The 57,671-nt window shown below is 47.5% G+C and carries 45 protein-coding genes and 1 tRNA gene (1 of these 46 running past the window's edge); 40 read left to right on the forward strand and 6 right to left on the reverse strand.

Annotation, left to right across the window (positions count from 1 at the left end; all coding sequences use genetic code 11):
- Positions 1-401: 401 nt before the first annotated feature.
- Positions 402-2,336, reverse strand: coding sequence for an ATP-dependent zinc metalloprotease FtsH (gene ftsH / locus HMPREF1492_RS06260; protein ID WP_198014351.1), 1,935 nt, complete (start codon positions 2,334-2,336; stop codon positions 402-404).
- 466 nt (positions 2,337-2,802) lie between these two features.
- Here ftsH and ileS point away from each other — a divergent pair, with 466 nt between their 5' ends.
- From ileS to HMPREF1492_RS06275, 3 genes are read left to right on the forward strand one after another with little or no spacing between them, the layout of a single operon-like run.
- Complete coding sequence (gene ileS, locus HMPREF1492_RS06265) at positions 2,803-5,601, forward strand: isoleucine--tRNA ligase (RefSeq protein ID WP_035428894.1); 2,799 nt, start codon at positions 2,803-2,805, stop codon at positions 5,599-5,601.
- Positions 5,602-6,120: a signal peptidase II gene (gene lspA / locus HMPREF1492_RS06270; protein ID WP_035437122.1), complete on the forward strand. Its 519-nt coding sequence runs from the start codon at positions 5,602-5,604 to the stop codon at positions 6,118-6,120.
- A complete protein-coding gene (locus HMPREF1492_RS06275; protein ID WP_035437124.1) occupies positions 6,113-7,123 on the forward strand; it encodes an RluA family pseudouridine synthase in 1,011 nt (336 codons plus the stop codon). The genes lspA and HMPREF1492_RS06275 overlap by 8 nt, the downstream gene beginning before the upstream one ends.
- 5 nt (positions 7,124-7,128) lie before the next feature.
- On the opposite strand, the gene HMPREF1492_RS06280 is transcribed toward HMPREF1492_RS06275, so the two are convergent.
- Positions 7,129-7,950 carry an AraC family transcriptional regulator gene (locus HMPREF1492_RS06280; protein ID WP_035437126.1) on the reverse strand — a complete coding sequence of 274 codons (822 nt, stop codon included), beginning with the start codon at positions 7,948-7,950 and terminating at the stop codon, positions 7,129-7,131.
- Between the two features lie 192 nt (positions 7,951-8,142).
- Here HMPREF1492_RS06280 and HMPREF1492_RS06285 point away from each other — a divergent pair, with 192 nt between their 5' ends.
- The 17 genes from HMPREF1492_RS06285 to HMPREF1492_RS06365 all read left to right on the forward strand — a co-directional run bounded on the left by HMPREF1492_RS06285 (position 8,143) and on the right by HMPREF1492_RS06365 (position 31,944).
- Positions 8,143-9,726 (forward strand): ABC transporter transmembrane domain-containing protein, encoded by a 1,584-nt coding sequence (locus HMPREF1492_RS06285; RefSeq protein ID WP_035437129.1) that lies wholly within the window; start codon positions 8,143-8,145, stop codon positions 9,724-9,726.
- 133 nt (positions 9,727-9,859) lie between these two features.
- Positions 9,860-11,167 (forward strand): glycosyltransferase family 2 protein, encoded by a 1,308-nt coding sequence (locus HMPREF1492_RS06290; protein WP_035437131.1) that lies wholly within the window; start codon positions 9,860-9,862, stop codon positions 11,165-11,167.
- 75 nt (positions 11,168-11,242) lie between these two features.
- Entirely contained in the window at positions 11,243-12,766 is a 1,524-nt protein-coding gene (locus HMPREF1492_RS06295) for an IMP dehydrogenase (RefSeq protein WP_035437132.1), read from the forward strand.
- Between the two features lie 75 nt (positions 12,767-12,841).
- Positions 12,842-15,415: a leucine--tRNA ligase gene (gene leuS, locus HMPREF1492_RS06300; protein WP_035437134.1), complete on the forward strand. Its 2,574-nt coding sequence runs from the start codon at positions 12,842-12,844 to the stop codon at positions 15,413-15,415.
- Positions 15,416-15,539: 124 nt separating this feature from the next.
- Positions 15,540-16,034: a ribosome maturation factor RimP gene (gene rimP, locus HMPREF1492_RS06305; protein WP_035427694.1), complete on the forward strand. Its 495-nt coding sequence runs from the start codon at positions 15,540-15,542 to the stop codon at positions 16,032-16,034.
- A gap of 16 nt (positions 16,035-16,050) precedes the next feature.
- Positions 16,051-17,292: a transcription termination factor NusA gene (gene nusA / locus HMPREF1492_RS06310; RefSeq protein ID WP_035427693.1), complete on the forward strand. Its 1,242-nt coding sequence runs from the start codon at positions 16,051-16,053 to the stop codon at positions 17,290-17,292.
- 43 nt (positions 17,293-17,335) lie between these two features.
- On the forward strand, positions 17,336-19,975 hold the full coding sequence (infB, locus tag HMPREF1492_RS06315; protein WP_035437138.1) for a translation initiation factor IF-2: 2,640 nt from the start codon (positions 17,336-17,338) through the stop codon (positions 19,973-19,975).
- Positions 19,976-19,986: 11 nt separating this feature from the next.
- On the forward strand, positions 19,987-20,397 hold the full coding sequence (gene rbfA, locus HMPREF1492_RS06320) for a 30S ribosome-binding factor RbfA (RefSeq protein WP_035437142.1): 411 nt from the start codon (positions 19,987-19,989) through the stop codon (positions 20,395-20,397).
- A gap of 4 nt (positions 20,398-20,401) precedes the next feature.
- Positions 20,402-21,421, forward strand: a complete 1,020-nt coding sequence (locus HMPREF1492_RS06325) for a DHH family phosphoesterase (protein WP_035437144.1) — start codon at positions 20,402-20,404, stop codon at positions 21,419-21,421.
- Positions 21,422-22,363, forward strand: a complete 942-nt coding sequence (gene truB / locus HMPREF1492_RS06330; RefSeq protein WP_035437146.1) for a tRNA pseudouridine(55) synthase TruB — start codon at positions 21,422-21,424, stop codon at positions 22,361-22,363.
- 8 nt (positions 22,364-22,371) lie between these two features.
- Positions 22,372-23,409, forward strand: a complete 1,038-nt coding sequence (gene ribF / locus HMPREF1492_RS06335) for a riboflavin biosynthesis protein RibF (RefSeq protein ID WP_035437149.1) — start codon at positions 22,372-22,374, stop codon at positions 23,407-23,409.
- Positions 23,399-25,381 (forward strand): DNA primase, encoded by a 1,983-nt coding sequence (gene dnaG / locus HMPREF1492_RS06340; RefSeq protein WP_035437150.1) that lies wholly within the window; start codon positions 23,399-23,401, stop codon positions 25,379-25,381. Before ribF ends, dnaG begins: the two co-directional genes overlap by 11 nt.
- 121 nt (positions 25,382-25,502) lie before the next feature.
- Positions 25,503-26,870, forward strand: coding sequence for an RNA polymerase sigma factor RpoD (rpoD, locus tag HMPREF1492_RS06345; RefSeq protein WP_035437152.1), 1,368 nt, complete (start codon positions 25,503-25,505; stop codon positions 26,868-26,870).
- A 119-nt stretch (positions 26,871-26,989) separates the two neighbouring features.
- A tRNA-Asn gene (locus HMPREF1492_RS06350) sits at positions 26,990-27,064 on the forward strand.
- Positions 27,065-27,358: 294 nt separating this feature from the next.
- On the forward strand, positions 27,359-28,660 hold the full coding sequence (locus HMPREF1492_RS06355; RefSeq protein ID WP_035437154.1) for a substrate-binding domain-containing protein: 1,302 nt from the start codon (positions 27,359-27,361) through the stop codon (positions 28,658-28,660).
- 104 nt (positions 28,661-28,764) lie between these two features.
- On the forward strand, positions 28,765-30,273 hold the full coding sequence (locus HMPREF1492_RS06360) for a sugar ABC transporter ATP-binding protein (protein ID WP_035437157.1): 1,509 nt from the start codon (positions 28,765-28,767) through the stop codon (positions 30,271-30,273).
- Positions 30,274-30,288: 15 nt separating this feature from the next.
- Positions 30,289-31,944: a galactose/methyl galactoside ABC transporter permease MglC gene (locus tag HMPREF1492_RS06365; RefSeq protein WP_035437159.1), complete on the forward strand. Its 1,656-nt coding sequence runs from the start codon at positions 30,289-30,291 to the stop codon at positions 31,942-31,944.
- A 718-nt stretch (positions 31,945-32,662) separates the two neighbouring features.
- On the opposite strand, the gene HMPREF1492_RS06370 is transcribed toward HMPREF1492_RS06365, so the two are convergent.
- From HMPREF1492_RS06370 to HMPREF1492_RS06380, 3 genes are read right to left on the reverse strand one after another with little or no spacing between them, the layout of a single operon-like run.
- A complete protein-coding gene (locus HMPREF1492_RS06370; protein ID WP_035437162.1) occupies positions 32,663-34,300 on the reverse strand; it encodes a UDP-glucose--hexose-1-phosphate uridylyltransferase in 1,638 nt (545 codons plus the stop codon).
- Positions 34,291-35,502, reverse strand: coding sequence for a galactokinase (locus tag HMPREF1492_RS06375; RefSeq protein ID WP_035437164.1), 1,212 nt, complete (start codon positions 35,500-35,502; stop codon positions 34,291-34,293). Before HMPREF1492_RS06375 ends, HMPREF1492_RS06370 begins: the two co-directional genes overlap by 10 nt.
- A 40-nt stretch (positions 35,503-35,542) precedes the next feature.
- Positions 35,543-36,601, reverse strand: a complete 1,059-nt coding sequence (locus HMPREF1492_RS06380; protein WP_035437167.1) for an aldose epimerase family protein — start codon at positions 36,599-36,601, stop codon at positions 35,543-35,545.
- Between the two features lie 266 nt (positions 36,602-36,867).
- Here HMPREF1492_RS06380 and HMPREF1492_RS06385 point away from each other — a divergent pair, with 266 nt between their 5' ends.
- The 15 genes from HMPREF1492_RS06385 (at position 36,868) to holA (ending at position 51,406) form a co-directional block, all read left to right on the forward strand.
- Positions 36,868-37,896 (forward strand): LacI family DNA-binding transcriptional regulator, encoded by a 1,029-nt coding sequence (locus tag HMPREF1492_RS06385; protein WP_035437170.1) that lies wholly within the window; start codon positions 36,868-36,870, stop codon positions 37,894-37,896.
- A gap of 76 nt (positions 37,897-37,972) precedes the next feature.
- On the forward strand, positions 37,973-39,076 hold the full coding sequence (locus tag HMPREF1492_RS06390; protein WP_353573412.1) for an ABC transporter ATP-binding protein: 1,104 nt from the start codon (positions 37,973-37,975) through the stop codon (positions 39,074-39,076).
- Positions 39,077-39,229: 153 nt separating this feature from the next.
- Positions 39,230-39,805, forward strand: a complete 576-nt coding sequence (gene pyrR, locus HMPREF1492_RS06395) for a bifunctional pyr operon transcriptional regulator/uracil phosphoribosyltransferase PyrR (protein WP_035437172.1) — start codon at positions 39,230-39,232, stop codon at positions 39,803-39,805.
- Positions 39,805-40,740, forward strand: coding sequence for an aspartate carbamoyltransferase catalytic subunit (locus tag HMPREF1492_RS06400; protein WP_035427676.1), 936 nt, complete (start codon positions 39,805-39,807; stop codon positions 40,738-40,740). The genes pyrR and HMPREF1492_RS06400 overlap by 1 nt, the downstream gene beginning before the upstream one ends.
- Positions 40,724-42,031: a dihydroorotase gene (locus HMPREF1492_RS06405; protein WP_035437174.1), complete on the forward strand. Its 1,308-nt coding sequence runs from the start codon at positions 40,724-40,726 to the stop codon at positions 42,029-42,031. The genes HMPREF1492_RS06400 and HMPREF1492_RS06405 overlap by 17 nt, the downstream gene beginning before the upstream one ends.
- The gene (locus HMPREF1492_RS06410; protein ID WP_035427674.1) at positions 42,031-42,825 is read left to right on the forward strand and encodes a dihydroorotate dehydrogenase electron transfer subunit; all 795 of its coding nucleotides are present in this window, start codon (positions 42,031-42,033) and stop codon (positions 42,823-42,825) included. Before HMPREF1492_RS06405 ends, HMPREF1492_RS06410 begins: the two co-directional genes overlap by 1 nt.
- Positions 42,819-43,745, forward strand: a complete 927-nt coding sequence (locus HMPREF1492_RS06415) for a dihydroorotate dehydrogenase (protein WP_035437177.1) — start codon at positions 42,819-42,821, stop codon at positions 43,743-43,745. Before HMPREF1492_RS06410 ends, HMPREF1492_RS06415 begins: the two co-directional genes overlap by 7 nt.
- Entirely contained in the window at positions 43,739-44,470 is a 732-nt protein-coding gene (pyrF, locus tag HMPREF1492_RS06420) for an orotidine-5'-phosphate decarboxylase (protein WP_035437179.1), read from the forward strand. Before HMPREF1492_RS06415 ends, pyrF begins: the two co-directional genes overlap by 7 nt.
- A gap of 163 nt (positions 44,471-44,633) precedes the next feature.
- Positions 44,634-44,942, forward strand: coding sequence for an integration host factor, actinobacterial type (gene mihF / locus HMPREF1492_RS06425; protein ID WP_012808895.1), 309 nt, complete (start codon positions 44,634-44,636; stop codon positions 44,940-44,942).
- Complete coding sequence (gmk, locus tag HMPREF1492_RS06430) at positions 44,942-45,520, forward strand: guanylate kinase (RefSeq protein ID WP_035427669.1); 579 nt, start codon at positions 44,942-44,944, stop codon at positions 45,518-45,520. Before mihF ends, gmk begins: the two co-directional genes overlap by 1 nt.
- Complete coding sequence (locus HMPREF1492_RS06435; RefSeq protein WP_012808893.1) at positions 45,520-45,804, forward strand: DNA-directed RNA polymerase subunit omega; 285 nt, start codon at positions 45,520-45,522, stop codon at positions 45,802-45,804. The genes gmk and HMPREF1492_RS06435 overlap by 1 nt, the downstream gene beginning before the upstream one ends.
- A gap of 5 nt (positions 45,805-45,809) precedes the next feature.
- A complete protein-coding gene (thiI, locus tag HMPREF1492_RS06440; RefSeq protein ID WP_035437182.1) occupies positions 45,810-47,054 on the forward strand; it encodes a tRNA uracil 4-sulfurtransferase ThiI in 1,245 nt (414 codons plus the stop codon).
- Between the two features lie 264 nt (positions 47,055-47,318).
- The gene (locus HMPREF1492_RS07325; protein WP_051479441.1) at positions 47,319-48,071 is read left to right on the forward strand and encodes a ComEA family DNA-binding protein; all 753 of its coding nucleotides are present in this window, start codon (positions 47,319-47,321) and stop codon (positions 48,069-48,071) included.
- A 136-nt stretch (positions 48,072-48,207) separates the two neighbouring features.
- Positions 48,208-50,451, forward strand: a complete 2,244-nt coding sequence (locus tag HMPREF1492_RS06450) for a ComEC/Rec2 family competence protein (RefSeq protein WP_035437186.1) — start codon at positions 48,208-48,210, stop codon at positions 50,449-50,451.
- Positions 50,435-51,406 (forward strand): DNA polymerase III subunit delta, encoded by a 972-nt coding sequence (gene holA / locus HMPREF1492_RS06455; protein WP_035437188.1) that lies wholly within the window; start codon positions 50,435-50,437, stop codon positions 51,404-51,406. The genes HMPREF1492_RS06450 and holA overlap by 17 nt, the downstream gene beginning before the upstream one ends.
- A 72-nt stretch (positions 51,407-51,478) precedes the next feature.
- On the opposite strand, the gene rpsT is transcribed toward holA, so the two are convergent.
- Entirely contained in the window at positions 51,479-51,742 is a 264-nt protein-coding gene (gene rpsT / locus HMPREF1492_RS06460) for a 30S ribosomal protein S20 (RefSeq protein ID WP_035437191.1), read from the reverse strand.
- 108 nt (positions 51,743-51,850) lie between these two features.
- Between rpsT and lepA the strand changes: the two genes are divergently transcribed.
- The 5 genes from lepA to HMPREF1492_RS06485 form a co-directional block, all read left to right on the forward strand.
- The gene (gene lepA / locus HMPREF1492_RS06465) at positions 51,851-53,662 is read left to right on the forward strand and encodes a translation elongation factor 4 (RefSeq protein ID WP_035437194.1); all 1,812 of its coding nucleotides are present in this window, start codon (positions 51,851-51,853) and stop codon (positions 53,660-53,662) included.
- Positions 53,663-53,671: 9 nt separating this feature from the next.
- Positions 53,672-54,763, forward strand: a complete 1,092-nt coding sequence (gene dusB / locus HMPREF1492_RS06470; protein WP_035437197.1) for a tRNA dihydrouridine synthase DusB — start codon at positions 53,672-53,674, stop codon at positions 54,761-54,763.
- 9 nt (positions 54,764-54,772) lie between these two features.
- Positions 54,773-56,020 (forward strand): radical SAM family heme chaperone HemW, encoded by a 1,248-nt coding sequence (gene hemW / locus HMPREF1492_RS06475; protein ID WP_051479442.1) that lies wholly within the window; start codon positions 54,773-54,775, stop codon positions 56,018-56,020.
- A gap of 79 nt (positions 56,021-56,099) precedes the next feature.
- A complete protein-coding gene (locus HMPREF1492_RS06480) occupies positions 56,100-56,717 on the forward strand; it encodes an SAP domain-containing protein (protein ID WP_035437200.1) in 618 nt (205 codons plus the stop codon).
- A gap of 190 nt (positions 56,718-56,907) precedes the next feature.
- Positions 56,908-57,671: the 5' portion of a DnaJ domain-containing protein gene (locus HMPREF1492_RS06485; protein ID WP_035437204.1), read on the forward strand. It continues 343 nt past the right edge of the window; only the first 764 of its 1,107 coding nucleotides appear in the window; the start codon lies at positions 56,908-56,910; the stop codon falls past the right edge of the window.

The following is a 57,671-nucleotide window of genomic DNA, read 5'->3' on the forward strand; positions in this document are numbered from 1 at the left end:
AATACCCCAATCATGCAGATTATCGTCATTAGGTGTGTAAAATGCCCGCATCTGAGCAGAATATCCGACTTAGGTGTGTTCCTTAGGTGCGGAATTTACCTATAGTTAAATCTTTTATATGACGCTATTCATTTTCTAGCATATTAGGTTAAGTTTATGCATAGAGATGAATATCGGGTAGTACGACCGCCTAGCTGCCTGGCTATCTTGATTAAGAATATGTCGATTCTTCAGCAGAACACAAGAAAGCTGCACTATTTTGTGCGCCAGGCCTAAAAGCCGACGCTAACACGCTACAGAATCATAATCACCCGCATATGAACTGCCTCCCATTTCTTATGTCCAAGAAATGGGAGGCAGTTCAGAATAGGCGGCCGTTTAATTTTACTTATGAGACAAAGTTACTCTGCTGAAGAAGTAGAGGAGCCTTCCTCATTGGTGTTCTCAACTACCGGTGCAAAGGTATTCTCACGTTTAAGGATGTTCATGAACTCCTCGCCGGTGATAGTTTCCTTCTTCTGCAGGTAGTGAGCAATTTCATGCAGCTTAAAGCGGTTCTCTTTAAGCGTCTGGAGTGCACGCTGGTGGCCCTCTTCAACAATGCGTCTAACTTCAGCATCGATCTCTTCAGCTGTTGCCTCAGAGCAGGTTAGGGAAGAGCCACCACCAAGGTAGCGACTTTGCTGCTGGCTGAGGGTAACCATGCCAAGTTTGTCAGACATGCCGTACTGCGTAACCATAGCGCGGGCAATTGCTGTTGCACGCTCAATATCGTTGGAAGCGCCATTGGTCATCTCGCCAAAGATAAGTTCTTCAGCAGCACGACCACCACAGAGAACAGCAATCTCATCCATTGCTTGGCTTTTGCTCATGAGATAACGTTCATCATCCTCAACCTGCATGGTAAAGCCAAGAGCTCCGCCAGTACGAGGAACAATGGTGATCTTGGTAACAGGAGCATCGTTTTTCTGGATGGCACCAACAATTGCATGGCCGGTCTCGTGATAAGCCACAACGTCCTTCTCGTGCTCAGAAAGAACAGTGTTCTTCTTCTTAGCGCCGGCAATAACAACGTCAACGGACTCAGCAAGGTCTTCGGTGGTAACACGACGACGACCAAAGCGAACAGCACGAAGAGCTGCCTCATTGATGATGTTTGCAAGGTCTGCACCGGATGCGCCTGGTGTGGACTTAGCAATAATAGAGAGGTCAACGCCTGGCTCCATCTTTACATCATTGGCGTGAATCTGAAGAACTGCCTCACGACCCTTAAGGTCTGGAAGCTCAACAGGAATACGGCGGTCAAAACGGCCAGGACGCAGAAGTGCCTTGTCCAAGGTCTCAGGGCGGTTAGTTGCTGCAAGAACAACAATACCCTTGTGGTTATCAAAGCCGTCCATCTCAGAGAGCAGCTGGTTTAAGGTTTGCTCACGCTCATCGTTGGAGTTGAGAGAAGCATCACGGCGCTTACCAACCGCATCAATCTCGTCAATAAAAATGATGCAAGGAGCCTTTTCATTTGCTTGCTTGAAGAGGTCACGGACTTTTGCAGCACCGCGTCCAACAAACATCTCAACAAACTCAGAGCCAGCAATCTGGAAGAAAGGAACGCCAGCCTCACCAGCAACTGCCTTAGCAATGAGGGTCTTACCAGTACCTGGAGGGCCTACAAGCAAGGCGCCACGAGGGCAGCGAGCACCAATCTCTTTGTACTTATCAGGAGTCTTAAGGAAGCTAACAATCTCTTGCATAGACTCTTTAGCCTCTTCTTGACCAGCTACGTCTTTAAACGTAATGCCTGTGTCTTCTCCCTTAATTTCTTTAGCGCTTGAGCGACCAAGATTGCCGCCAAGACCTCCAAAGCCGCCACCAAAGTTCATGGAAGGACCATCGTCACCCATGGCGCGTTTAAGGGATCGGTTGATAAAGTAGCCAATGCCCAAGAAGATGACAAGAGGGATTCCATACTGAATAAGGGCATAGAGCAGCATATTTGTAGAGTTGTCAGGAATAGAAGCCGAGAAATCAACTTTGTGATCTCTAAGCGTCTGAACCAGTGTTGCATCATTAGGGAACTGTGTGGTCTCAAAGACCTTCTCGGAATCTCCAGAGCCAGTTGTGAACCTAATGTTTCTGCTGCCCGTATTAAGGTCTACCTTGGTAACTTCATTATTGTCAACCTTGTTAAGGAACTCACTGTACGAGACAGTTTGTACCTGTTGACGCAGAAGTCCTGGTAATAATGTGTTGCTAAGCAGGAGATATACAAAGATGGCTACTGCAATATAGAGTAGCATCGACATAGATCTACGGTGCTTGTTATCGTTATTTGCCATACACGTCCCTTTACCTGTTTGGCTCAAATGTGATATGAGCTCACTTAGATATTGGAATTGTTTTACCCAATCTACATTTTTTATTTCTATAAAAATTTAAAATTTGGATTCCGCATAATTTGTTAAAAACGGTTTAAGCGTGTGTATTACTTAGTTCAATGAGTGCAAGACGTGGTAGTATTACTTACACAAGCTGTGATGAGGACAGTAGCTGGGTAGCGCAAATCTCAAGCGAGCGGAGTTGGTGGAAGTCCGCATTTGCGTCCGTGTGAACATCACCTCGGAGCTGCAGTTCAAACGTACAGGTTTTTGTACTAGTAGATGCTGCCGGAAATGGTCGCCGTGACAGGCCAGCCGAGTAAACGGACATATCCGTCGCTGGGTGGTTACAACGAAGTGTATTGTGGCGCTTCGTCCCAGCTGTGAGGGACGGGCGCTTTATTTGTGCCCAGAAAGGTTGTGCTTGATGGCAAACGAGTACAAAAAGACCACCAACCTGCCAAACACAGGTTTTCCTATGCGCGCATCACTTGCGCAGAACGAGCCTCAGCGTTTGGCTGATTGGGACCAAAACAACGTCTATGAGCTCCTGATGAAGAAGAATGAGGGACATGACAAGTTTGTCCTTCATGATGGACCTCCTTATGCAAACGGTCCAATTCACCTGGGTCACGCACAGAATAAGATTTCCAAGGACATCATCAACCGCTATAAGGCTATGCAGGGCTTCCAGACTCCTTATGTTCCTGGTTGGGACTGCCATGGTCAGCCAATCGAGCACAAGGTTGAGCAGATGCTTGGCACAGAGAAGTTCAATCAGTTATCTACCGAGAAGATCCGTGAGCTCTGCCGCAAGATGGCGGTTGAGCAGGTAGATACCCAGCGTCAGGGTTTTAAGCGCCTTGGTGTTTTGGGCGAGTGGGATAACCCTTATCTCACTTACGTCAACGATTACGACGCAACTGATGTTGAGATCTTCAAGGCAATCTACGACAAGGGCTCTGTGTATAGAGGTACCAAGCCTGTTCACTGGTGTACTCATGACCACACTGCTCTCTCTGAGGCAGAGATTGAGTATCACGATGTCACCTCTACTGCAATCTTTGTTCGCTTTGAGCTAACTACGGTTCCTGAGGGTCTTGAGGCTTACGCAGGTAAGACTTGGGTAGACATCTGGACTACAACTCCATGGACATTGCCTGCTGACGAGGCAGTTATTCTGCACCCTGAGGCTAACTATGTTGCTCTTGAGCTTCCTGATGGACACGTAGAGATTGTTGCTGAGGCTCTTGCAGAGAAGGCTGCTGCCAAGTTTGGCTATACCGATTGGAAGCTTGCTCAGGACTCAGAGGGCAACACCTGGAAGAGAACTGGTGTTGAGCTTGCAGGCAATGAGTATAAGCAGCCAATCTTTGGTGACCTTGGTAACACTGGTAAATTTATCTATGCAGAGTACGTTACCCTTGACGACGGTACTGGTGTTGTTCACTCTGCACCTGGTCATGGCGTAGACGACTATAACGCTGGTGTTCGCTTTGATATTCCACAGACTATGCCTGTTGATGATGACGGCCACTTCTTCAAAGGTGACGGTCAGGGCACTGGTGGCCCCTTCTCTGGTATGGAGGTCAATGAGGCTAACCCTGTCATTGTTCAGTGGCTCAAAGACCGTGGAACGCTCATTCTTGCAGAAGAGATTACCCACAGCTATCCACACTGCTGGCGTTGTAAAGAGCCCGTTATCTTCCGTGCAACAAGCCAGTGGTTTGTCTCCATGGATAAGACCGGCCTGCGTCAGCAGGCAGCAGAGGAGCTTACAAAGGTTAAGTTCTATCCTGCAAATGCGGTTAAGCGTATTGGCTCCATGGTTGAAGGTCGTCCTGACTGGTGCATTTCCAGGCAGCGTAACTGGGGTGTTCCAATCCCTGCTTTCACCTGCGAGGATTGCGGTGAAACCGTTATCAATGACCAGACACTTGACGCTGTCATCAAGCTTTTCCGCGAGAAGGGCTCTGATGCTTGGTTCACCGACGATCCTAAGACCTATTTAGGCGACGCTTGCGTCTGCCCTAAGTGTGGCGGCCACAATCTCAAGGCAAACAAGGATATTTTGGACGTTTGGTGGGATTCTGGTGTTTCTCACACTGCTGTCTGCAAACACCGTCCAAACCTTAAGTTCCCAGCTGATATGTATCTTGAGGGCTCCGACCAGCACCGTGGTTGGTTCATGAGTTCTCTCATGACTTCTGTTGGAGCTTACGGAGTTGCTCCTTACAAGTCCGTTGTCTCACAGGGCTTTACGCTTGATGGCCAGGGACGAAAGATGAGTAAGTCTTTGGGCAATGTCATTGATCCAAATGCAGTTTGTGCTGAGCGTGGCGCAGACGTCCTACGCCTTTGGGTTGCTTCTGTTGACACTTCAACTGACGTTCCTTGCGATGACGCCATTCTTTCCCAGGTAGGCGATGCATACCGTAGGTTCAGAAATACCCTGCGCTTCCTTCTTGGCGAGCTCGAGGGCCAGTTTGATCCTGCTACCGATGCAGTTGCTGTAGCGGACCTTGAAGAGTACGACCGTCTTGTTCTTGCACGTATGTGCGAGGTTCATGCTGCAGTCACTGAGGCTTACGAGGGATATCGCTTTAATAACGTCTTCCGTACCCTCTACGATTACATCATTGAGCTTTCCAACGGTTATTTGAACGCAACTAAGGACCGTATGTACTGTGATGCTGCAGATTCTGCAACACGCAGAAGCGCTCAGACTGTTTGGGCAGAGATTCTCTCCATGCTTGTTCATGACCTGCAGCCAATTCTGGTTTACACCACCGACGAGGCTATGCAGTTCCTGCCAGAGTCTATGCGTGACGGTCAGAAGTACGCAGCTCTTCTCGACTGGTATAAGGCTCCTATGAGCACTGACGAGTACACTGCACTGCTTCCTGCATATCAGGTACTGGTTGATGCTCGCGCCGCATACACTAAGGCATACGAGACCGCTCTTGAGGCAGGTGTTGTTACCGAGAAGACCACGCAGGCTACTCGTGCAGAGGTTACCCTTACCGCTGAGCAGGCTGCATCCATTTCTCATGCTGGCCTTGACTTTGCTGAGGCATTTGTCTGCTCTGAGGTTACTGTTTCTGAGGGCTCTGAGCTGAGCGTAAGCGTCTATCCTGCAAACGGCGAGCGCTGCGACCGTTGCTGGAACTATCGCGAGCTTGGTGAGGATCACCTTTGCCACCGCTGCCACGACGTTGTTGCGTAAATGAACACTGATCAGCAGCAACATACAACTCACACACTAGTGACCCGCCTTGCAGTTCTCTGCGGGGCGGGCGCTGTTGCCTGTGTGCTTGACCAGGTAACCAAGCTCTGGGTACGAACCTCAATTCCAGAGGGAACCGCAGTACCTTTTATCCCAGGTGTTATGGAGCTCTTCCACGTAAGTAACACCGGAGCGGCATTTTCTGTGGGCTCTGGAAACGCCCTCTTTTTTGTGGTTCTCACTGCCGTGGTTATCGCCGCACTTGTGGGCTTTGTAGTTCGCGAGAAGAACCTCCCGCTGCCGCTTATTGCGCTTTTGGGAGGCGTCGCAGGTGGCGGAATTGGTAACGCTATTGACCGTGTTTTGTATGGTCAGGTTACTGATTTCTTTGCTACAACGTTTGTTAATTTTGCAGTGTTTAATGTGGCGGATATCTTTGTAACCTGCGGCATTCTTATTGCTTTTGTGTACTGGATAATCTGGGACAAAAAGCAACAACAGGGTAGTGGCAATGAATGAGCGTATCGTTGACATACTAGTTGGACCAGAAGGGGACGGCGTCAGATTAGATGCGTTCCTTTCTGCCCAAGATACACTTCCCTCAAGAAGTGCCTGCGCAAAGCTGGTAGAAGAGGGAAGAGTAACCATCAACGCTACGCTGGCTACCTCTAAGTCAGAAAAACTCATGTTGGGCGATAGGCTCTTAGTGTCTCTTCCAGACGCACAGCCTCAAACGGGACTTTTACGTCCAAACCCAGACATTCCCCTTGATATTCGCTTTGAGGACCAGTACCTCATAGTGCTCTCCAAGCAGATTGGCCTTGTTTGCCATCCATCACCTGGCCACGTTGATGACACCCTGGCAAATGCCCTGGTAGCCCACTGTGGCTACGAACACCTAGGAATGCTTCAGGGAGAAGAACGTCCTGGTATTGTGCATCGCCTTGATATGGATACGTCTGGTCTTATGCTGGCAGCAAAGTCAGACGAGGCGCAAAAGGCTCTTCAAGACCTCATTAGGCTGCGCGTGCTTGATCGACGCTACATTGTGTTGGTGCAAGGCTATGTTGCCCACGATTCTGGCACCATTGAAACGGGCATTGCTCGCTCAACGCGAGACCGTCTCAAAATGACCGTATCAAACGCGCCTGGCGCACGAGAGGCCATTACCACCTTTAGAACGCTTGAGCGCTTTGAAGCGGGCAGAAAAGGCGAGGGCTACTCGCTTCTTGAGTGCCATCTCTATACAGGTCGTACACATCAGATTAGAGTTCACATGCGCCACATTGGCCATCCTGTTGTTGGCGATCAGCTTTATGGCAAAAAAGATACAAGCCTTAACCTTGGACTTAACAGACAGTTTTTACACTCCTGGCATGTTCAGTTTGAGCACCCTTTTACGGGCGAGAATATCGTGGTAGCAGACACACTACCAAAAGACCTGCAAGAAGCCCTACTCTCTCAGAGCACTATGTCTATGGGAAGGACTTCTGTAGGAGATGAGATTTGTCCACAGTTGTAATATGACTAAAAAGTTTCGCTTCTCATTTCACGTGGTGTAAGAGAAAAGTAGCCCTTAAATTTCCTATAAAACTCTGTTGTTCCACCATAGCCAATCATTGAAGAAATAGTAGAGACAGGCAATTTGGTATGAATTAACAGCGTTTTTGCTCGTTCCATTCTTTGTTCTAAAACAAGTTCAGAAAAAGTCTTGCCACATTTTTGTCTGAGAAGTTCAGAGAGATAAGTTGGTGTATATGAGTATTTTCCTGAAAGTTTAGCAAGTGTAATACTTTCTGAATGAGCAGTAATTTCATTAAGGATAAGAGCAACCGTCTCATTAGTGTTACCTGGAGTGAACGTATAGTGAGCATCAGGAGAAAGGCAGGTAATAAGCGCTATAAGTAAGGAAGTAACAATAGCTTCCCAATTTGGTTTTCTCTCGGAATAGGTAATGATTATCTGAGTATAAAGTGCATAAATTTGTTCAATATCAGCTGGATGAATATTTTGCGGCAGTGTATTTTTATTTGATATAAGGTTTGTAGTAAAAGTAAAGAAATCTTCTGATGAAGGCATTAGAAAGAAAAGAAAACTTCCAAAATAGTTTTTACGAGCAAGTATTGAGAGACTCACAATGTCGTCTCCATAAGGTTTTGTAGAAAATTGACCTAAATTTGCTAAATCAAAAGCAGAAGTGAGTGTAAAAAATCCTCTGATATGAGGGTTAGCAGACTCTTCTGTTTCGTAGTGTGCACTCAAAATGACATTTGAAGCGTCACCTTGAGCAAGAGAATTCCCATTGGCAAGTATATTTTGAAGTGCTTGAGTTAGTCGCTTTTCGCTCATAATCAGTCTTTCAACGATGTTTTCCTGCGTCAAATTATAGGGTGATAACGCGATTTTATACGAGAAACCCGCCTTTAACCTTAAAGAATCTATTAAGTTCTTATTCTACAAGTGCAGGTAATTACTGTTTTGGAAAGGAGACTGAATTACTTACTGCGTTTTTAAGCTAATGATGTTTTGGGAATGATGAGTATGAATAAACGTCTCTCTCACTTATTTGTTATACGAAAACATATGCTTCTATCTGCCCTTGGTTTGGCAATTGGATATATTGCTGTTGCGATGCTGGGTATTTTTACAGGCGATTTAATTGATAGTATGCTTAATGTGCAAGCTGTTGACGGTGTTTGGCAAAAGCTAGGGCTGTTGTTGTTCCTTTCGCTTGTAACGCTTTGCTTAAGCTTTTTTCTCACTGTTTGGATTCCACAAAAGCTCAATTTAGAAGCTGCGGTTGCTAGTTCTGAGGTAGCGATATCGGAATTCTTAAAGATGTCTCTTCGTGTTTTTTCAAAAAAGAAAACCGGACACTATCTTAATGTAGTTACTATGGCGGCTTTTGTCTTCAGTGGTGTTCAAATTGCAGTAAGCGTTGAATTTCTAGGTGGTCTTTTAGCAGTTATTGTTTTGGCAATTGTGGCGTTTACGGTAAATCCATGGATTGGTTTGCTTGTCTTGCTTTATATCCCTTTTTACTTGGTGATTATTGATTATCCGAGCAAGAAAACAAATGAGATTTTGACTGAGTCAATGAAAAACCGAGAAGGCTGGCTGGATATCGGCAGGCGCATAATTGAGGAAAAACTCTCGATTAATGTGCTACGAGCAGAGAACTATTTTGAAAATGCTTATGAGGCGGCTAACGATGAGTATTTCCTCTATGTAAAAAGAAGTAGTTTTTTCAGTGCTTTATCAAAGAATCTTCCATCGGCGCTTTCAAATTTCACGCAAGTCGTAGCCATAATTACAGGCGTTATGCTGCTTTCTATAGGTCAGATGAGTGTTGGAGAGATTTTATCTGCCTATCTGATTTTGTCAGTATTGAGCGAACCGCTTGATACGGTTTGTTCTGTTAAAAGCTCATATCTTGCTGCAAAAGCGGATATTGATGTTTATCTTGAGCACGAGAAAGAATCCCAAGAGCCTTCAGGTTATGAGAAGCTTTGGAACTCTTCACTTAAACCAGCTGTAAAGATAGGAGAGGGAACTCTTTTAGCTACTCCAGAAGGACCAGAACTTTTCCATACACAAGCTCTCAGCATTCCACAAGGATCTCTCGTGGTGGTAAGAGGTTCCAATGGCTCAGGCAAGTCTTCTTTCGTAGATCTTTTGGCAGGCTGCTCTGATCCATCGCTATTCAGTGGTGATATAGAGCTTTCGGATGATCTTAAAGACTGTTCTCGTTTTGCTCGTCCGGTACCTCTTGTAGAAGGAAGCCTTGCTGACAATATGTTTGGAGAAAAGATCGATCGTACGGTTTACAACTTGCTCAATTTTTCCTCTCTTGAGACGCATGCTTTTGACGGAAAAGAGGAGTCCGTTTCTTTGGGTGAGCGACAAAAAATTGGTCTTTTGAGAGCTCTATCCAGAAAACAAGGGGCACTTGTTTTGGATGAACCTCTACAGAATTTAGATGCGCCAACAGCTCAGAGGCTTTGTAGATATCTCGCAAACCTCAAAGGTAGGCGGACTGTCGTGGTGATTATACACTCCGATGAACTAGATCAAGAAGCGGACGTTCTTCTCGATATCCAAGACGGTCAATTGCATGTGCGTTGATGTGGGAGAAAAAATGGATTCAAAGGCATGGGCGCTTTGACCCTTTCGTTGCGCTAAGATTATAAGGTAATTGTTTATCGAGAGGTTTTGGCTGATAAAACATATTTGCCTTGAGTTTGGAGCGTAGGGATATATGCCATTGCAATTTAACAGACTCGGTATCACTCCAATCGTTGTTTTTAACTTTATTATCTGGCTTTTCTTTACGCTCGCATACTTTTATCAGATTGTGTACATTCTTCGTGTCTTAGTTAAAGGCGAGGTAAAACTTCCAGAGGCAAAAAAGCAGCACCGCTATGCCTTCTTTATTGCCGCCCACAATGAAGAGCCAGTTATTGGCAATCTTGTCAGATCCATTCTTTCTCAGGATTATCCTCGAGAGCTGATGGATGTCTTTGTTGTTGCAGATGCTTGTACCGATAAAACAGCTGAAGAAGCAAGAAAAGCCGGAGCAATTACTTGGGAGCGTAATGATCTTGCTCGTAAAGGCAAGAGCTGGGTTATGGATTACGGATTTGACCGCATTCTTAATGAGTACGGCGACAAATACGAGGCCTTCATTATTATGGACGCTGATAATCTGGTTTCTCCAAGCTACCTGAAGATTATGAACCAGGCTTTTGATGCAGGATATCTTGTCTGTACTAGCTATAGAAACTCAAAGAATTTTGATTCCAGCTGGGTAAGCTCTGCATACGCAACCTGGTTTATGCGCGAGGCAAAGTTCTTGAATAACGCCCGTATGATGATGGGTACTAGCTGCGCTGTTTCTGGTTCCGGCTGGATGGTTTCTTCTCGCATTATTAAAGGTATGCATGGATGGGATTTCCACACCCTCACCGAGGATATTCAATTCTCCACCTTCTGCAGTGCTCACAATATTCAAATTGGCTATGCACCTGCAGAATTCTTTGATGAGCAGCCTTTGACCTTCAAGGCATCGTGGACACAGCGTATGCGTTGGACAAAAGGCTTTTATCAGGTGTTCTTCTCGTATGGTTTTGATCTTATTAAGGGTATTTTTAAGGGTCAGTTTGCTTCATACGATATGCTCATGACTATTGCGCCAGGCATGATTTTGACACTGCTTTCAGCCTTTATTAATGGTACTTACATGCTAGTTGGCTATTTGAGCCACGGCTTCGTTGCTACTGACGCAGAGATTGCTATGAGTGTGGGATCTTTGGTCATGACGGTCTTCTCGATGTATGTGGTCTTCTTTATTCTGGCGCTTATTACCACCATCTCGGAGTACAAGCATTTCCATGTAAAGAAGAAATGGCGTATTTTTACCAATCTCTTCACGTTCCCTATTTTTATGATGACGTATATCCCAATTACCGTTGCGGCTTTGTTTAAAAAGGTTGAGTGGGTTCCTACAAAACATGACATTGCTGTTAACTTTGAGGATGTTATTGCTTCAAGTGGGAGTTCAAATTAAATAATTAACTCCACTGGTGGTACAATGCCAAAACACGTTGAGCATGACCGGTAGGTCAGGAGGGAGCCAAAAACAATGGCAAAGTTCTTCGAAGGCGAATCACACACATTTTCTGAGTACCTTTTGGTTCCTGGCTATTCATCAGCTGAGAATATCCCTGCAAATGTTTCTTTGAAGACTCCTCTGGTAAAGTTTAAACGTGGCGAGAAAAGCGCAATTGAGCTCAACATTCCTATGGTATCTGCAGTAATGCAGTCAGTTTCTGGTCCTCGTCTGGCAATTGCCTTGGCCCAGCAGGGCGGCATTGCCTTTATTTATGGTTCTCAGTCCGCTGAGGATGAGGCTCAGATGGTTCGTGAGGTTAAGAGCTACAAGGCAGGCTTTGTAGTCTCCGATTCAACCCTTACTCCAGAAATGACCCTTGGTGAGGTGCTTGACCTTAAAGAGAAGACTGGTCACTCTACCATGCCTGTCACCGATGACGGCACTTCTCGCGGTAAGCTCGTGGGTATTGTTACCTCTCGTGATTATCGTCCTTCTCGCGATGATCGCTCTAAGCTTGTTTCTGAGTTTATGACCCCAGCTGATAAGCTTATTACGGCAGCTGAGGATACGACCCTTAAAGAGGCAAATGACATTATCTGGGACAACAAGCTCAACACCCTTCCAATTGTCGATAAGAACGGCCACCTGGTTAGCCTTGTATTCCGCAAGGATTATGATTCCCACAAGTCTGCTCCAGATGAGCTCCTTGATGACTCTAAGCGTTACATGGTTGGCGCTGGTATTAATACTCGTGACTATGAGACTCGTGTTCCTCTGCTTGTTGAGGCTGGTGCTGATGTTTTGTGCATCGACTCATCTGAGGGTTACTCCGAGTGGCAGAAGCGCACGCTTGAGTGGGTTCGTGCGACCTATGGTGATTCCGTCAAGATTGGCGCTGGTAACGTTGTAGACGCTGAGGGCTTCCGCTTCCTGGCAGAGGCTGGCGCTGACTTTATCAAGATTGGTATCGGCGGTGGTTCTATCTGCATTACTCGTGAACAGAAGGGTATTGGCCGTGGTCAGGCTACTTCTGTTATTGATGTTGCTCGCGCTCGCGATCAGTACTTTGAGGAGACAGGCGTCTATATTCCAATCTGCTCTGACGGCGGAATTGTCTACGATTACCACATGACCCTTGCTCTTGCTATGGGCTCTGACTTTATGATGCTTGGTCGCTACTTTGCTCGTTTTGATGAGAGCCCATCAGATCGCGTTATTGTCAACGGCTCCTACATGAAGGAGTACTGGGGCGAAGGCTCTGCTCGTGCTCGTAACTGGCAGCGCTACGACCTTGGAGGCAATAAGCGCGGTCTTTCCTTTGTTGAGGGCGTTGATTCCTACGTTCCATACGCGGGTCCTTTGAAGGACGGCGTTGAGGCTTCGCTTCTGAAGGTCAAGTCCACCATGTGCAACTGCGGCGCTCTTGACATCCCTGAGCTCCGCGATAAGGCAAAGATTACACTTGTCTCTTCAACTTCAATTGTTGAGGGTGGCGCACACGACGTCTTGCTGAAAGACTCAAACCAGCAGGTCAGTTACAATTTCCGTTCGTAGCTCACAGGATTTATGGACTACTGGCGTCACCAAGTATTTTGCTTGGTGACGCATCGCTATAAGAAAGGGGAACTCGTGGAAAACGAGGAAGTACAGAACGTAACCGATACAGGTGATTTTCCTGCCTACGACGCTGAGGCCATTGAAACTAAGTGGCAGCGCGTCTGGGAAGAGCAGAATCTTTACAAGACAGAAGAGGACAGCTCAAGGCCTAAAAAATACGTTCTAGAGATGTTCCCTTATCCTTCGGGCGATCTTCACATGGGTCATGCTCGTAACTACACCATTGGCGATGCTATGGCTCGTCAGGCTCGTATGCGTGGTTTTGATGTCTTGCATCCAATGGGCTTTGACGCCTTTGGTCTTCCTGCAGAAAACGCTGCTATTAAGCACAATACTCAGCCTTCTGTGTGGACCCATAAGAATATTGACCAGGCTGTAAAGACCATGTTCCGCATGGGCTTTGCCTACGATAAAGACCGCATGTTTAACACCTGCGACCCTGAGTACTACAAGTGGGGTCAGTGGATCTTCCTTAAGATGCTTGAGAAGGGCCTGGTATATCGCGCAACAAGCCCTGTTAACTGGTGCCCTAACGATAAGACCGTTCTTGCAAACGAGCAGGTAGTTAACGGTAAATGCTGGCGTTGTGGTGCAGTTCCAGAGAAGCGCGAGCTCTCCCAGTGGTACCTGCGCATCACTGATTACGCTCAGGAGCTCCTTGATGACCTTGATCAGCTTGAGGGCTGGCCAGAGCGTGTTCGCGCCATGCAGGCAAACTGGATTGGTCGCTCTGAGGGCGCAGAGATTGACTTTACCTTGGCAGATACTGACGGTGTCACACCAACTGATACCAAGATGACTGTCTTTACCACTCGCGCAGATACCATCTATGGCTGCACCTTCATGCTGCTTCCACCGGAGTCTAAGCTTGCTGCTGAGCTGGTAGGGGATTCAGAGTATAAGGCTGCTTTTGATGCTCTTCACGAGGAAGCCGTAAAGGTTTCTTCCATTGATCGCCAGGGCACAGATCGCGAGAAACACGGTGTATTCACCGGCCGTTACGCAATTAACCCTGTCACCGGACAGACCGTACCAATTTGGGTTGCCGACTACGTCCTTCTCGACTATGGTACTGGCGCTGTTATGGGTGTTCCATCAGGCGATAAACGCGACTTTGACTTTGCAAAGAAGTACGACCTGCCTATTGTTCCTATCATCTGTGAAGAGGGAACTGATATCTATGAGGAGCTCAAGGGAGTTTCTGATTACAAGGTAACCTCTGTTGACTGGGACGGACCAATGGATACCGTTGGTATTCTTGTTCAGTCTGGTCCTTTCACTGGACTTCGTGGCGGTAAGCATTCCGAGGCAGAAGAGGCAGTTGTTGCCTATCTGACCGAGCACAACGTTGGACGTAGAACTGTTCAGTTCCGCCTTCGTGACTGGCTCATCTCAAGGCAGCGTTACTGGGGCAATCCAATTCCAATGATTCATTGCGATTGCTGTGGTGACGTCCCAGTTCCTTATGATCAGCTCCCTGTTACGCTTCCAGACAATCTTGACCTGGCAGCAGGAGATACTCTTGCTGAGTGCAAGGAGTTTGTAGAGACCACCTGTCCTCAGTGCGGCAAGCCCGCCAAGCGTATCACTGATACCATGGACACTTTCACTTGCTCTAGCTGGTATTATCTGCGCTATTGCGATCCACACAACACCGAGCTTCCTTTCTCTAAGGAGTCAGTGGATCGCTGGATGCCGGTAGATAACTACATTGGCGGCATTGAGCACGCAATTCTGCACCTTCTGTATTCTCGTTTCTTTACTAAGGTCCTTCGTGACCTGGGCATGATTGCTATTGACGAGCCATTTAAGAACCTGATGACCCAGGGCATGGTCAAGGATGAGCACGGCGACACCATGTCAAAGTCAAAGGGCAACGTTGTACCTCCAAGCTCTGTCATTGAGCCTTACGGTGCAGATACGATGCGCCTTGCCATTCTCTTTGTTGCTCCACCAGAGAAGGATTTTGACTGGGACGAGAAGGTCGTTGCAGGTGCAAACCGCTTTATCAAGCGTGCTTGGCGTGTGGTTTGGGAACTCTCTCGCACCGCTGATGCTTCTGCCGTACTCGACCACACAGCTTTGGATGCAAAGTCGCTTGAGCTCAACCGCGTCCTCAATGCTATGGGAATCCGCTGCACCACTGAGTTTGACAAGGGTCAGTTCAACACTGCTATTTCTGCAGTCATGGAGCTGGTTAATGCGGCAAGCGCCTATATCAACGAGGTTCCTGCAGAGTCTAGAGATGCTGCACTTTGCTACAAGGTTGCAAATGATGTTGTTGCCATGCTGGCTCCAATTATTCCTCACTGGGCTGAGGAGCTTAGCCACGAGGCTCTGGGTAAAGACACGCCTGTCTATCACCAGCCTTGGCCAGAGTTTGACCCAGAGCAGGCAAAGAGCAATACCGTTGAAATTGCTGTTCAGCTTAAGGGTAAGGTCCGCGCTCGCATTGAGGTCTCTGCCGATGCTTCTGAGGAAGAGCTCACTGCAGCTGCAACTGAGGCTATTGCCGATCAGCTTGAGGGTAAAGAGATTAGAAAAGTCATTGTTGTTAAGGGCCGACTTGTGAATATCGTTGCCTAACAGCAAAAACACTTGACGAGAAGCCCTTTATCTCGTAAGATATCTCTAAACGTAGTTGTTATTAGTTGGAAGTGGGGTTGAGTTTTGACCCCGCTTCCTTTCTGTATGTAGATGAGGAGGTCAAATGCAAAACGAAGGTGCAACACAGAAAATCTTGTCCGCACTAGAGCAGGCTGCACTCAATCACCACATTGATATTGTTGATGTTGAGATTGTTGGTTCTTCTAAGAATCCTGTGGTCAGAGTAAGAATTGACCATGATGATGAGACAGCAGAGACCATTTCTCTTGATGAAGTTGCTCAAGAAACATCATGGATCTCAGAGACCATAGATGAGCTTGATCCATTCCCAGCATCATTTACCTTGGAGGTTTCTTCTCCAGGAATGGCACGTCCACTTCGTCGTGCAAAAGACTTTGAGCGCTTTGCGGGAGAAGAGATTCAGCTTCAGACTACTGCCACAGAGGGACGCCGTAAATTTACTGGTAAGCTCTTGGGCATTGAGGGTACAACCATCTCAATTCAGACAGAAGATGAGGTCTGTACTGTTGATTTGTCTGAGTTAAAGAAGTGCGTTATTAAACCAGTTTTTGATTTCTCGGCCTCAGCCAAGAAGTAGATAGAGAGGATTATTCATGGCATCTGAAATGATGGAAGCTTTGATGTTGCTTTGCCAGGAGAAGCACATCGATGAGTTGTATCTGCTGGATCGTTTGGAGCAGTCTCTGGCAAAAAGCTATGCTGACGTCCTCCACCTTGATTTTGGCGCTCGTGTCACCATTGATAGGGCAACTGGCCGTGTTTACGTCTATGAGCTTGTTCCTAAGGGTGAGCCAGACGAGGAGACTGGTGAGTACACAGAGTTTGATGAGGTAGACGTAACTCCTCCAGACACAAGCCGTATTGCCGCTCAGCATGCTAAGGCAGAGATCAAGACACTTGTACGCAATGCCGCCCGTGCACAGATTTATGATGAGTTCCGCGGTCGTATTGGTGACATCATCACTGGTACTGTTCTTCAGTCCACTCCTGATTTCACTATCATTAAGATTCGTGAGGGTGTTGAGGCAGAGCTTCCACACTTTGACCAGCGTCGTTTCCCTGATGAGCGCGATGAGCGTCCAGCAGGCGAGCGCTACCTTCACAACCAGCGCATCAAGGCAATTATCGTTGACGTCCGCGATCCTAATGCAACTCAGCCAGCAGTTCGTGGTGAGCGTCAGCGTCCACCAATTGTTGTTTCTCGTACTCATCCAGATCTTATCCGTCGCCTTTTTGAGCTTGAGGTTCCAGAAGTTTATGACGGTGTTGTAAGCATTCGCTCCATTGCTCGCGAGGCTGGCGTCCGTTCTAAGATTGCTGTCTCTTCCGTTGATGAGCGCCTTGATCCAGTTGGTGCTTGTGTTGGTCCTAAGGGCAGCCGTGTTCGCACCGTAGTCTCTGAGCTCCGTGGAGAGCGCGTTGACGTTGTGCCTTGGTTTGACGATGCTGCTCGTTGCGTTGCATCTGCGCTTTCACCTGCACGTGTTTCTCGCGTTATTGTCGATGGCGCTACGGGACACGCAACCGTTATTGTCCCTGATGACCAGCTGTCTTTGGCTATTGGTAAAGAGGGCCAGAACGCTCGCCTTGCCGCTCGTCTGACTGGCCTTCACATTGACATCAAGAACGAGTCCCTTGCTGCAAGCATTTTGAACAACCTTCCTGAGGTTGTTGAAGAGACTGTTGACGAGGAAGAGATTGCTCATCGTTGCAAGTATGTGAGCCCTAACGGAACTCCTTGCCGCAATATGGCAAGACCTGGTTCTGATTTCTGTGGCATTCATGATGACATGGAGAATGCAGAGATTTCTTCCGATCCAGACTCACTGATCTAGGCAACTACCTGTAACTATCCCGTCAACCGGAAGGTTTTCATATATGGCAAAAATGCGTGTACATGACCTTGCCAAAGAATATGGTATGCAGAGCAAAGAATTGCTCGAGCACCTTGCGGACATGAAGATTCCTGCAAAGTCTGCTTCTTCTACGCTTGAAGATGCATATATTTCTATTGTTCGTAAGAAACTCCAGCCTATTATGGAGGCTCGTGCCGCTGAAATCGCAGCTCAGAAGGCTGCTGAGGAAGAGGCTGCTGCCAAAGAGGCAAAGGCTGCTGCAGAGGCAGCAGAGGCTGAGCGTCTTGCTGCAGAGGCAAGGCGTGAAGCTGAGCGTGCAGAGGAAGAGAAGAAGCGCGCAAAAGAAGAGGCTGCTCGTAAGAAAGAAGAGGAGCGCCGCCGCGCTGAGGAAGAGAAGAAGCGTCTTGAGGCCGAAGAGGCTGAGCGTAATCGCGTAAAAGACACTGCTCCTAAGGCTGCTCCTTCCTTCAATAACCTGCTTGATCAGATTGCTCAGCAGGAAGAGGTTTTGAAACAGCAGGCTGCAGAGTCCGCTGCTCAGAAGAAGGCCGAGAAGGGACCAAGAAATCACGCTCGCGCTAATGCAAGCGAGGCAAGTGGTGCTCCTTCTCGTCATAACTTCAAGAATGAGCGCGATGACGCCTCCATGTCTGACGAGCGTCCAAATGGTAAGCGCAAGAAGAACCGTCGTGGCGGAGATGACGGAGAAGACCGTTATAGCCGTATGGCGCGTGAGGCTGAGGCTTACAACAGAAGCCGCGTTTTGGATGAGGCTCGCGTTGCTATTGAAGAGGCAAGCCGTGAGTCCACTGGTCGCCGTAAAAAGCGTAAAGAGCGTCGTCAGAAGCAGGCTGCAGAGGCTGCTATGGAGCAGCGTATTGAGGAAGCACTCGCAAACGACCAGGATATTTCCCAGCTTGATACTGTAAAGGTTCCTCAGGGCTCTACTGTCTCTGAACTTGCTGAGCTTCTTGGCGTTCCTGCAAATGACATCATTAAGCGCCTGTTCCTGCTTGGCAATCCTTTGACGCTTACAGAGACTATGTCTGATGAGCTTATTGAGATTGTTGCTGATGACCTTGGCCGCCAGATTAAGATCATGTCCAAGGAGGAGGAGAATTCCTTCACCTTCTACGATGATCCTAAGGACTTGAAGCCACGTCCTCCAGTAGTTACCGTCATGGGTCACGTTGACCACGGTAAGACATCGCTTCTGGACGCAATCCGTCACACTGGCGTTGCAGCTGGCGAGGCTGGTGGTATTACACAGGCAATCGGTGCTTCTCAGGTCACCATTAACGGCCGTGAGATTACCTTCATCGATACCCCAGGTCACGAGACCTTTACCGCAATGCGTGCTCGTGGTGCAAAGGTTACCGATATTGTCATCTTGATTGTTGCTGCAGACGACGGTGTTATGCCTCAGACCATTGAGTCTATCAACCACGCAAAGGCTGCTGGTGTTCCAATTGTTGTTGCAGTCAACAAGATTGATAAGCCAGGCGCAGATCCTACCCGTGTCCGTCAGGAGCTCACCGAGTACGGTGTTATTCCTGAGGAGTGGGGCGGACAGAACATGTTTGTTGACATCTCCGCTAAGCAGAATTTGGGCATCGACGATCTTCTCGAGACCATTCTTTTGCAGGCAGATGTCCTTGAGCTGAAGGCAAACCCAGACACCTTTGCTTCTGGTAACGTTCTTGAGGCTAAGCTTGACCGCGGTCGCGGTTCTGTTGCTACTGTTTTGGTTACACGCGGTACACTCCACATCGGCGATGCTCTTGTTGCTGGTATGGCCTTTGGTCGCGTCCGTGCAATGCTTGATCCTAAGGGCAACGCAGTCACTACCGCAGGTCCTTCTGACGCAGTTGAGATTCTTGGTCTGCAGACCGTTCCTGGCGCAGGCGATGAGTTCCGTGTCTTCCAGGAGGAGCGCGACGCTCGTGAGCTTGCTGATCAGCGTGCTCTTAAGGCTCGTATTGAGGAGCAGAACCGTGTTAAGCACGTTACCCTTGAGAACCTCTTTGACACCATGGCTGACCGTGACGTCAAGGAACTCAACCTCATCATCAAGGCTGATGTTCAGGGCTCCATCGAGGCTCTCCAGGACTCCTTGGATAAGATGGACCAGTCTGAGGTTCGTATCAGCACCATCCACTCCGCTGTTGGTGGAATCACCGAGACTGACGTTGTTCTCGCTGATGCATCCAACGCAATCATCATTGGCTTTGGTGTCCGTCCAGATGCAAAAGCCAAGCTTGCTGCAGAGCGCGTAGGCGTTGAGATTAGAACCTATAGCGTTATCTACAAGGCAATCGAAGAGATTGATGCTGCTCGTATTGGTATGCTTAAGCCAACTGAGCAGGAAGTTCAGACCGGCGTTGCTGAGGTCCGCGATACCTTCAAGGTTCCTAAGGTTGGTATTGCTGCAGGCTGCATGATTTCTGAGGGCGAGATTTCTCGCGACGATAACATCCGCCTCATTCGTGACGGCTTTGTTGTCTATGATGGAAAGATTGCATCGCTCAGGCGCTTTAAAGACGACGTTAAGAGCGTTAAATCCGGCTACGAATGCGGTATTGGCCTTGAGAACTTCCAGGACATCAAGCCTGGCGACCAGCTTGAGGGCTATCGCATTGAGCAGGTGGCTCGTACCGAGTAAGAAGGGACAGCATGAAACAGAATCAGTTTTCTCGTCGTACTAATGAGATTGCTCGAGAAAAGCTCAGCTGGATCCTTTTGTTTGAAATTTCTGACCCTGATCTCCAGCTTGTGACCGTCACAAGCTGTGAGGTCTCGGTTGATAAGTCCTTTATGCGCGCCTATGTAAGCTGTGAGCCTGATCGCTACGAGAAGGTCCTCGCAGCTCTCAAGCGTGCTAAGGGTAGGATTCGCTCGCTTTTGGGTCATGCGCTGAACTGGCGTGTAACCCCTGAGCTTGATTTCAAAATTGATACTACTACCGATGAGGCTGAGCGTATTGCTCAAGCCCTTGAGGTAGTTCCACCAACTCTTGGTGTCGAGAAAGACGAGTTTGGATACCCTCTAGCTTCTGATGAAGAGAATTCTGGCGAGGAGGCGTAAGTAAGTGACGTCACTGAATACAAAAGTCAGTCGTCCAGAGTTTGACGAGGTTATTGCTCTTATCGAGCAGGCCTCGTCAATCGTCGTTTGTGCGCATACTTCTCCTGATGGAGATGCTATTGGCTCTGGATTAGCACTTTCTTCCATTATTCAGAGAAGATGGCCTAGCAAAACTGTCACTAATCTTTTGGCAGATGCTGATGGGGAAGTACCACGTATTTACAAGTTTCTTGATGGTACTGACAGCTTTGTTCCTGCAAATAAGTACGAGGGTACTCCAGACCTTTTTATCTGCGTAGACCTATCTACTGCAGGACGTTTGGCTGATGCAGAAGCACTGATGAACCGTTCTAAGACGGTGGCAGTGCTTGACCATCACCCCTATAACAACGTGTATTGGAATGCAGGACTTGTGCGTCCTGATGCGGCGGCAACCGGTGTCATTATCACCGAGTTTGCATGTCATTTGGGTGCAGAACTTGTTCCCTCAGAGGCACAATGTCTTATGTGCGCTCTGGTAACTGATACCGGTCGTTTCCAGTACCAAAACGCTGACGGAGAGGCTTTTGAGGTTGCAAGTTTGCTGGTAGAAGCAGGCGCATCTCCTTCTCAGATTGCACTTCATGTCTATCAGAGTGACCGCTTGGCCTATCTTCACCTTGCCGCAAAGGTTATGGGCCGCATTCGCACTTTTGGTGAGGGTCGCGTTGCTTACAGCTACGTCACCACCGCAGATCTTTCTGCATCAGGAGTTCCTCTTGCCGAGATGGATGGCCTGGTAGACATTGTGCGCTGCGTTGAGGGAACAGAAATTGCCCTCTTCCTCAAAGAGGTAGCTGGTGGAAAGGTTCGCGGCAATCTGCGTTCCAAATCTCAGCTTGATATCTCTGGTGTTGCACGTCAAATGGGTGGCGGTGGCCACACTGCCGCTGCAGGCTTTACCGCTGAAGGCACCATTGACGACGTATTTACTCAGATAGTTCCTCTGCTCATTGATCTTCTCGCACTTGACAAGGAGTCATAGGTGAAGCGAGGAGCAAGTGGAATTAACGCACTTATTGCAGTTGACAAGCCGCTTGGCTTAACCAGTCATGACGTGGTTTCTTGCGTTCGTCGCGCATTTGGCGAGAAACGCGTGGGACACGCGGGCACTTTGGATCCTAATGCAAGCGGCGTGCTGGTAGTGGGTATTGGCCTTGCCACAAAGCTGTTGGGGCTTCTGACGCTTGACCGCAAGGGATATGTAGCCGACATTTCGTTTGGAGCTCGCACCTCAACTGATGACGCAGACGGTGAGGTTGTGGCCACAGCCCCTGTACCTGCAGAGTTGCGTGAGGAAGAGTTTGCTCGTGCGGCCTGCGCAAAGTTGGTGGGCACCATAGATCAGCTGCCACCAGCGGTTTCCGCAATCTCTGTTGATGGCAAACGTGCCTATCAGCTTGTTCGTGAAGGTAAAATGCCAGAACTCACAGCACGTAGAGTCTCTATTTACGACGCTACGCTTTTAGCGGTGCATGTGCCTTCTGCTGAGGATGACTCACTGGTGTGGACGGTTGCTTTTAATGTTTCTAAAGGCACCTATATCAGAAGTATTGCTCGAGACCTGGGTCAATCTCTTGGCACAGAGGCTCATATTAGTGGCCTAAGAAGGACATTCTCTGGTCCCATTACGCTTGGTAGCTGCGCTTTATTAGAAGAGCTTGAACAAAGCCCAGATCAAGTGCTTGAAGCCAAACGCCTTAATCCAACTGAGGTTCTTGGTTATCCGGTGCACAGGCTGACTGGAGCAGAATACAAATGTGTTGAGGTTGGAAAGCGTTTTGGTATTCCAGAAGATCTTTCTGAGGTTGCCAATAACTCGCTGGTCAGCCTTGTGTGGAATGATGCTCTTGTGGGAATTTGGACTAGGCAAGGTTCCTGCCTAGTCTGCCAGACCAACTTCTCTCAAGGTATTTTGTGTAAGTAAGGACGCACGTGAACAAGGTAGAGCGCATAAGAGAATCCGTTTTGTATGGAAGTCATCTGCCGGCTCCGCTTGAGCTTGGTGACGCTGACTTCTATACACTGCGTTCTGACTGCTACAGGCAGCCTTGCGTGTGCGTGCTTGGTGTCTTTGACGGTCTCCATGAGGGCCACCAGGGGCTTCTCGCCAGCGCAAAGAAAGACGCTGAAGCTCGCAATGTGCCACTTGTTGCTGTGACGTTTCTGCCCGATCCTGTTGAGGTGCTGTTTGATGGTTCTCCTCGACGTTTGCTCTCGGGAGAAGACAGGCTTCGCGCGCTTGCCGCATGGGGAGTCGACGGCATTCTGGTGCATCACTTTACCCGCGAGTTTGCGGCATTGAGTGCCACACAATACGTTGAGGATCAGTTGCTTCCAAGCGTCTCGGCTGTGTCTGTTCATGTGGGTTCTGACTTTGGTCTGGGAGCTCAAGGCGCTGAAGGAAGCGCTTTGCTCACCTCGCTTGGACACAAACACGGTTTTGAAGTTCATGCTCACGAGCTTTTTTGTTCGGGTGGACAGAAAATTTCTGCCACTCGTATTAGGGGCTTGCTTGAGCAGGGCAAAGTTGAGGAGGCAGCAAGCCTGCTCGGCCGCTGGCACTTTTTAAGCGGTGTGGTCAAGCATGGTCGTGGTCAGGGCACTGGCTTTGGTTTTCCTACGGCAAACGTCGCGCTTGACCTGCATGATTGCATTCCTCAAGACGGTGTGTATGCGTGCTATGTGGTCCATGGCGCAACAGCATGGCCTGCTGCGGTTAATGTGGGAAAAGCTCCTTCATTTGAGTCTCAAACAGGACCTTTGCTTGAGGCTAATCTTCTAGGTTTTAGCGGTAACTTATATGATTCAGAGGTTCAGACGGTATTTGTGAAGAGACTGAGGGAATCTAAAAAATTTGATTCGCTGGAAGACCTCAAGCAAGCCGTTCGTGGAAATATAGATTGGGTAGCCCAGAATCTGGGTACGACTTCATATAACTTGGAAAGCGGGGAGGTGGAAGATGATAACTGATGAAGATAAAGAGCGTGTAAGACAGGCAACGGACTTTGTCACGCTTGTTTCAGAGACAGTTGAGCTTAAACCTCGAGGTCAGGACTATTGGGGATGCTGTCCCTTCCACCAAGAAAAAAGTCCCTCATTCAAGATAAACCCCTCCACGGGTCTTTGGCACTGCTTTGGCGCTTGCTCCGAAGGCGGAGACGTCTTCAGTTATGTCATGAAGCGAGAAAACCTGGATTTTCCTGATGCCATTAGATACCTTGCTGATAAAGCAGGCATTACACTTTCAGAAGAGGCTCATGTTTCTAAAGGTCCTCGCAAGAATCGTTTAATCGAGTGCCTTACCGAGGCCGAGAATTACTTCCACTCCATGCTTATGCGCGGAAGGGGAGAAGGTCCTGAGGCGGCGCGTGCATATCTCTCTGGTCGCGGATTTGGAGCGACTGTCTGTAAGCGCTGGAAGCTGGGATACGCACCTGGCAGAGGCGCGCTTGTAGCGCACCTGCGTAAATGTGGCTATACCACGCAAGAGATGATTGCTGCAAACCTTGCTGTCGAGCGTAACGGTCGCATCAGCGACTGGTTCTATGATCGCGTGATGTTTCCTATTCATGATGAGCAGGGAAGAACTATTGCTTTTGGCGGTCGAATTACTAAAAAGGTAGAAAACGCTCCTAAGTACCTTAATACCAGGGACACTTCTGTCTTTAATAAAGGTAAACATCTCTTTGCCTACGATGTTGCAAAAGAGACTATTGCAGCCCAGTCCGAGGCCATTATTTGCGAGGGCTACACTGACGTTATTGCCATGCATGAGGCTGGTTTTACCAACACTGTGGCAGCTCTAGGCACTGCATTTACGTCTGAGCACGTCAAACTCATCGATCGCCAGCGTGCACGCAAAATCATTTGCATGTTTGACGGTGATGCTGCAGGTCAACACGCTGCTGCTCGTGCCATTAAATTTATCGATAAAACAACCGCTGCGTTTCTCTGTGTTGTTTTGCCAAATAACCAGGATCCCATGGAGTTTCTCGCCGAATCAGGTGCAGATAAGCTACGTCCTATCTTAGATGCAGCTCGTCCGCTTATGGACTTTGTCTTTGATGCCACAACAGCTCAGTTTGACTTATCTGTACCCGGTGGTCGAGTCAAAGCGCTTGAGGCTTTAGCGTCTCTGTTGGCCCCGCTCAAGACATCGGTGCTGCTGAGCGAGTATGCACTTCGGGTGTCCGATTTGCTTCATATTGATGTCGAGGAAGCAAAGCGCGCAATTAAGGCCGCACCTATTCAAGACGACGTGGCAGATTCGCGCACGTCAAAGATGGCGCGCAAACAGCCTCAGAAGAATGCCCACACCTCTTCATATAACTCAGCTGCTAAAACTCCAGCTTATGCCGAGGATCCTTCATACGATGATGTTCCACCGTATGACGAGGTGTCTCCGTATGATGACCCATCATCGTATAGCATTTCTGCTGATACGTATGAGCCACGAGGCTCACAGGGTCTCTCCGCAGAAGATCGCAGGCAGGTTAACTCAGAGCTTGAGCTCTTAAGTGCTATGGCAACAAACTTGTCCTTAGTGCGAGAGTATCAAGACCGTATTGCAGACTTTGTCTGGGCCGATGCTCGTCATCAAACCATGGCATGGGCCATGCTTGCTACTCCAGAGGGCGCTACGCCAGCGCAGGTTGTTGCCGCTGCTGCGGCTGTTGAGCCAAATGCGGCAGCTATTCTTTCTTCTGGTCGCGTGATATCTGAGGGCAACTCCGATACACGTCGCTCGCTTGAGTTTATTGTGGACACTGTTGACTACTACTCGGTACAGCGTAAATTGCGAGAAATTCGATCAAATTTGCGCTCCAGTTCTTATGCAGGGGAGTCTTCAAGCGGAACACTTGCTGAAGAGCAACTTGCTGCTGCGCAGGAGCTTCAGACACGAGCGCTTGAGCTAGGCAAGAGGCTTACTTCGGGGCAGTAGAAAATACTCATTTTATGGGGATGCTACTCATCTGATTTTTTATAAATTAAAATGAGTAGTTTGATTAGGTAGAGAAACTTTTGGGTATAAAGACTTGCGCTAATCTATCGAAAGGATATTTGTGGCTGCAAAAAAGGCAAATGAAGAGGTCAAACTCTCAGATGAGCTTACTAAAATTGTTGATGATCTGGTAAGTTCTTCAAAGTCTAACGGTAGTATCAGCGAAGACGATATTCAGGTTGCCATTCGTGACGTTGACGTTAACGATGATGAGCTTTCTGATCTGTATGATTCGCTGCGCGTTAAAGGTGTAGAGATTACTACCGCATCTGAAGCAACCGTTTCTTTCGCCATTGAAGATGACGCCGTAGAGGATGATTTTTCATCCGATGATGACTTGGATGACTCATCTGATTTTGAAGATGAAGATGATGAAGATTTTGATGCCGTAAATGAGGCGCGTGAGGTCAAAGAGGCTCTCCGCTCCGTTTCTAAGGCAAAAGTCTCTAAGCCAAAACGTTCTTCTCGCGCTCGTGCTCGTCGCTCAGATACCACCACGGTTATGCTAACCGGCGATCCTGTCCGCATGTATCTTAAAGAGATTGGTAAGGTAGACCTGCTTACTGCATCAGAAGAGGTACACCTTGCTATGAAGATTGAGGCAGGTACTGCGGCTTCCCAGAAGCTGGAGGACTTTGAGGATGGCCTCATCGAGCTCAACCGTGCAGAGCAGCGCCGCCTCATGCGTATTGAGTCCGTAGGACTTGACGCTAAGCAGCAGCTTATCTCTGCAAACCTTCGTCTTGTCGTCTCAATTGCTAAGCGCTATGTTGGCCGTGGCATGCTGTTCCTCGATCTTATCCAGGAAGGTAACCTGGGTCTTATTCGTGCTGTCGAGAAGTTCGACTACACCAAGGGCTTTAAGTTCTCAACATATGCTACATGGTGGATTCGCCAGGCAATTACCCGTGCTATTGCGGACCAAGCTCGTACCATTCGTATTCCTGTTCACATGGTAGAGACTATCAATAAGCTCATCCGTGTTCAGCGTCAGCTTCTGCAAGATCTTGGTAGAGATCCTTCTCCAGAAGAAATTGGCGCAGAAATGGGTATGTCTCCTGATCGCGTCCGCGAGATTCAGAAGATTAGCCAGGAGCCTGTCTCTCTTGAGACGCCTATTGGTGAAGAAGAAGATTCCCAGCTTGGAGACTTTATTGAGGACTCTTCAGCTGTTGCTCCACCAGATGCAGCTTCTGATTCAATGCTTCGTGAGCAGCTTGAGCAGGTTCTTGACGGCCTTGCCGATCGTGAGCGTAAGGTTATTAAGTTCCGCTTTGGTCTTGAGGACGGTCATCCTCGTACCCTTGAAGAGGTAGGCAAGGAGTTTGGCGTTACGCGTGAGCGTATTCGTCAGATTGAGTCCAAGACCTTGGCAAAGCTTCGTCATCCTTCTAGGTCCGGTCGTCTTAAGGACTACATGGAGGAGTAGCTTCTTGGTTTAGGTGTGTGAGATTGTGCAAGAGGAATTTGAATAAATTTTTTCTAAATAATGCTTGCATGGTTTGGAATGTCTCTCTATACTTAAACACCGCTGAGAAGCACACATATTCCCCGATGGCGCAGCGGTAGCGCAGCTGACTGTTAATCAGCGTGTCGCAGGTTCAAATCCTGCTCGGGGAGCCAGAATTTTCAAGACCGGGCATTGCCTGGTCTTTTTTGTTTAAAGAACCGTTCTGCTTTTTTCGTATTAGGCAGATTTTTATTCACAAATTTGAAGAGGACGTTTTTCTCGACAATTTGGTCATTTGACCGATTTTTCTTTATTTATCCTCAAAAACTTCAAAATTGACACCGTAAAAGGTACAAAACATAACGCTTACGGTATTTCTGCAACCGTTGAGCGACATCTCACAAAGAGCTGTGATGAGATTTGTTAACGTACTCATTAAGGTCAGTGTTATGTAAAAGGCATAACAAATGAGAAAGGTCACTACTATGGATGTGTCTCGTCGCAGTTTTCTAAAGTTCTGTGGTCTAGGCGTTCTTAGCGTTGGTGGATCTAGCGTTCTTGCAGCTTGCGCACCTAGCGAGAAAAAAGAGGAAGGCGCTAAAGATGCAAAGGTAGAGAACAAGGATAAGCCTGTTGTCTTCTTTAATCGCCAGCCTTCCAACAGCTCCACTGGTGAGCTTGATACAAACACTCTTAACTTCAACAAAGACACCTATTATGTTGGCTTTGATGCAGTTCAGGGTGCAGAGCTCCAGGGCCAGATGGTTCTTGATTACATCAAGGCTCACGCAGCTGAGCTTGATCGCAACAAGGACGGCATTATTGGTTACGTTCTTGCAATTGGTGACATTGGTCACAACGACTCTATCGCTCGTACTCGTGGTGTCCGTAAGGCACTTGGTACTGGCATCGAGAAGGACGGCAAGATTATTTCCGATCCAGTAGGCACCAACACCGATGGCTCCGCTTCTGTTGTTCAGGACGGCAAGCTTGAGGTCGGCGGCAAGTCCTATACCATCCGTGAGCTTGCTTCTCAGGAGATGAAGAACACCGCTGGTGCAACATGGGATGCTGCAACCGCTGGTAACGCAATTGCTGCTTGGTCTTCTTCCTTCGGCGATCAGATTGATGTTGTTGTTTCTAACAACGACGGTATGGGCATGTCCATCTTCAACGCATGGTCAAAGGCTCAGAAGGTCCCAACCTTTGGTTACGACGCTAACTCTGACGCTGTTGCAGCTATTGCTGACGGCTATGCAGGCACCATTTCCCAGCACCCAGATGTTCAGGCTTACCTGACTCTCCGTCTGCTCCGCAACGCTCTTGACGGCGTTGACATCAACACCGGCATTGAGTCCGCAGACGACGCTGGCAACAAGATTGACTCCAAGGACTACAAGTATGTTGCAGAGCAGCGTTCTTACTACGCTCTCAACCTTGCAGTTACCGCTGAGAACTACAAGGACAACCTTGACGCAACCACTACTTATCCAGAGGCTTCTAAGCAGCTGAGCGCAGACAAGCACCCAGAGAAGAAGGTTTGGCTCAACACCTACAACTCTGGCGACAACTTCCTTGGTTCAACCTATGTACCACTGCTCAAGAAGTATGCTCCACTGCTCAACCTCAACGTTGAGTTCATCGCAGGCGACGGCCAGACTGAGTCCAACATTACCAACCGTCTTGGCAACCCTGACGAGTACGATGCATTTGCATTCAACATGGTTAAGACCGACAACGGTTCTTCCTATACCCAGCTGCTTAAGTAATTAAGTAGTCGATAGCACGAAACAATACCGGAGGGGAGACACCTGCTCTCCTCCGGTGTTCTCGCGAATAAGCGCAATAACTTAGCGAGATAAGGGGTGATTACATGGCAGATACAGAAAACGATATCGTTCTAACAATTGATGGAATGAGCAAGTCCTTTGGACGTAACCGCGTTCTGGATCACATTTCAATGAACGTACGCCGTGGAACCGTTATGGGTCTTATGGGAGAGAACGGCGCAGGCAAATCTACCATGATGAAGTGCCTGTTTGGTACGTATCAAAAAGATGAAGGCAAGATATTTCTTGACGGCAAAGAGGTTAATTTCTCTGGACCAAAAGACGCACTTGAGAATGGCGTCGCAATGGTTCACCAGGAGCTTAACCAGTGCCTTGATAGAAATGTTGTAGATAACTTGTTCCTTGGTCGCTATCCCGTTAATGCAATGGGTGTTGTCGACGAGGGACGCATGAAAAAAGAGGCTAACGAGCTCTTCAGGCGTCTTGGTATGACCGTAGACCTGACACAGCCTATGAAGAACATGTCAGTATCTCAGCGTCAGATGGTCGAGATTGCCAAGGCAATTTCCTACAACGCTAAGATTATTGTTCTGGATGAGCCTACTTCTTCACTTATGACCCAAGAGGTCGAGAAACTCTTTGAGATGATTCGTATGCTCAAAGAGCAGGGAATTTCACTGGTCTACATCTCTCACAAGATGGATGAGATCTTTGAGATTTGCGACGACATTTCAGTTCTTCGTGACGGTAAGCTTGTTATGACCAAGCGCTCTGATGAGACCAACATGAATGAACTTATCTCTGCAATGGTTGGCCGCTCACTTGAAAATCGCTTCCCAGATGTTACTAATACACCTGGTAAGACGTATCTTTCTATTCAGCACCTTTCAACTAAATATGAGCCATACCTTCAGGACGTCACCTTTGATGTAAAGAAGGGCGAGATTTTTGGCCTGTATGGTCTTGTCGGTGCTGGTAGAACAGAGCTTCTTGAAACAATCTTTGGTGTAAGAACCAGAGCTGCTGGTCGTGTCTACGTCAACGAACATCTTATGAACTTCTCGACAGCTGCAGAGGCAATGGATCACGGTTTTGCCATGATTACCGAGGAGCGCAAGGCAAACGGCCTGTTCCTTAAGGGTGACCTGACGTTTAACACAACCATTGCAAACTTGAACCAGTACAAGGCTGGTCCAATTCTTTCTGATCCTAAGATGACTAAGGCTACCGTCAACGAGCTCAAGGTTATGAACACCAAGGCTCAGGGTCCATCAGACTTGATTTCAAGTCTTTCTGGCGGCAACCAGCAGAAGGTCATTTTTGGTAAATGGCTCGAGCGCTATCCACAGGTTTTCCTGATGGACGAGCCTACTCGTGGTATTGATGTTGGTGCTAAATATGAGATCTACCAGCTCATTATTGATATGGCTAAGAGCGGTACCACTATTATCGTAGTCTCTTCGGAGATGCCAGAGATTTTGGGAATTACCAACCGTATTGGTGTTATGTCCAACGGTAGGCTCTCGGGTATCGTAAATACCAACGAGACAAATCAAGAAGAACTCCTGCGCCTCAGCGCAAAGTACCTGTAGGAGAGGATGATACAAATGCCAAAAACAGGTGGATCTGTTCTGACGGCCGAGCAGGAAAAAGAGCTGCTAAAGCCTATTGATCAGAAGATTGGTTCCATTCAGGCTCAGATTGATGAGCTTCGCGCAAATGGTACCAACAAAGTAATTTCAACACTGAGCGCTATTGAATCAACAAAGCGCGATAAATCTATCTCTGCTGAAGAGCGCAACACGCTTATTGAGGGCTACAAGGCTGAGCTGGAGCTTGCAAAGAAGGTTGAGTCCGAGAACAGTGCTCAGGTCTCCAAGCTTATTGCAGAGGCCGAGGCTTATCTCAAGGAGCACTACAAGAGCGAGTATCTTGAGCCAGTTAAGGCAAGCTGTGCCGTAGAGAAGGAGCAGGCTAAGCAGAATTACGCTGCTGCTCTTGAGCGCCTCAAGAAGGAGCACGAAGAGGCTGTCAGCAAGACTTCTGATGCTCAGGAAATCAAGGACGAGAAGTACGTCTATAAGAACCGTCAGTTTGATGCTAAGGTCAACTATCAGAAGGATCTTCAGCGCATCAAAGACCGCGCTCATAATGCGTTCAGTCATGAGTATCACCTCATCGACCTTCTCAGGATGTCTAAGTTTACTCCACTGGAGTCTCAGGCTCAGAAGTGGGAGAACTACAAGTACACCTTCAACACCCGTTCATTCTTGCTTCAGAACGGTCTGTACATTGTTATTCTCCTGGTATTTATTGCCCTTTGTATCATTACCCCAGCAGTCAAGGGCACTCAGCTTCTGACATACTCCAATGTCATCAACATTCTTCAGCAGGCATCACCTCGAATGTTCCTGGCTCTTGGTGTAGCTGGATTGATTCTGCTTACTGGTACTGACCTGTCTATTGGTCGTATGGTTGGTATGGGCATGACTGCTTCAACCATCATCATGCACCAGGGCATCAATACTGGCCAGGTCTTTGGAATCACTTTTGATTTTACTGGTGTTCCAATTCCTGTCAGAATCATCATGGCTCTGGTTACCTGTATTGTCCTGTGCACCTGCTTTACCAGTATCGCTGGCTTCTTTACCGCTAAGTTTAAGATGCACCCATTCATCTCGACCATGGCTAACATGCTGATCATCTTTGGTATTGTTACCTATGCAACAAAGGGTGTTTCGTTTGGCGCTATCGAGCCATCCATTCCAGACATGGTTATTCCACGAATTGGTAAATTCCCATCCATCATTTTGTGGGCAATCGCAGCTATCGCCATTGTTTGGTTCATCTGGAACAAGACCACCTTTGGTAAGAATCTCTATGCAGTAGGTGGAAACCCTGAGGCAGCAGCTGTTTCCGGTATCTCTGTCTTTAGAGTTATGGTTGGCGCTTTTGTTATGGCTGGTATCCTCTACGGATTTGGTTCATGGCTCGAGTGCATGCGTATGGTCGGCTCTGGTTCCGCAGCTTACGGCCAGGGTTGGGACATGGACGCAATCGCAGCCTGCGTTGTTGGTGGCGTCTCGTTCACCGGTGGTATTGGTAAGATCTCCGGTGTTACCGTGGGTGTTCTTATCTTCACCGCACTGACTTACGCACTGACCATTCTTGGTATCGACACCAACCTGCAGTTTGTCTTCTCGGGCGTCATTATTCTGACCGCTGTCACCCTTGACTGCTTGAAGTACGTCCAGAAGAAGTAACTGGTGCTCACGCGCCGCGCGCGGCAAGTGCGGAAAGCGTGCTATTACGTGCAAGTTTCGAGGCGTCTACTCACGTAGACGCCTCTTTTTTTGGCGAAAGACAGCGCTTGCACGTTAAGGAAAAGTGGCTTTACGGGAAATTTGCAAACCAGCTGGTAAGACGCGGTATTAATTTAGACATATGTCCTTTTAGAATTTTTGTACCACACCTATGTCAGATAATCTGCAATTTTTGACCCTGAGAGCACACCTATGGCTGATATTCTGCAGTTTTAAAGAGAAATAACACACCAATGTCAAAAAATATGTTAACTATCGACAGATTATCTGACTTTACTGTGGTCGGGCTTCTCGATACATGCAGATTATCCGACTTTACTGTGGTCGGGCTTCTCGATACATGCAGATTATCTGACGTAGGCGTGGTCAGGGCGTTGAGTAGAGCTATCTGCGACAGATTATCCGACATAGGTGTGTTAGAAGGGTCAAATCAGACCCCACATCCAACAGAATATCTGACTTTGCTGTGCTTGCGCGTTGTTTAACTGTCGTGGCTGATGGTTTGGCGGTAAAAAACAAGAGAGCCGATTTTCTCGGCCCTCTTGCTGGGTGATTTTGCGATTGTATAGTACGTTGAAGCTCGTGGAACTACGTGTATCGCAGACGTTTTTGCTCGTGAAGCATCGTGAGCTGCGCGCGAACCTGTGGACGGCAGCAGCTACAGAGACTCGAGGAAGCGATGCTGTGCTGCTCGTCCTTCTTCGTCCCACTTGAATACGCCGGCGTCCTCTAAAACGTGCGAGAAGACAATCCCGACTTCGTCGTAGATGTACTTCTTAAGCTGCTCGGACGAGAGGGAAGAGCTGCCCTTCTTTGAAGCAGCATCCTTGCTGGATCCGTCACCCTGTTCAAGCAACTTGGCGTAAATCTGGCGCGCCCAGTCGGCGTGGGAGATTGTAGTAGAGTCCGTGGTCAACTGACCGTAGACGGCATTGGCTTTCTTGTCATTTGCTAGGCACTGCTCCATAACTGACTGAACTTTGTTGAGTTCTGGCACAAGGCGAGGAGGAAGTACGGCAAGGCCCATAACCTCGATGAGGCCGATATTCTCTTTCTTGATGTGGTGATACTCGGCATGTGGATGGAAGATGCCAAGCGGATGTTTTTCGCTGGTAATGTTGCAGCGCAATGCAAGGAAGACCTCGTAGATGCCATCTTCCAGCTTGCGAACAACAGGGGTAACCGTGTTGTGGGGCTCGCCGTTAGTTTCTGCATAAACAGAGACGGACTCGTCGGTATAGGAGCGCCATGCAGTGATGATAAATTCCGCTGCTTTGAGCGCTTCTTCTCGACTGGTGGAGGAGAGGCGGAGAACAGAGAGCGGCCACTTGAGGATCGCGCCCGCTACCTCGGGGAACTGCCTGAGTTCAAACTCTTCCGCAACTTCCGCGCGCATCATAGGAAACTCGTAACATCCGCCCTGGTAGTGATCGTGCGAGAGGATCGATCCACCCACAATAGGCAGGTCGGCATTAGAGCCAATAAAGTAGTGGGGGAATCTATCCACAAAGTCAAAGAGATTGACGAGCGCCTCGTGATCAATGTGCATAGGAATGTGATCCGAGTTCATAGCAATGCAATGCTCATTGAAGTACGCGTATGGACTGTACTGGAATCCCCAACGATGCTGATTGAGTTCAATGGGGATGATGCGCAGGTTTTGCCTAGCAGGATGAGCACCCGCGCCAGACGAAGCGCCGCGTCCGGAGTAGCCCTCGTTATCCAGGCAGAGTTGGCATGCGGGGTACTTCTCGCCAGAAGTGTTTTGAGCTGTTTTAGCTGCTGCAATCTCACGAGGGTCTTTTTCTGGCTTGGAGAGGTTGATGGTGATCTCAAGGTCTCCCCAGGTAGTTGGCGTAGTCCAGGTAATGTTTCTGGCAATGGCGCTTCTTCTGACATAGCCTGAATCGCAGCAGAGCGCGTAGAACCAGTCAGTTGCGGCGCGAGGTCCCTCGGCAACGTACAGCTCATTGAAATGGCGTGCCACCTCGGAAGGCTTTGGCAGCAAAAGACCCATGACGCGCATGGCAAAAGAGTCTTCGCCGCTCTGGGTGTTCTCGGCCAGACCATGAGCAACAGCCAGACGGGCAAGCTCGGCAAGCGTCTGGTCAAGATCAAACGACTCCAGTTCAATCTTCTCCCAAGGCTTAACGGGAGCGGGACCCTCGTACGAAAGCATGTCCAACAGCGCGTTATAGCACCAGGTCAGATCCTCGGTTTGAATGAGACCACGCTCACAGGCATATACAACAAGCTGTTGAATGCAAAGAGCACTTTCATTGTCTGCTACAGCCATTGTGCACAAGCTCCCTGGTCAGAGATGGCGTAGTGGCGGCAGGCACCTTCGCCAAACCACTGGTTCATCTGTGCGATGAAGGTCTCGACTAGAGCGAGAGGAACAAAGCACTGGATAGAGCCACCAAAACCGCCACCGTGAATGCGAACGGCACCAGAACCTTTTAAGATGCTCTCGGCCAAACCGAGGGCAAGCATTGCTGGCTGATACGAGCCAGAAGTAGAAACGTTCTGCAGGTACATGCCGGAGCTTGCGCCAGAAGCGTTAGTGAGTGCAATAAAGGACTCAATATCGGAATTCTGAAGGTCTACCCATCTCTTGTCTACCAGGTCATTCTCATACCAGTAGTGAATAGCGCGGAGAAGAGCGCGGTCTCCAAGATCTTCTCGCAGCTCATTGACGCGGGCTTGGAAGTCTTCAACCGGAACCTCAGAGAGGCGAGTCTTGCCAAAAGCCGCGGCAACTTTCTGCATCTCAACAGGTACCGCGGCATACTCATCGGTGAAGGCAACGTGATCACAGCCAACATCAACAAGGCAGAGAGCATAGCCGTAATCCTCAAAGTTGAGGTCTAGCTTTTCTGCCTGTGGCTCTGCGGGATCTTCAAAGTTCATAAAGGCAAGGCCGCCAAGGCAAACAGCGAGCTGATCCATAAGACCGCACGGCTTACCAAAGTAAACGTTTTCTGTGTTCTGGCTCATTTGGGCAAGTTTAACAGCAGAAATCTCGCTGCCACCTTCCCAGAGAGCTTCCATTGCACGGCCGGCTGCAGCCTCAAACGCAGCAGAGGAAGAAAGTCCGCCGCCGCCAGGAACATTGCTTACTACAGCCATGTCAAAGCCGGATGGCTCAAAACCAAGTTTGACCAGGTTTGCTGCCATGCCACGAACAATAGCCTTAGTGCTCAGATACTCAGCCTCGGAGGGCTCAAGGTTTGTGTAGTCAACCTCAAAAGGATCATATCCCACACTGGCTACACGAATAACGCCCAGGTTGTTAGGGGCGCAAATTGCATCAATAGCAACATCCAGGGCACCAGCGATGACATGACCGCCCTCGTGATCAGTGTGATTACCAGCAATCTCGGAGCGACCAGGCGCATGTACTGCAAGATAGCGGTCAGCTTTTCCGAACATTTGCTCAAAGTGCTCTTTTGCGCGATTGAGCTGAGCTGTGGTTTTCTCGTCAAACGTGTGAGCCATGGTGTTCCTTTCCCTTTAGTGCTGTGAAGCTACAGGTATCTTAAAAGAATCGATAAACAATCTGTGAGCTGTATGGCTGCTCAGGCGTGCAGGTGGGCTGAGGCCACTCTGCATGGTGAGCACAATCTGGATAAAACTCGCTCTCAAATGCAAAACCAGCCTGAGGCTTGTAAATAGCGCCGTCTTTTGCACGTGCCTCATCAAGCCAGTTGCCGGTATACAGATGGGCGCCAGGAGCGGTAATTTGAATTTCTAGTGAGCGTCCGCTTTCTGATGTGGCGAGAAGAGCGTGGCGTAGCTGGCCATTTTCATAGTTATTAATGGCAAAGCAGTGATCATAACCGCGAGCAATTTTGAGCTGCTCATTATCTGCGTCAAGATCTTTGCCAATAGTCTTAGGTGTGCGGAAATCAAAAGGAGTTCCTGCGACAGAATCTATGGTTCCTGCAGAAACTGAGTCATCTCGTAGAGGCAGATATGAATCTGCCTGGATTGTAAGCTGGTGACCAAGAACATCACCAGAATCATGACCGTTGAGGTTAAAGTAGACATGGTTGGTCATGTTTACAAAAGTTGCAGCATCAGTTGTGCAGGTATACGTAAGATTTAGCGTTGACTGTGAGGCTTCTTCAACAAGCGTATAGGCCGCGGTAATATGACGGTTTCCTGGCAGTCCATATTCTCCATCTACCAGGTCAATGCTAAAGGTTACCGTATTACGCGCTTCATCGATTTCTGCCTGCCAAATGCGCTTATGGATACCAGCAACAAGATCAGTGTGCAGGTTATTTTGATTGTCTGGACCGTTGTTTTTAGGAAGGTGATAGACAACTCCATTTAATGGGATTTCTGCTTTATCTACTCGATTTGCAGAAGGTCCAATGGAAGCGCCAAAACAAGCTGGGTTATCTAAATACAAGTCAAACAAGCCATAGCCAAGAACGACATCTGCTTGCGTGCCATAGATATCTGGTACTGAAATACCAAGAATGGTTGCACCAAAATTACTCAATTTAACTGCTGAATGAGCGCCGCGAATAGTATAGGTAAGCGCAGCAGGGGAGTTAACAAAACTATCAAAAGGTCGAACATCAATCATCGGATACCTCCGAGATACCACTCATAATACATTACCCCTACTATGTTAACGTACTCATAACGAACTAACAGGAAATTATTAAGTTTTCAGTCAGTGGTATTTTTGCGGGGGCAAACGGTTAGAGCGCAGGTCAAAAGTCCTTCTCGCCGAACGGTTCTTTTTTTACCGTGAGCGTTTAATTTGCTGATAAATATGCAATTTTATCGCGTTATGTCAATCTGCCTGTTAGTATGAGTACGTAAACAAGCAGATAATCGGAGGAATTCGTGACTCGCTCGCATAGTTCTAGCTCAAATAAGCGCTCTGTTTCAATGGCTGATGTTGCACAGGTTGCTGGTGTTTCTCAGCAGACCGTTTCTCGTGTTGCTAATGGCGCTCAGAACGTCAGTAAGGCCACGCGAGAAAAAGTCCAGGCTGCAATGGAGTCTATGGGCTTTAGGCCAAGCTTTGCGGGTAGGTCGTTGAGGTCTGGCTCGTATCAATCGGTGGGACTTTGCTTGTACGACATTCGCGAGTTTGGTAACTTAGCCACGCTTGATGGCATTGTTTCTGCAGCTCGTGAACACGAATATGCAATTACGATGATTGAGAAAGGCTCCGACGACGGCTTGTGCCTGCAGGATATTTCTAATCGTATGTCCAATCTTCCTGTTGACGGCATGATTATCAGCATGAGCCTTATGGCATCAGACTTTGAATCATTTGTGCCGCAGCCAGGCCTTGGAACAGTGCTTCTTACCATGCACGAGCACCCTTACTGCACAACCGTTGACTCAGATCAGTACGGCTGCTCAAAGCTTGTCATTGATCACCTCTATGAGCTTGGTCATCGCAAGATCCGTTTTGTTGCAGGCCCTTCATACTCTATTGACTCGCAATTTCGCGAGAAGGGCTGGCGAGATGCCATGTCTGAATATGGGCTAGAAACTGTTGAGCCTTTAGCTGGCGATTGGACCGCCAATAGTGGCTATGAAATTGGTAAAAAACTGCGAGAAGACCGTGATTTTACTGCAGTGTATGCAGCAAATGACCAGATGGCGCTAGGTATCATTGCGGCATTTGAAGAAGTGGGACTGAGCGTACCGGAAGACGTGAGCGTTGTTGGTGTTGACGACTCTCTTGAAGACTATCTACCAAACTTCTCGCTGACAACCGTTCGCTTTAACCTGCTGGAGCGTGGCCGCGTAGCCCTTGAGCATGCAATACGTGCATCTGAGGCGGGGTATGAGCCTGAAGCAATTAGAATTGCTCCAAAGCTTATTGTTCGTACCACCACAGCGGCACCACAGAAGTAGAGAAGTCTCTTAAAAAGTCGGGTTTCTCGCCATAATCAGCTATACTGTTCAGGCAATAGTTGATTAGAGGAGTTGTATGTCTGAGTCACCAAATAAAGAGTTAGGCTGGTCAGTTCAGGTTTCCTTAGATACGCACGAGATTCGTGCAGGAGAAACTGTAACTGCTACTCCTAAGATTATTGGTGCAGACCCTGAAGGCTTTAAATTCCACTATGTGTGGAGTTTGAACGACCGTTGGGATGAGGGTTTTTGGGATACCACAGAGCATCAATTTGGTGATTCAATTCCTAATACGTCGTGGACATATACCTTCCCAGAGCCTGGTCGCTATCATCTCTACATTGATGCATTTGACACACACAACAACCCTCAGACAGTAACTGCCTGGGTAGTTGTTGCAGGCGATGACGATTTTATGCGTCCACCGCTTCCATCTGAAGACGCAGAGACCGTTGTTGCGGTAAACGGCGTTTCGGAGATCTTTAACATTGCCTCTGAGCAGTTCAACTCGCTGAAAGAGTACTTTATTGCCTTTGCACGCGGCGAGGTAGCCTTTAAAGAGTTCAAGGCTCTTGATGACATCTCGTTTGAAGTAAAGCGTGGCGAGGCTTTTGGCCTGGTGGGCACCAACGGTTCCGGCAAGTCTACCATGCTCAAAATCATTGCGGGCGTACTTGAGCCTTCTAAGGGAACTTGCGAGGTCAAGGGTACTATTGCACCGCTTATTGAGCTTGGTGCTGGCTTTGACATGGAGCTTACCGCTAAAGAGAATATCTACCTCAATGGCGCTCTTCTTGGTTACAAGAAGGAGTTTATTGACTCGCACTTTGACCAGATTGTAGAGTTTGCTGAGCTTGAGGGCTTTATGGACATGCCACTCAAGAACTACTCCTCTGGTATGGTGGCACGTATTGCCTTTGCAATTGCAACCGTTACAGAGCCTGACCTGCTCATTGTTGATGAGACACTTTCGGTAGGAGACTTCCTCTTCCAGCAAAAGTGCGAGAACCGCATCAAAGAGCTGGTTGCTTCTAATAATGTTACGGTTCTTCTGGTTTCTCACTCCATTGACCTGGTCCAGCGCATTTGTGACCGTGCCATTTGGATTGAGAAGGGCAAGCAGCGCATGCTTGGTCCTGTGGATGAAGTTTGTGAAGCTTACGAGCACCTCAAGAGATAATTAAAATTCCTAACCAAAAGTTAGGGTCTGTACGAGTACAATATGTGTGTCTTTAAATGTGGTACGAGATACCCGTAAGGCTCATAGTCATAGTTTTGCCTTTTGGATACCTTGTGCCTGGTCAGGTGAGGTATCTTTTTTATTGGAGGCGCTATGGCTCAAGAAGGTTCGCACTCTCTCATTGTGGACGATCAGTCCCTTGACCGCATGCTTACACGAATTGCTCACGAAATTGTCGAGAATAACGATTCAATTGAAAACGTTGCTTTGGTGGGCATTATTCGCCGTGGAGAGGTTTTGGCTTCTCGTCTTGCGGAAAAGATTTTGAGTTTTACCGGATTTAAGCCAAAAGTTGGCTCACTTGATATCAGTTTTTATCGCGATGATTTTAGAAGAAACACCGCACCGGTTCTCCACGCAACTAATATCGATTTTGATATTACGGGTACAAGCGTTGTGCTGGTAGACGATGTTCTTCAGACCGGAAGAACTATCAGAGCAGCACTTGATGCCCTCATTGACTATGGCCGTCCTGAGCGCGTTCAGCTAGCAGTTGTTGTTGATCGTGGTCATCGCGAGCTTCCCATTAGACCTGACTATGTGGGAAAGAATGTTCCTTCATCAAAGAGCCAGGTAGTCAGCTTAAATGTTAAAGAAATTGATGGTCAGGACTGCGTCTTGCTGTACGAAGCTGACTATTCTGACCCCTTTATTGAGGGAGGAAACTAATGCTTTCAGTTAAACATTTGATTGATACAAACAGCCTGACGCGTGACGATATCCAGCAGATTCTTGATACAGCTCAGTCGTTTGAAGCTGTAAATAACAGAGACATTAAAAAGGTGCCGGCACTTCGTGGGCGCACCATTGTTAACCTGTTCTTAGAGCCTTCTACCAGGACTCGCTCTTCATTTGAGCTTGCCGAGAAACGCCTCTCGGCTGACGCTTTAAATATGGGAGGATCTACTTCATCTGTGGTTAAGGGAGAGTCTCTGGCAGATACCATTCAGACTATCGACGCTATGAACGTTGATATGTTTATCTGCCGTGCAAGACTTGCAGGTACACCGCAGAAGATTACTGAGCACACTGATGCCGTTGTCATCAACGCTGGTGACGGCAAGCATCAGCACCCCACTCAGGCCATGCTTGACCTCTATACCATTCGCAAGAACTTTGGGCATCTTGATGGCCTTAAAGTTGCCATTGTTGGCGACCTTTCTCACAGTCGCGTTGTTGGTTCTTTGGTGCCAGCACTCAAGACTATGGGTGCAGAGGTTGTTCTCGTTGGACCTCCAACATTCCACGTAGACGATCCAAGCTGGTTTGGCTGCTATCAGACCTCACATTTTGATGAGGTCATTGGTGATGTTGACGTCGTGTACATGCTCCGCGTGCAGCTGGAGCGTATGGAAGGAGCTCCTATTCCTTCTCGCCGTGAGTACAACAGGCTTTGGGGCCTTGACGAGCGCCGCAGCAAGCTGATGAAGCCTGAAGCAATTATCTGCCACCCAGGTCCTATGAACCGTGGCATGGAAATTAACAGCGAGGTGGCCGATTGCGCTCGCTCTCGTATTCTTGACCAGGTCAATGCAGGCGTTTTGACGCGCATGGCCGCAATGTATTTGCTTCTGGGAGGAGACTCTGATGGCATTTCTGCTTAAGGGCGCGCGTGTTGTAGACCCGCAGCTTAATCTTGACGCGGTAATGGACGTCCGTATTGAGGGAGAAACCATTGCTGAAGTTGCAGCTACGGTTAAGCCTCAAGAGGGCGATACTGTTATTGACGCAAAAGGCAAGGTGTTGACCCCTGGCCTTGTTGATATGCATGTTCACTTCAGAGATCCAGGCTTTGAGTACAAGGAGACCATTGAGACGGGCTCTAGAGCTGCAGTTCATGGTGGCTTTACTGACGTTGCTACCATGCCAAACACCAACCCTGTTACTGATAACGGTCCTGCTGTTCGCTTCCAGATTGATCGTGGCAATGAGGTTGGTCTCATTCACGTTCGTCCTATGGGTGCTCTAACCAAGGGTTCTAAGGGACAGGAGCTTGCTGAGATTGGCAACATGGTTGATGAGGGAGCATCCGCATTCTCTGACGACGGCCACGGCGTTCAAAGCGCTGGTATGATGCGCACCGTTATGGAGTATGTCTCCCAGTTTGACCGCGTTGTTGCTGCTCACTGTGAGATTGAGTCCATCAGTGCTGGTGGCGTTGTTAACGAGGGTCGTGCAAGTACGCGCCTTGGCATGTTTGGCTGGCCAGCACTTGGCGAGGAGCTGGAGATTTCCAGAGACATTGATCTTTGCCGCCTTACCGGCTGTCCTCTGCACATTTGCCACATTTCAACGGGCAGGGGAGCAGAGCTGGTACGTGCAGCTAAGAAGGAAGGCTTGCCGGTTACCGCTGAGGTTTGCCCTCACCATCTCTTCTTGTCTGAGGATGACATCACCGATACGTATAACACCAATCTTAAGATGAATCCACCACTCAGAACTGCTGAGGATGCGCTTGCTCTTCAGGCTGCAGTCGCAGACGGTACAGTTGACTGTATTGTTACCGACCATGCACCTCATGCAGCTCACGAGAAGGACTGTGAGTGGGAAATCTCTTACTTTGGCTGCATTGGCCTTGAGACCTCGCTGCCTTTGATGGTCACTAATATGGTGCGCACCAATAAGCTTTCTTACACTGGTCTTGTTCGCGCAATGGCCGTTAATCCTCGTCGTATTCTGCGTCTTGAGCCTGTTAAGATTGCTGCAGGTTACAAGGCTGACCTGACCCTTTTTGACCCAGAAAAGAAGGTTCAGATTACGACAGAGTATTTTGAGAGCAAGTCCAAGAACTCCGCCTTCATTGGCGCTGAGCTCTATGGTGTTGCAACAGATGTGTTTGTTGATGGTAAGCGAGTTCTTGCCAATGAAGTAATTGTTCCTGGAGGGGAAAAGTAATGCCACTACGTGGAAATGTACAGGTATTTGACTTTACGGTTCTGAGTAATACCCAGGTTGCCCAGAATCTGTATAGAGCCCAGCTCAAGGTGCCAGGTCTCTGTAAGTCTCTAGCGCCTGGTCAGTTTGTAAACGTTAATGTTCCAGGCGATAAGCGCCATATTCTTCGCATTCCGCTGTCCTTCTCGCTAGCTGATAAAGCAACCGATACGCTCGAGCTTATCTACGCAACGGTAGGCGAGGGTACACGCAGGCTTTCTCAGATGAAGCCTGGTGACGCCAGTGACATGACTGCTCCTTGTGGTCGTCCCTGGCGCCTCAACGCTTCCAGTAAAAGAAGCGTCCTGGTAGCGGGAGGTGTGGGTATCACACCAATTATCGCGGCAGCTCGTAAGCTTACCGAGCTAGGTGTTGAGTTTGACGCGGTCATTGGCGCACAAACTGCCGAGAAACTCTTTGGAGAAGAAGATCTTCTCGCCTTGGGCGCACAGAACGTGTACGTCACAACTGATGACGGTTCTAAGGGTACTAAGGGCTTTGTAACAGCAGCTTTGGAGGAACCTCTAAGTCAAGGTGTTTGGGACGCTGTGTATACCTGCGGTCCTGAGCCTATGATGAGAAGCGTGGCCAAGCTTGCAATTGCCAACAACGTTGCCTGCCAGGTTTCTATGGAGCGTATGATGAGCTGCGCCTTTGGCGCATGCAACACCTGCAATGTCCCACTTGCTAAGGGCGGCTATGCGTCTGCTTGCATGGTTGGACCTGTCTTTGAGGCAAAGGAGATCGCATGGTAGATCAGGTAAAAATGGCCGTCAATCTTGGCGGTATCCAGATGAAAAATCCTATCAATACCGCTGCGGGTACCTTTGGTTACGGTTGGCAGTTTGAGGGTTTCTACGACGTTTCTCTGCTTGGCGCCATCACTATGAAGGGTGTTGCTCGCGTTCCTTGGGAAGGAAACCCAGCTCCTCGTATGTGCGAGCTCAACGGCGGCATGATGAACAGCGTTGGCCTTGCCAATCCTGGAGTGGACGATTTTATCGCCCATACTGATGACTACATGAAAGATCTTGAAGGCCGTGGTACGCGCGTCATCATGCAGATGGCGGCACACTCCGTTCAGGAGATGATTGACGTTGTCGAGCGCCTTGAAGAGCTTAATCCACACATCTCAGCTATTGAGCTTAACGTGAGTTGTCCAAATCTCGAGAAGGGCGGTAAGCCCCTCGGTGGTACTCCAGACCAGGCTACAGAGATCATGAAGGCAGTTCGTCCTCTGACAAAGCTGCCCATTCTGGTTAAGATGGCCCCCGTCAACGTTGCCGAGATTGGTAAAGCTTTTGAGGCCGCAGGCGCTGACGGTCTAACGCTCATCAACTCCATCCCTGGTATGTCAATTAACGTCCACACCAGAAAGAGCAGGCTCTCTAAGCCAACAGGTGGCCTGAGTGGTCCTCTCTGCCATAACGCTGCAGTTCGCATGGTTTGGGAGTGTGCAAGTGCGGTCTCCATTCCTATCTGCGGCGTTGGCGGCGTAGAAACGGGCGAGGATGCTGCAGAGTTTATCCTTGCGGGCGCTACGGCTGTCTCGGTGGGTTCTGCAAACCTTTACGACCCATTGTGTGCTCCACGTATTCTAAATGAGCTTACTGACTGGGCAAAGTCTCAGGGAGTATCTGACATCCACGAGCTGATTGGAGCTGTTGAATGCTAACAGACGAGCAGGCACGCGACGCCGTTATTGTTGCGCTTGATTGCACAAGAGAAAGAGCTCTGGAGCTCACCGATCTTCTCGCCGGCCACGCACGTTGGGTCAAAGTTGGCATGACGCTCTTTTATCGCTACGGACCCTCGATGGTAGACGAGATGCATGCTCGCGGCTTCAAGGTGTTCTTGGACCTCAAGGTGCATGACATTCCATTCCAGGTTAAGGGCGCTGTCCACTCTGCATCGCTTTCTGGCGCAGACATTCTTTCTATTCACGGCCTGGGAACCGCTCAGATGATTTCTGCTGGTCGTGAGGGTTCAGAAGAGGCTGCCGTAGAGCGTGGCGTTGATGAGTCCGGCCGTACCAAGCTAGTGGCTATTTCTGTCCTCACCAGTATGGACGAGGATGCGCTCCATTCTATTGGTGTTGATGGTTCCATTAAGGACGAGGTTGCTCGTTTGGCTTCTCTTTCTTACAGCGCTGGTGCTGACGGAATTGTCTGCTCGCCTCAGGAAGCACAGGAAATGAGAGAGCTTTTAGGACCAAATGCACTCATTGTGACCCCAGGAGTACGTCCAGAGGGTGCCGAGAAGGGCGATCAAGTCAGAATCTCCACACCTTCTGCAGCAATTAAGGCCGGAGCAAGCAAATTGGTAGTTGGTAGGCCAATTACCTGCGCAAACGATCCAGTTGAAGCATTTGAAGCCATCATTTCTGAGCTTAAAAATTAGCAAAAGTTTTTGGAATTATGGTGAACAGGTGGTTTTTGATGCGTAAATATTAAAAAACCCCTTGTAAATAACGTGTTATGTGGCAAACTATTTTGCTGAAGTGCAAAAGGCACATTAAATTGAGTTTCGTATATGACGTACGAAAACGATGTTTGGAGGAACAATGGCTCTACCTACACTTACCGATGAGCAGCGCAAGGCAGCACTTGAGAAGGCAGCTCAGGCTCGTCACGCTCGCGCAGAGCTTCGCGAGAAGGTTAAGACTGGTAAGGTCTCCCTTAAAGAGGTCCTTGATTCTACCGATCCTATTGCTGAGCGTATGAAGGTTTCCGCTCTTATCGAGTCCCTTCCTGGCTATGGCAAGGCAAAGGCAGCAAAGATTATGGACGAGCTCGGAATTTCCGCAACTCGCCGCGTTAAGGGCCTTGGCGCTCGTCAGCGTGAGCAGCTCCTCGAGGCACTGACCAAGTAGTGGCTCGTTCAGCCAAACTTTTTGTAGTATCTGGACCGTCAGGTGTAGGAAAAGGAACGCTTGTCTCTCTGTTGAGGGACAAGCGCCCAAACCTAGGCCTGACGGTTTCGGCTACTACGCGCTCTCCACGACCAGGAGAAGTCGATGGAGTTGCGTATTATTTTCTCTCCGATGAAGAATTTAAAAAGCGCGTTGATGCTGGTGAATTCCTTGAGTGGGCTCATGTTCATGGCCATTGCTATGGCACGCTCAAATCCGAGGTTGATCGCCTGATTTCTGCAGGTCAGTCTGTTGTTCTAGAGATTGACGTTCAGGGTGGACTTATGGTCCACAAACAATATCCCAACGCCATTCTCGTCTTTATTAAGCCACCTTCATTTGAAGAGCTTGAACAGCGTCTTAGAGGTCGCGGTACAGAAGACGAGAAGACCATTTCTACGAGACTTTCTAATGCCTCGCGTGAAATGGAGCATGCAAACGACTATACTGTTTGCATTGTGAACGACAACCTTGAGACTGCTCTGAGCAAGCTTGAGGAAGTTTTTGATGACTATGAATCAGACGGAGGTCAGCTTTAATGTCTGTTATTAAGCCTGAGATTGACAGCCTGCTTCAGAAGACTGAGCAGAATCCATTCTTGCTTTGCTCACTTGCTTCTAAGCGTGCTTGCGATATTAACAATATGCTTCACGGTCAGCACCTGCGTGTAACCGCTGTTCAGGATTTTGATGACATTACTACTGTTGCAAGTGGTAAAGATTCTGTCTCTATTGCTATGAAAGAGATTAACGACGGTACCCTTGGCTTTGTTAAAGATTCTTTTGACGAGGCAATTAAGGGCGAGAACACCATCGTTTACTAAGAGTTATGACTGAAAGAGTATGTCTGGTTCACTACCACGAAATTGGTTTAAAGGGTAAGAACCGATCCACTTTTGAAAATCAGTTGGTAACAAATTTGCGACGAGCCCTCCGACACTTTCTAGTGGCGGGGGTTTCTCGCATTTCTGGCTACCTTCTTGTAGAAACCACTGACAAACAAGCAACTGAAGAGCTGCAACATGCTGTGGCCCAGGTTCCTGGCGTTGCACGTGCTTCTTTGGCGTATCGTTGTGGCTTAGATGAGCAGGAGTTTTGTCACGCCGCCGTGAAGGCGCTGGGGGAGTCCGGTGACTTTACTACGTTTAAAGTGCATGCTCGTCGTTCCTCAACGGTCTATCCAAAGCATTCCATTGAGATTAACCAGCTTGTAGGCGCAGTCCTTTGCGAGAATTTCCCTGATAAAAAAGTTCAGATGCATAATCCGGATATGACGGTTTATGTACACGTTGTTCAGGGTAACGCATACGTTTACGCTGCATCTATTCACGGCGTTGGTGGTCTTCCTGTTGGTACTGCGGGCAAAGTAGTATCGCTTCTTTCAAGCGGTATTGATTCTCCTGTTGCCACATGGATGGTTGGTCGTAGGGGAGCTACGGTAATTCCAGTTCACTTCTCTGGTCGTCCTATGACTTCCGATACCAGCGAATATCTGTGTCAGGATATCATTGAGGCTCTTGAACCTGCTGGTCTTATTGGCAGAATGTATGTTGTGCCCTTTGGCGAGCACCAGCGTGAGATTTCCCTTGCTGTTCCACAGGCTCTTCGTGTCATTATGTATCGTCGCGTAATGTACATCATTGCACAGAAGATTGCAGAGCTTGAGGGTGCTAAAGCCCTGGTAACTGGTGAGTCACTTGGTCAAGTTGCTTCTCAGACGCTTGATAACATTGCTGCTGTCAACGAGGCGGTCACCATACCTGTTTTGAGGCCTCTGATTGGCTCTGATAAGCAAGAAATCATCCGTCGCGCCCAAGATATCAACACGTTTGATATCTCAACGCAGACGGCTCCAGATTGCTGCACATTGTTTATGCCTCGCCGTCCTGAGACTCATGCAAGAATGCGAGAAGTTCTTGAAGCATGGAATTCCTTTGATCATGAAGCAATGATCGATGACCTTATGCAGCATATTGAGTACATTGACTTTAGTCAGTGTCCTTCATATAAGCCACCTAAAAAGCTTGCTGCTCGTCATAAAGAACTTGCTCCTGCAGAGTTTATTGCTGACTAGGATATTTTCACTGCTCAAAACTTTTGATCGCTTTGCTCAGATGCATTTTTAGAATCCGCCCCGTAAAAGGGCGGATTTTTTATGCGAGTGGTTTGATAGTCTTATTTAGAGCAATTCTGTTCTTGTTAGTTTGTGCAATATATCTGGCAATTGTTGATAACTGTGTCAGATTACCAGCAGTTTTAGGACAAAGCTATTAGATGAATCTTTAAAAGTAGTGCTTCTCATTAACCTAATAGTTGAATATAAATCTGAGGTGATTGTATGGCTCAGATTTCAAATAACCGCACTCAAGTAATTAATAAATTGATGAGAAGATTTAATCTATCTCAGCAACAACTCATAGCGGTTGCCGCTGTGGTTGTCCTAGCTGTTGTGTCAGGAGTTGTATTAATTGGAATAATTTCTGCTGGAACATCAGAGTCTTTTGACAGATCGCATAATCAGGCAAACTCTACACAGAGCGCGATTGTTGCGGAAAATCCACAGCACTCCCAAGAGGATAAGTCTACAGAGCAGCCAGGAGATGACCATAAGATTAAAGAAGCATCTCCTCAAATGATGGTTCATGTTGATGGAGCCGTTAAATCACCCGGTCTGTATGCACTTCAGATGGTAAATCCACGTGTAAACGATGCAATTCAAATAGCAGGTGGCTTGACTGAAGATGCCAACAGTCAAAGCATTAATCTAGCGTCTCCTGTTGAAGATGGTCAAAAAATTTATATTCCTCGAAAGGGAGAAGAAGCGCCGCCAGAGTTTTCGCAGCCAGATCAGAATAAAGCTACAAGTAATAAACAGACGGATAAGAAGAGTGACAAAAAGACAGTTGTAGATATTAATCGAGCAACCGTAGAAGAATTTACCAAGCTTCATGGTGTTGGAGAAGGCTTGGCTAAACGAATTGTTGCAGATAGACAAAAGAACGGACCCTTTAAGACCACTGAAGATTTGATGCGCGTTTCTGGTATTGGTCAGAAAAAGTTTGATCAGCTCAAGGACAATATTCGTGTCTAAGGTGATAGAACAACCCTCTAGGCCTTTTATTCCGTATAGCCTTTGTATCTTGCTATTTGTTTGCGTATGGCTGCATGTTTTTATCGCAAGAAACGCAACGCTTGATACTATTTTGCTTCAGATTTTAGGAAGTTGCATGGCGGCGGCATTAGGACTTTGGTATGTAAAGCATGCGCATACTAGCCTTATGACTGTTGGGGTAGTTTTACTCTTACTTGTAATTATTCTTATCAGGTCTTCCTTTATATACGACAGTCAAATGGCGTCAGTGAATCTTTTAGAGTCAACTTCCGTACATGATTTTGAACTAGTTGTATCAAGAGATTTAGTTTACAAAAATCATGCATGGACTGGTCAGGCGTCTGTCTTTTACCAAGGTGGCTGTATCGGGTCTGTTGGCATACATGCCAAAGAACCATTCTTACGAGAAACACATCTGTGCTGCGAAGGGAGGTTTACACAATATAAAGATAAGGAGTTTTCAGAAGAACAATTTAAGAGAGGAGTACTTGGTTCAATTCAGATAACCAAGGTAAATTCCACATCTTATGATGAGGGGATTGTTGGAGAAGTTGCTCAATTTAGAGAAAGCTGCATTTCTCAACTTCAGCCAGAGGTGAGCTTTGGTCGAGCATTAGCAGCATGTGGCCTTTGTGCCTATAGGCCTAGCTTGTATAGCTTTAACATTCCTAGGATATTTATGCGTTGTGGTCTTATGCACCTTATAGCAATTTCTAGTTGTCACATGGTAATTCTCTCTACCTTTATTGATGCATTACTTAAAAAGTTGACGTTAAAACCACTTTTGAGAGGAGTATTAAATTTATTTCTACTCAGTAGTTACGCACTTTTCTGCGGATTACCTGCGTCTGCAATAAGGGCAATATTTCTTGTTGAACAAAAATACGTTATGCAATGTGTTGGCAGGAAAAAACACACATTATCTGCTGTTTCTACTCTGGCTCTACTCATGCTCTGTGTTGATCCACAGCTGAGCGTAAACATTGCTTTTACCTTGTCACTAGCTTGTATTTTTGGAATGAATATATACGGCAGCCTTGCTCAGTACTATGCAAAAATTGCCTTTCACGTATCTGGCTATGGAAAAGTGCAGAAGGTTTTGAGAAAACCGTTTTCTCATGTACGTAACACTATGTGTGCGACAACAGTTGCTCAGCTCTCATGCCTTCCAATTTCATGTGTGTATTTTGGTCACTTTTCGTTACTTGCACCTCTCTCAAGTGCCTTAATTACAAGCTTGTTTTCTCTTCTGAGCTTATTTGGAATTGGGGTAATAGTTTTTAGTGGCTTTAAGCCAGTTCAAGATATTGCTCTTTTTCTCGTAGATTCTCTTGGTCAGCTTATAGAGATTCTCGCTTCTTTTTTATCTGAAAGATCTTTTGCAAGCGTGTCGTTAACTGACATGAGCTGGATAGTTTCATTGCTTGTGTTTGCAGCAATGGTGGCTCTTTACGTGTTTTGGCCAAAAGGGAAAAGAGTAGTTTTATCTGGCATTTGTTTGATGGTGTTTATGCTTATTTTGGGTTTAAGTATCTACTGGAAGTTTTTCTCGCCAACAAGAATTTGTGTGATGGATATTGGCCAAGGAGATGCCATATTGCTCAGTGACGGCGCGCATTCTCTGCTCGTAGACACGAGTGTGGGAGATGTGGTTAATGACGCTCTAGAGCGACAACACATCTCATATCTTGATGCTATTTTGCTCACACACCTTGATGAGGATCATGCTGGTGGCGTGAGGTATATGGTTGGTTCGGTGAAAGCAGGTCGGGTATTAGTTGGAGAAGGAATAGCAAAACAAGAAAAACCTGAGCTTCAGAGAGCTATTCAGAGGATTTCCGGCAGCAGCTCCTATGAAGTTTTATATGGTGATGAATTTGATGTCGGCCGCTTTCATATCCGCGTTGTGTGGCCACATAGGGGATACAAAGCTAAAGAAGCTAATAATGCGTCGGTTGAGCTCTATGTGACGTATAACGATGGGCAAAATACCTTAACTACGCTTTTAACGGGAGACGCTGAAAGAGATCAGACAAAAGAGACGGTGGATTCAGGCGATGTAGGCGATATAGATTTCTTAAAAGTTGGACATCATGGTGCAGCAAAGTCGCTTTATCCAGAAACTGCTCGTGTGCTAAAACCCGAGGTAGCAATTGCAAGTGCTGGAAAAAATAATCGTTATGGTCATCCTAAACAGGAAGCGGTGGATATCTTAGAGGGTGTTGGCGCAAGGTTTTATTGCACAAAAGATTATGGAGACGTCACCGTATTTCCCGGAGAACATGGACCTAGGGTAAGTGTGCAACATGCTAAAGTAGATACAGATTTAGAGGAGGAAAAAGATGGCGGAGCAGGCTAAGCTACTAGCTGCATATTTGGCTGTTGGCCCTGACGAGATGAAGCGCGCGAGGGCTATTGACAAACTTAAAAGCCGTCTTAACCAGAGTTTTATTACGTTTAACCTTGATGAGATTTCTGTAAGCGCTGAGCTGACTCCAGAATCTGTTCTGTCATCCGCTCAAACACTTCCTATGGGTGATTCTAGACGAATTGTTGTCATTGATGATGCAGGTAAATTGCCTAAGTCTGTGTCCGAGGCTCTTGTTGAGTATCTAAAGAACCCCAATCCAACTACCACGCTGATGCTTTCTGCAAAGACGCTTGCAAAAACAACAAGGCTCTACAAAGCAGTTGATGCTTTAGGTAAGCTCGCAGTTATTAATTGTGGTGCAATGACCAGAAGTGAATTGCCTAAATATATAGGAGATCTTGGAAGAAAGTATGGGCTACAAATTCCAGCAAATGTGGCCAACGAGCTTGTAAGTCGTGTTGGCGATAATACCACCATGCTCGATTCTCAGATTAAATCTCTAGCAGCTCTGTTGGGTCGTCCTGGTGCAATTGACGTTCAATTTGTAGAAACTCATGTTGCACGAGTGGTTGAGGTCAAGCCGTGGGATTTTCTCGACAGTTTATCAGCGAGAAATGCTCAAAAGGCTTTGGAGCTTTACAGTCAGATGGATGAATCGGGAGCTATTGGAAATCTGTCACTTATGACTGGACGCGTAAGAGAGCTTATTTGCGCCAGGTCTATGGTTAAGCGTGGTACAGAACGGGAAATTGCTCCAGTTTTGGGCAAGCAGGACTGGCAAGTAAGAAATTATGCACGATGGGCGCGTCAATTTGCAGATGGCGAGCTTGAACATATTCTGGGCCTCTGTGCAGATGCAGAACGTGGTCTTAAGAGTGGAGAAGATAAAACAACCACAATGACCAAGCTTATCTTTGCTCTGTGCGGCGTCGCAAATGTGTAGATTCAAAGAATTCAGGTAAGAAAAAACGGACTCCAAGGAGTCCGTTTTAAAAAGTTTAAAAGTAGATAAGAACTACTTAAGGGTGTTAACAAGCTTCTGAACGCCGCTCTTACGCTGAGCAGCCTGATTCTTGTGTACGATGCCCTTAGAAGCAGCCTTGTCAAGAAGGCGGGATGCCTTGTTAGCTGCAATCTGTGCGTCCTCAAGCTGGCCTGCCTCAACAGCAGTGCGAACTGCCTTAATAGCAGTCTTAAGCTCGGAACGGACAGCCTTGTTGCGCTGGCGTGCCTTCTCAGCGGTGAGAATACGCTTCTTCTGAGACTTGATGTTAGCCACGTGCGGTTCCTTTCGGTGTTTACTATGTGAGGCCTCTTCGCTGAGACACGTTTGAGGCAGCTGTTGAAGTATAGCACGAAGGGGGTAGTTTACGCTATTATTTTCCTTATGAATACACAGGATACTTCACATATTCGCAACTTCTCTATTGTTGCGCACATTGATCACGGTAAATCTACCATCAGTGACCGCATTTTGGAGCTTACTCATACCGTTGAAGAACGCGATATGGAGTCACAGCTCTTGGACACTATGGACATTGAACGTGAGCGTGGAATTACCATCAAATCAAACGCCGTCCGCGTCATGTATGACGCAGATGATGGAGAACGCTATCAGTTCAATCTGATTGACACTCCAGGCCACGTCGACTTTACCTATGAGGTTTCAAGGTCTTTGGCTGCCTGCGAAGGAGCGGTGCTGGTTGTTGATGCAACGCAAGGCGTGGAGGCTCAAACAGTCTCAAACGCCATGCTGGCCATGAACGCTAACCTGGATATTGTTCCTGCAATCAATAAGATTGACCTTCCATCTGCTCGACCTGAAGAGGTACGTGTAGAAATTGAAGATGTCCTTGCTATCCCGGCTGATGATGCGGTATGTGTCTCCGGTAAAACAGGTGAGGGTATTCACGAGCTTCTTGAGGCTTTGGTGTATTTGGTTTCTCCTCCAAAGGGAGACCCTACAGCTCCACTTAAGGCGCTTATTCTGGACTCGTATTTTGACCAGTTCAGAGGCGTCGTTGCAACGGTGCGTGTTTTTGATGGTTCAATCAAGGCTGGCGACCAGCTTCTTATGATGCAGGGATCTGTGCCTTTTCTTGTTGAAGAAGTTGGCGCTAAGAGACCTCTTGAGATGGCTGTTGACCAGCTTTCTGTTGGTGAAGTTGGCTATGTGGTCACTGGCCTCAAAGACCCTGAAGCTGTTCGCGTTGGAGATACGCTTACCTACAAGCAAAATCCTTGTTCAGAACCACTACCAGGTTACCGCGAGGCAAAACCAATGGTATTTACCGGTCTTTTCCCGGTTGATAACAAACAGTACGAGAATCTCCGTGATGCACTTGATAAGTTGCACGTTAATGATCCATCTCTTACGTGGTCTCCAGAGACGTCTGTTGCTTTGGGATTTGGCTTCAGAGTAGGCTTTTTGGGTCTTCTCCACATGGAGGTTGTCAAAGAACGTCTTGAGCGTGAGTTTGACCTGGACTTGATTGCTACCAGTCCCTCTGTTGACTATCACGTCTATAAGACCGATGGAACTATGATTGAGATTACCAGTCCTCAAGATCTTCCAGAGGTTACCAAGATTGACCGCATTGATGAGCCATACCTAAAGGCAAAGATTATTGTGCCTCCTGAGTTTGTTGGTACGGTTATGCAGCTTGTTGTTGATCATCGTGGCGTATCTGAAGACATGGTGTATCTGTCTGATAAGTCCGTCGAGATGATCTTTAGCATTCCTTTGGCCGAGCTTATTCTGGACTTCTTTGACCAGCTTAAGAGTAGAACCAAAGGTTATGCCTCACTTGACTATGAGTTTGATTCGTATCGCACTTCTGACCTGGTTAAGCTTGATATCTTGCTTGCTGGAGACGTTGTTGATGCGCTTTCGTTTATTGTTCACAAAGACAAAGCATATGATCTTGCTCGTGGTCTTTGCGACAGACTAAAAGGCATCATTCCTCAGCAGCTCTTTGAGGTTCCTATTCAGGGTGCTATTGGCAATAAAATCATTTCTCGTTCTACCGTTCGCGCACGTAGAAAGGACGTCTTGGCTAAATGCTACGGCGGCGACATTTCCAGAAAGCGCAAGCTGCTTGAAAAGCAAAAAGAGGGCAAGAAGCGCATGAAGCAGATTGGCTCAGTCGAAGTACCTCAAGAGGCGTTCTTGGCTGTTCTCAAGGTTGATGACGAGTAGAAGGTATCTGTGGAATCGCTTCAAACTATTATTGCAACCTGTGCTCCTGAAGCTGGTCTTTCTTCTCGCATTATTCCTTTTGCGTTAGGCACTTCACTCAAGGAGCGCCTGTCTGCAAATCCCGTGCTTATGGCCCCTATGGCCGGTGTCAGCGATGGCGTGTATCGCACTATGGCTCGAGCTGGCGGAGCAGGTCTTGCGTATTCAGAAATGGTTTCTGTTGCAGGAATTCATTATGGTGGCGAGAAAACCTGGGAGCTTGTAGAGCCTCTTGCAACAGAGCCTGATATTGCTGTTCAGCTCTTTGGTTCAAAGCCAGATCAGTTTAAAGAAGCAGCAGCTCAGATTAGTGAGCGTTTAGGGGATAAGCTGGCTCTTATCGATATCAATATGGCTTGTCCTGTTCCTAAGGTGGTTAAAAAAGGGGAGGGTTCAGCCCTTCTCGATACCCCAGAGCTTGCTGCAGATTTGGTTAAGGCTTGTCTGTCTGAGGTTAGCGTACCTGTCACTGTCAAGATTAGGCGTGGTAGACGTCAGGATGAGGAAGTGGCACCTGAGTTTGCTCGCGCCATGGAGGCTGCTGGAGCGTCTGCTGTTGCTATTCATGGCCGCTTTGCCACCCAGATGTATCGAGGTCAGGCGGAATGGGAGACCGTTAATAGAGTTTGCGATGCTGTTTCAATTCCGGTTATAGGCTCTGGCGATATGCTCTCTGCTGAAGCAGCAGCTCATGCTCTTACAGAGACAGGTGTAACGGCTGTAATGATTGCTCGCGGAACGTACGGAAATCCGTGGATTTTTAAAAACACTCAAGCTTTAGTTGAGGGTCAACCTGTGCTTGTTCCAACGCTTGACCAAATGCTTGCATCTTTTATGATGCATGTAAGGTTGCTTGACGCTGCGGATATTCATATTGCTCGCGCTAGAAGCCTTTCTACCTGGTATTTTAGAGGTATTCCAAACGCAGCCTATTGGCGTGGAAAGTCAGTAAAGTGCGTTACGGCCCAGGATTTTATTGATCTTGCACTAGAGATTAAAGAAACCGTCAAGCGGCTTGAGGGTGAGCAAGAATTTCCTGAGCATAATCTACCTATGAGCTAGTGATTTGTTGTGGATTCCTGGCAGTCTAAATACAACCAAACGGCCACTCCTGCACTTTACCTGCATATTCCGTTTTGCGCACAAAAATGCTTCTATTGCGATTTTTCTTCTTGGTCCACAAGACAAGACGATAATCGCATGAAAGATTACGTAAAAGCACTAAAACATCAGCTAGATGAAGCCGCTCAGCTTGGGTTGTTAGCTGCTACTAAAACGGTCTATATGGGAGGCGGAACTCCCAGCTTGCTCGGTCAAGATGCGGTAGATTTGGCGCAGAACGTCTCAGCTCTTACGCAGCCTAGTGAGTTCAGCATGGAAGCAAATCCAGACTCACTATCTGACGATTTTCTCGCCAATCTCTCTAAAGGTGGGGTAACGAGAATTTCTTTGGGAGTTCAAAGCTTTAACGATAATGAGCTTAAGAGGCTTGGCAGAATTCACTCGGCAGACCTCGCGTATGACAGGGTTTTAGCCGCAAAAGAGCATGCTTACGATGTGTCGGTTGATCTTATGTGTGCAATTCCTGAGCAAACAGAGCGTTCCTGGGAGTATTCGCTCTCAAGGTTTGTCTCGCTTGGAGTAGATCATGTGAGCGTTTATCCACTTACTATTGAAGACGGCACGGCGTTGGCCAAACAAACCCAAGATAAAGACACTCCTTGGAACGCCTACGACGTGCAGGCAGATCGAATGCAAGCGGCCTCAAAGATGCTTCAAGCGGCGGGGTTCGAACGCTACGAGGTAGCAAGTTATGCTCGCAATCAGAAGAGCTGTAAGCACAATAAGATGTACTGGACAGGCGAGTCGTACCTTGGTCTTGGTACGAGCGCTGCAAGCATGCTCACCGCACCTGAGTACGATATGCTTGCAGAGAAGAACACCTCTTTACCTGCGCGTCCACAAGACGCTGCTCGCGCACGGCTGGTAGTTCTTGATTCTCCAAAAAAAATTGCTGAAGGCGCATCGCTCTTCTCGACAGAGTTTGATGTTGAATTTTTAACCCATAGAGAAGCTGTGGCAGAAGATTTGATGCTGCATGCTCGCCTTATGGAACCAATTTCGCCTGCGCTATTGAATGAGTCTGAACGAGTATTTGGAGCGCCATCGATGCAAAAAGTGCTTGACTCCTGTTTGCATGATGAGCTGCTAGAATGCGTCAATAACGAAGATTCTAAGGATAAAACTACGTACAGGCCTACCGAGAAGGGCTGGCTGCTTGGAAACGAGCTCTATGGACGTCTTTGGGATTTAAGATAATGTTAGAAAAATTTATTTGATGTAGTTAGTATTTACTTGATGTTTCAAAATAATTGAAAAATAAGAAAAGGATTGAAGAATGGGAGAAAAAAGACCTAATTTTGATGATATTACATCTTTTGATGAGTTTATTAAGTATTACTGGTATCGTGAAGAACTTATGCAAATATGTAAGTCTTTAGGTTTGGAATATAGAGGTACAAAACAAGAGCTCAATAATATTATTGAGCAGTATTTTAAAGGTAATTTGATTAAGAAAAGACTTACAAAGAATAAAAAAGTCAATAAAAAAATTGTTACTTTAAATTCGTCATTGCTTGAGTGTGGCTTCTCATTTAATTCAAAGTTTAGAGAATATTTTTCTTCTTTAACAAAAGTTTCACCATTTAAATTTACTGCTGATATGGCTGCTGCTTGGAGAAAAGTTAAGAGAGAGAACAATAGTGCATTTACAATCAGGGATTTGTTAAATGTATATTATGGTGATTTAGATTATGCGAAATACGATAATTCGGCTTGTCAGTGGAATCAATTTTTAAAAGATTTTTGTGCAGATAAAAATAGCTATAACTATTCTAATAAATTAAAGGTGGCTTCTGTTCTTTGGAAAGAAGTTAGAGATTCAAAAGGTAAAAAAATCTATTCGAAAGATTTATTAACTAAGTATGCATTTAAAATACGGGAATATCATAAGTAAACATTTGATAATTTTCTTCATTTGCAGTTTGAAAAAGTCATGAACACATTCGATAGTATGTCGATTTTTCATGTATGTAGTTAACGAATATTCTTAATGGGATTTGGTTGCATTAAGTTAAAAACATGTGGGTACACTTTCAACTGTTCTTATAATCATAAGTTGTAACGGGTTGAATCGGAGAGATTTCATGGCTGCAATGAACGAGAAGGACTATTACGCCATCCTTGGTGTCTCTGAGTCCGCGACAGCTGAAGAAATTAGAAAAGCTTTTCAAACTAAAGCTCGTAAGCTTCATCCAGACATCAATAAAGAGCCCGATGCTGAAGAGCGTTTTAAAGAGGTTTCTGAGGCATATGCTGTTCTGTCAGATGCCGAGAAACGCCGTCGTTATGACGCAATGAGAAGCGGTTCTTTCTATGGCGGCGGCTATGGTCCTTCTGGTTATCCAGGCGGATCTGCCTATGGAGGTTCTCCTTTTGAGGGAGGCTTCCCGTTTGGTGATATCAACTTTACTAATTGGACCACTGGATCTCAAAAACGCTCTCGTGCATACAAGCCTCAGACTGGCGCAGATATTGTCTACGACTTAACACTGAATGATACAGACGCTAAAAATGGCGTTAAGAAAGGCATCACGTATCAGCGCTTTGTTACTTGTGATGCTTGTGCTGGTAAGGGATCTCAGCATAAAGCTGAGGCAACTACCTGTCCTACCTGCCATGGAACGGGACACATTGATATTGATCTTTCTTCCATTTTTGGAGTAGGAAAGTTTAGAGTTGATTGTCCAGAGTGTGATGGTGCTGGACACGTTGTGCAGGATCCCTGCGACGTTTGTGGTGGTTCTGGACGTGTTTTGTCTGCAAGTGAAATTATGGTTGATGTACCAGCTAACTCGCATGATGGCGATCAGATCAGAGTTCCTGGAATGGGAAATGCAGGAACAAATGG

The organism is Atopobium sp. BS2 (assembly GCF_000565075.1).
Classification (GTDB): domain Bacteria; phylum Actinomycetota; class Coriobacteriia; order Coriobacteriales; family Atopobiaceae; genus Lancefieldella.

Excerpts from the sequence above, each read along its gene's own strand:
- HMPREF1492_RS06275 (WP_035437124.1), top strand. The coding sequence starts at position 6,113 with ATGAATGAGCGTATCGTTGACATACTAGTTGGACCAGAAGGGGACGGC.
- HMPREF1492_RS06435 (WP_012808893.1), top strand. The coding sequence starts at position 45,520 with ATGTCTGTTATTAAGCCTGAGATTGACAGCCTGCTTCAGAAGACTGAG.
- dnaG (WP_035437150.1), top strand. The coding sequence starts at position 23,399 with ATGATAACTGATGAAGATAAAGAGCGTGTAAGACAGGCAACGGACTTT.
- nusA (WP_035427693.1), top strand. The coding sequence starts at position 16,051 with ATGGCATCTGAAATGATGGAAGCTTTGATGTTGCTTTGCCAGGAGAAG.
- rbfA (WP_035437142.1), top strand. The coding sequence starts at position 19,987 with ATGAAACAGAATCAGTTTTCTCGTCGTACTAATGAGATTGCTCGAGAA.
- HMPREF1492_RS06295 (WP_035437132.1), top strand. The coding sequence starts at position 11,243 with ATGGCAAAGTTCTTCGAAGGCGAATCACACACATTTTCTGAGTACCTT.
- HMPREF1492_RS06450 (WP_035437186.1), top strand. The coding sequence starts at position 48,208 with ATGGCGGCGGCATTAGGACTTTGGTATGTAAAGCATGCGCATACTAGC.
- HMPREF1492_RS06390 (WP_353573412.1), top strand. The coding sequence starts at position 37,973 with ATGTCTGAGTCACCAAATAAAGAGTTAGGCTGGTCAGTTCAGGTTTCC.
- pyrF (WP_035437179.1), top strand. The coding sequence starts at position 43,739 with ATGCTAACAGACGAGCAGGCACGCGACGCCGTTATTGTTGCGCTTGAT.
- HMPREF1492_RS06380 (WP_035437167.1), bottom strand. The coding sequence starts at position 36,601 with ATGATTGATGTTCGACCTTTTGATAGTTTTGTTAACTCCCCTGCTGCG.
- rimP (WP_035427694.1), top strand. The coding sequence starts at position 15,540 with ATGCAAAACGAAGGTGCAACACAGAAAATCTTGTCCGCACTAGAGCAG.
- HMPREF1492_RS06365 (WP_035437159.1), top strand. The coding sequence starts at position 30,289 with ATGCCAAAAACAGGTGGATCTGTTCTGACGGCCGAGCAGGAAAAAGAG.
- thiI (WP_035437182.1), top strand. The coding sequence starts at position 45,810 with ATGACTGAAAGAGTATGTCTGGTTCACTACCACGAAATTGGTTTAAAG.
- ileS (WP_035428894.1), top strand. The coding sequence starts at position 2,803 with ATGGCAAACGAGTACAAAAAGACCACCAACCTGCCAAACACAGGTTTT.
- HMPREF1492_RS06410 (WP_035427674.1), top strand. The coding sequence starts at position 42,031 with ATGCCACTACGTGGAAATGTACAGGTATTTGACTTTACGGTTCTGAGT.
- mihF (WP_012808895.1), top strand. The coding sequence starts at position 44,634 with ATGGCTCTACCTACACTTACCGATGAGCAGCGCAAGGCAGCACTTGAG.
- infB (WP_035437138.1), top strand. The coding sequence starts at position 17,336 with ATGGCAAAAATGCGTGTACATGACCTTGCCAAAGAATATGGTATGCAG.
- HMPREF1492_RS06360 (WP_035437157.1), top strand. The coding sequence starts at position 28,765 with ATGGCAGATACAGAAAACGATATCGTTCTAACAATTGATGGAATGAGC.
- HMPREF1492_RS06370 (WP_035437162.1), bottom strand. The coding sequence starts at position 34,300 with ATGGCTGTAGCAGACAATGAAAGTGCTCTTTGCATTCAACAGCTTGTT.
- HMPREF1492_RS06405 (WP_035437174.1), top strand. The coding sequence starts at position 40,724 with ATGGCATTTCTGCTTAAGGGCGCGCGTGTTGTAGACCCGCAGCTTAAT.
- pyrR (WP_035437172.1), top strand. The coding sequence starts at position 39,230 with ATGGCTCAAGAAGGTTCGCACTCTCTCATTGTGGACGATCAGTCCCTT.
- HMPREF1492_RS06290 (WP_035437131.1), top strand. The coding sequence starts at position 9,860 with ATGCCATTGCAATTTAACAGACTCGGTATCACTCCAATCGTTGTTTTT.
- HMPREF1492_RS06375 (WP_035437164.1), bottom strand. The coding sequence starts at position 35,502 with ATGGCTCACACGTTTGACGAGAAAACCACAGCTCAGCTCAATCGCGCA.
- ftsH (WP_198014351.1), bottom strand. The coding sequence starts at position 2,336 with ATGGCAAATAACGATAACAAGCACCGTAGATCTATGTCGATGCTACTC.
- lepA (WP_035437194.1), top strand. The coding sequence starts at position 51,851 with ATGAATACACAGGATACTTCACATATTCGCAACTTCTCTATTGTTGCG.
- HMPREF1492_RS06355 (WP_035437154.1), top strand. The coding sequence starts at position 27,359 with ATGAGAAAGGTCACTACTATGGATGTGTCTCGTCGCAGTTTTCTAAAG.
- HMPREF1492_RS06400 (WP_035427676.1), top strand. The coding sequence starts at position 39,805 with ATGCTTTCAGTTAAACATTTGATTGATACAAACAGCCTGACGCGTGAC.
- HMPREF1492_RS06280 (WP_035437126.1), bottom strand. The coding sequence starts at position 7,950 with ATGAGCGAAAAGCGACTAACTCAAGCACTTCAAAATATACTTGCCAAT.
- HMPREF1492_RS06480 (WP_035437200.1), top strand. The coding sequence starts at position 56,100 with ATGGGAGAAAAAAGACCTAATTTTGATGATATTACATCTTTTGATGAG.
- HMPREF1492_RS06415 (WP_035437177.1), top strand. The coding sequence starts at position 42,819 with ATGGTAGATCAGGTAAAAATGGCCGTCAATCTTGGCGGTATCCAGATG.
- HMPREF1492_RS06285 (WP_035437129.1), top strand. The coding sequence starts at position 8,143 with ATGAATAAACGTCTCTCTCACTTATTTGTTATACGAAAACATATGCTT.
- holA (WP_035437188.1), top strand. The coding sequence starts at position 50,435 with ATGGCGGAGCAGGCTAAGCTACTAGCTGCATATTTGGCTGTTGGCCCT.
- HMPREF1492_RS07325 (WP_051479441.1), top strand. The coding sequence starts at position 47,319 with ATGGCTCAGATTTCAAATAACCGCACTCAAGTAATTAATAAATTGATG.
- lspA (WP_035437122.1), top strand. The coding sequence starts at position 5,602 with ATGAACACTGATCAGCAGCAACATACAACTCACACACTAGTGACCCGC.